The organism is Amycolatopsis circi, assembly GCF_003385235.1.
GTDB lineage: Bacteria > Actinomycetota > Actinomycetes > Mycobacteriales > Pseudonocardiaceae > Amycolatopsis > Amycolatopsis circi.
Genome location: NZ_PQIA01000062.1, coordinates 1 through 49,769 on the forward strand (window position 1 = coordinate 1; position 49,769 = coordinate 49,769).

Annotated in this window: 41 protein-coding genes and 1 pseudogene; 18 read left to right on the forward strand and 24 right to left on the reverse strand. The window is 69.9% G+C overall.

Annotation, left to right across the window (positions count from 1 at the left end):
- Window positions 1–395: pseudogene (locus D0D37_RS24750) on the reverse strand (alpha/beta hydrolase); the annotation flags it as partial.
- Window positions 396–499: 104 nt separating this feature from the next.
- Here D0D37_RS24750 and D0D37_RS24755 point away from each other — a divergent pair.
- Window positions 500–880, forward strand: coding sequence for an OB-fold nucleic acid binding domain-containing protein (locus D0D37_RS24755; protein WP_116202958.1), 381 nt, complete (start codon window positions 500–502; stop codon window positions 878–880).
- Between the two features lie 9 nt (window positions 881–889).
- Window positions 890–1,636 (forward strand): DUF3159 domain-containing protein, encoded by a 747-nt coding sequence (locus D0D37_RS24760; RefSeq protein WP_425266967.1) that lies wholly within the window; start codon window positions 890–892, stop codon window positions 1,634–1,636.
- 57 nt (window positions 1,637–1,693) lie between these two features.
- On the opposite strand, the gene D0D37_RS24765 is transcribed toward D0D37_RS24760, so the two are convergent.
- Window positions 1,694–2,350, reverse strand: coding sequence for a potassium channel family protein (locus tag D0D37_RS24765; protein WP_116202959.1), 657 nt, complete (start codon window positions 2,348–2,350; stop codon window positions 1,694–1,696).
- Window positions 2,350–3,015: a potassium channel family protein gene (locus D0D37_RS24770; protein ID WP_116202960.1), complete on the reverse strand. Its 666-nt coding sequence runs from the start codon at window positions 3,013–3,015 to the stop codon at window positions 2,350–2,352. Before D0D37_RS24770 ends, D0D37_RS24765 begins: the two co-directional genes overlap by 1 nt.
- Window positions 3,016–3,111: 96 nt before the next feature.
- Here D0D37_RS24770 and D0D37_RS24775 point away from each other — a divergent pair, with 96 nt between their 5' ends.
- Window positions 3,112–5,160 (forward strand): APC family permease, encoded by a 2,049-nt coding sequence (locus D0D37_RS24775; protein ID WP_116202991.1) that lies wholly within the window; start codon window positions 3,112–3,114, stop codon window positions 5,158–5,160.
- Window positions 5,157–6,347, forward strand: a complete 1,191-nt coding sequence (locus D0D37_RS24780) for a class I SAM-dependent RNA methyltransferase (RefSeq protein ID WP_116202961.1) — start codon at window positions 5,157–5,159, stop codon at window positions 6,345–6,347. The genes D0D37_RS24775 and D0D37_RS24780 overlap by 4 nt, the downstream gene beginning before the upstream one ends.
- An 828-nt stretch (window positions 6,348–7,175) precedes the next feature.
- Here D0D37_RS24780 and D0D37_RS24790 read toward each other — a convergent pair.
- From D0D37_RS24790 to D0D37_RS24800, 3 genes are read right to left on the reverse strand one after another with little or no spacing between them, the layout of a single operon-like run.
- On the reverse strand, window positions 7,176–8,729 hold the full coding sequence (locus D0D37_RS24790; RefSeq protein ID WP_116202962.1) for a GMC family oxidoreductase: 1,554 nt from the start codon (window positions 8,727–8,729) through the stop codon (window positions 7,176–7,178).
- Window positions 8,726–10,252 carry an APC family permease gene (locus D0D37_RS24795; RefSeq protein ID WP_116202963.1) on the reverse strand — a complete coding sequence of 509 codons (1,527 nt, stop codon included), beginning with the start codon at window positions 10,250–10,252 and terminating at the stop codon, window positions 8,726–8,728. Before D0D37_RS24795 ends, D0D37_RS24790 begins: the two co-directional genes overlap by 4 nt.
- Window positions 10,253–10,284: 32 nt before the next feature.
- Entirely contained in the window at window positions 10,285–11,754 is a 1,470-nt protein-coding gene (locus tag D0D37_RS24800; RefSeq protein WP_116202964.1) for an aldehyde dehydrogenase family protein, read from the reverse strand.
- 209 nt (window positions 11,755–11,963) lie between these two features.
- Between D0D37_RS24800 and dxs the strand changes: the two genes are divergently transcribed.
- The 3 genes from dxs to D0D37_RS24815 all read left to right on the forward strand — a co-directional run bounded on the left by dxs (window position 11,964) and on the right by D0D37_RS24815 (window position 16,001).
- Window positions 11,964–13,880, forward strand: coding sequence for a 1-deoxy-D-xylulose-5-phosphate synthase (dxs, locus tag D0D37_RS24805; protein WP_116202965.1), 1,917 nt, complete (start codon window positions 11,964–11,966; stop codon window positions 13,878–13,880).
- 190 nt (window positions 13,881–14,070) lie between these two features.
- Window positions 14,071–14,805, forward strand: coding sequence for a LysR substrate-binding domain-containing protein (locus tag D0D37_RS24810; RefSeq protein WP_116202966.1), 735 nt, complete (start codon window positions 14,071–14,073; stop codon window positions 14,803–14,805).
- Window positions 14,806–14,912: 107 nt separating this feature from the next.
- Window positions 14,913–16,001, forward strand: coding sequence for a hypothetical protein (locus D0D37_RS24815; protein ID WP_244223659.1), 1,089 nt, complete (start codon window positions 14,913–14,915; stop codon window positions 15,999–16,001).
- A gap of 49 nt (window positions 16,002–16,050) precedes the next feature.
- On the opposite strand, the gene D0D37_RS24820 is transcribed toward D0D37_RS24815, so the two are convergent.
- From D0D37_RS24820 to D0D37_RS24840, 5 genes are read right to left on the reverse strand one after another with little or no spacing between them, the layout of a single operon-like run.
- Entirely contained in the window at window positions 16,051–17,499 is a 1,449-nt protein-coding gene (locus D0D37_RS24820) for a purine-cytosine permease family protein (RefSeq protein ID WP_116202967.1), read from the reverse strand.
- Complete coding sequence (locus tag D0D37_RS24825; protein WP_116202968.1) at window positions 17,499–18,905, reverse strand: aminobutyraldehyde dehydrogenase; 1,407 nt, start codon at window positions 18,903–18,905, stop codon at window positions 17,499–17,501. The genes D0D37_RS24820 and D0D37_RS24825 overlap by 1 nt, the downstream gene beginning before the upstream one ends.
- A complete protein-coding gene (locus D0D37_RS24830; protein WP_116202969.1) occupies window positions 18,902–20,545 on the reverse strand; it encodes a thiamine pyrophosphate-binding protein in 1,644 nt (547 codons plus the stop codon). The genes D0D37_RS24825 and D0D37_RS24830 overlap by 4 nt, the downstream gene beginning before the upstream one ends.
- Window positions 20,542–21,495 carry an agmatinase gene (gene speB / locus D0D37_RS24835; RefSeq protein ID WP_116202970.1) on the reverse strand — a complete coding sequence of 318 codons (954 nt, stop codon included), beginning with the start codon at window positions 21,493–21,495 and terminating at the stop codon, window positions 20,542–20,544. The genes D0D37_RS24830 and speB overlap by 4 nt, the downstream gene beginning before the upstream one ends.
- Window positions 21,492–22,943 carry a sodium:solute symporter family protein gene (locus D0D37_RS24840; protein ID WP_116202971.1) on the reverse strand — a complete coding sequence of 484 codons (1,452 nt, stop codon included), beginning with the start codon at window positions 22,941–22,943 and terminating at the stop codon, window positions 21,492–21,494. Before D0D37_RS24840 ends, speB begins: the two co-directional genes overlap by 4 nt.
- A 107-nt stretch (window positions 22,944–23,050) precedes the next feature.
- On the opposite strand from D0D37_RS24840, the gene D0D37_RS24845 reads away from it, so the two are divergent.
- The 5 genes from D0D37_RS24845 to D0D37_RS24870 all read left to right on the forward strand — a co-directional run bounded on the left by D0D37_RS24845 (window position 23,051) and on the right by D0D37_RS24870 (window position 27,294).
- Complete coding sequence (locus D0D37_RS24845) at window positions 23,051–24,535, forward strand: PucR family transcriptional regulator (protein ID WP_162834453.1); 1,485 nt, start codon at window positions 23,051–23,053, stop codon at window positions 24,533–24,535.
- 236 nt (window positions 24,536–24,771) lie between these two features.
- The gene (locus D0D37_RS24855; protein ID WP_162834454.1) at window positions 24,772–25,443 is read left to right on the forward strand and encodes a response regulator transcription factor; all 672 of its coding nucleotides are present in this window, start codon (window positions 24,772–24,774) and stop codon (window positions 25,441–25,443) included.
- Window positions 25,440–26,564, forward strand: coding sequence for a sensor histidine kinase (locus D0D37_RS24860; RefSeq protein WP_116202973.1), 1,125 nt, complete (start codon window positions 25,440–25,442; stop codon window positions 26,562–26,564). The genes D0D37_RS24855 and D0D37_RS24860 overlap by 4 nt, the downstream gene beginning before the upstream one ends.
- A 44-nt stretch (window positions 26,565–26,608) precedes the next feature.
- On the forward strand, window positions 26,609–26,896 hold the full coding sequence (locus D0D37_RS24865; protein ID WP_116202974.1) for a type II toxin-antitoxin system Phd/YefM family antitoxin: 288 nt from the start codon (window positions 26,609–26,611) through the stop codon (window positions 26,894–26,896).
- A complete protein-coding gene (locus D0D37_RS24870; RefSeq protein WP_116202975.1) occupies window positions 26,893–27,294 on the forward strand; it encodes a PIN domain-containing protein in 402 nt (133 codons plus the stop codon). The genes D0D37_RS24865 and D0D37_RS24870 overlap by 4 nt, the downstream gene beginning before the upstream one ends.
- Before the next feature lie 44 nt (window positions 27,295–27,338).
- On the opposite strand, the gene D0D37_RS24875 is transcribed toward D0D37_RS24870, so the two are convergent.
- The 3 genes from D0D37_RS24875 to D0D37_RS24885 all read right to left on the reverse strand — a co-directional run bounded on the left by D0D37_RS24875 (window position 27,339) and on the right by D0D37_RS24885 (window position 32,403).
- Entirely contained in the window at window positions 27,339–28,952 is a 1,614-nt protein-coding gene (locus tag D0D37_RS24875) for a PHP domain-containing protein (protein WP_116202976.1), read from the reverse strand.
- Between the two features lie 143 nt (window positions 28,953–29,095).
- Window positions 29,096–31,204 carry a 3-hydroxyacyl-CoA dehydrogenase NAD-binding domain-containing protein gene (locus tag D0D37_RS24880; protein WP_116202977.1) on the reverse strand — a complete coding sequence of 703 codons (2,109 nt, stop codon included), beginning with the start codon at window positions 31,202–31,204 and terminating at the stop codon, window positions 29,096–29,098.
- Window positions 31,204–32,403 carry a thiolase family protein gene (locus tag D0D37_RS24885; protein WP_116202978.1) on the reverse strand — a complete coding sequence of 400 codons (1,200 nt, stop codon included), beginning with the start codon at window positions 32,401–32,403 and terminating at the stop codon, window positions 31,204–31,206. The genes D0D37_RS24880 and D0D37_RS24885 overlap by 1 nt, the downstream gene beginning before the upstream one ends.
- 292 nt (window positions 32,404–32,695) lie before the next feature.
- Between D0D37_RS24885 and D0D37_RS24890 the strand changes: the two genes are divergently transcribed.
- Window positions 32,696–33,760: a tetratricopeptide repeat protein gene (locus D0D37_RS24890; RefSeq protein ID WP_208720134.1), complete on the forward strand. Its 1,065-nt coding sequence runs from the start codon at window positions 32,696–32,698 to the stop codon at window positions 33,758–33,760.
- Between the two features lie 37 nt (window positions 33,761–33,797).
- Here the strand turns inward: D0D37_RS24890 and D0D37_RS24895 are convergent, their stop codons facing one another.
- The 3 genes from D0D37_RS24895 to D0D37_RS24905 are packed head-to-tail and all read right to left on the reverse strand — an operon-like array spanning window position 33,798 to window position 36,671.
- Entirely contained in the window at window positions 33,798–34,769 is a 972-nt protein-coding gene (locus D0D37_RS24895; protein ID WP_116202979.1) for a 3-hydroxyacyl-CoA dehydrogenase NAD-binding domain-containing protein, read from the reverse strand.
- Window positions 34,766–35,878, reverse strand: coding sequence for an NAD/NADP-dependent octopine/nopaline dehydrogenase family protein (locus D0D37_RS24900; protein ID WP_244223660.1), 1,113 nt, complete (start codon window positions 35,876–35,878; stop codon window positions 34,766–34,768). Before D0D37_RS24900 ends, D0D37_RS24895 begins: the two co-directional genes overlap by 4 nt.
- A gap of 46 nt (window positions 35,879–35,924) precedes the next feature.
- Complete coding sequence (locus D0D37_RS24905) at window positions 35,925–36,671, reverse strand: SDR family NAD(P)-dependent oxidoreductase (protein ID WP_162834455.1); 747 nt, start codon at window positions 36,669–36,671, stop codon at window positions 35,925–35,927.
- A gap of 87 nt (window positions 36,672–36,758) precedes the next feature.
- Here D0D37_RS24905 and D0D37_RS24910 point away from each other — a divergent pair, with 87 nt between their 5' ends.
- A complete protein-coding gene (locus D0D37_RS24910; RefSeq protein ID WP_116202981.1) occupies window positions 36,759–37,523 on the forward strand; it encodes an IclR family transcriptional regulator in 765 nt (254 codons plus the stop codon).
- Between the two features lie 264 nt (window positions 37,524–37,787).
- Here D0D37_RS24910 and D0D37_RS24915 read toward each other — a convergent pair whose 3' ends face one another.
- From D0D37_RS24915 to D0D37_RS24925, 3 genes are all read right to left on the reverse strand, one after another.
- Window positions 37,788–39,062: a ribonuclease D gene (locus tag D0D37_RS24915; RefSeq protein ID WP_116202982.1), complete on the reverse strand. Its 1,275-nt coding sequence runs from the start codon at window positions 39,060–39,062 to the stop codon at window positions 37,788–37,790.
- A gap of 71 nt (window positions 39,063–39,133) precedes the next feature.
- On the reverse strand, window positions 39,134–39,850 hold the full coding sequence (locus tag D0D37_RS24920) for a response regulator transcription factor (RefSeq protein ID WP_033291604.1): 717 nt from the start codon (window positions 39,848–39,850) through the stop codon (window positions 39,134–39,136).
- 672 nt (window positions 39,851–40,522) lie between these two features.
- A complete protein-coding gene (locus tag D0D37_RS24925) occupies window positions 40,523–41,086 on the reverse strand; it encodes a DUF3000 domain-containing protein (RefSeq protein ID WP_162834456.1) in 564 nt (187 codons plus the stop codon).
- 621 nt (window positions 41,087–41,707) lie between these two features.
- On the opposite strand from D0D37_RS24925, the gene hemE reads away from it, so the two are divergent.
- Genes hemE through D0D37_RS24945 form a run of 4 tightly spaced genes read left to right on the forward strand, consistent with a single transcriptional unit; the run spans window position 41,708 to window position 46,309 of the window.
- Complete coding sequence (gene hemE, locus D0D37_RS24930) at window positions 41,708–42,790, forward strand: uroporphyrinogen decarboxylase (RefSeq protein WP_116202984.1); 1,083 nt, start codon at window positions 41,708–41,710, stop codon at window positions 42,788–42,790.
- On the forward strand, window positions 42,787–44,196 hold the full coding sequence (hemG, locus tag D0D37_RS24935) for a protoporphyrinogen oxidase (protein ID WP_116202985.1): 1,410 nt from the start codon (window positions 42,787–42,789) through the stop codon (window positions 44,194–44,196). The genes hemE and hemG overlap by 4 nt, the downstream gene beginning before the upstream one ends.
- A gap of 46 nt (window positions 44,197–44,242) precedes the next feature.
- Window positions 44,243–44,935 (forward strand): hydrogen peroxide-dependent heme synthase, encoded by a 693-nt coding sequence (gene hemQ, locus D0D37_RS24940; RefSeq protein ID WP_116202986.1) that lies wholly within the window; start codon window positions 44,243–44,245, stop codon window positions 44,933–44,935.
- A 6-nt stretch (window positions 44,936–44,941) separates the two neighbouring features.
- Window positions 44,942–46,309: a CoA transferase gene (locus D0D37_RS24945; protein ID WP_116202987.1), complete on the forward strand. Its 1,368-nt coding sequence runs from the start codon at window positions 44,942–44,944 to the stop codon at window positions 46,307–46,309.
- A 900-nt stretch (window positions 46,310–47,209) separates the two neighbouring features.
- On the opposite strand, the gene D0D37_RS24950 is transcribed toward D0D37_RS24945, so the two are convergent.
- The 4 genes from D0D37_RS24950 to D0D37_RS24965 all read right to left on the reverse strand — a co-directional run.
- Complete coding sequence (locus D0D37_RS24950) at window positions 47,210–47,989, reverse strand: TIGR04222 domain-containing membrane protein (protein WP_116202988.1); 780 nt, start codon at window positions 47,987–47,989, stop codon at window positions 47,210–47,212.
- Between the two features lie 101 nt (window positions 47,990–48,090).
- Window positions 48,091–48,417 (reverse strand): SCO6045 C-terminal-like domain-containing protein, encoded by a 327-nt coding sequence (locus D0D37_RS24955; protein WP_116202989.1) that lies wholly within the window; start codon window positions 48,415–48,417, stop codon window positions 48,091–48,093.
- Window positions 48,414–49,217: an MbnB/TglH/ChrH family RiPP precursor modification enzyme gene (locus D0D37_RS24960; RefSeq protein WP_162834457.1), complete on the reverse strand. Its 804-nt coding sequence runs from the start codon at window positions 49,215–49,217 to the stop codon at window positions 48,414–48,416. Before D0D37_RS24960 ends, D0D37_RS24955 begins: the two co-directional genes overlap by 4 nt.
- Window positions 49,210–49,769 (reverse strand): TIGR04222 domain-containing membrane protein (locus D0D37_RS24965; protein WP_116202997.1); only part of this gene is annotated, 560 nt, incomplete at its 5' end. The genes D0D37_RS24965 and D0D37_RS24960, both read right to left, overlap by 8 nt.

A 49,769-nucleotide genomic window follows, 5' to 3' on the forward strand; every position in this document is an offset into this window, starting at 1 on the left:
GCCCCAGCCCACTCCCGCTCCACCCCCGCATCAGCCACCAGATCCGCTGTAACCGTCGCAGCCAGCGCCGCGGGCGCAGACCCGGATTCCCCATTCCAAGCCGGGAGCGCCGCAAGCAGCCCCCCGCAACGCCCGGGATTCGCCACCGCCCACTCCGCCGCGAGATGTGCCCCGAACGAAATCCCGCCCACCAGCAAGGTCCCGTACCGGTCAGCGAGACGGTCCAGCTCCGCCAAAAACGCCTCCGCGAGACCTGCCCCGGCAACCGGCGCGGGCGTGATCATCGGCACTCCCAGCGCGGCCATCGGCCCCCCGAACACCGAGCGCACGAAGACCTCGTCAGAGCCGGTACCGGGCAGCAGGACAGCGGCCGGGATACGGATTGCGGACGTCACGTTGCGATCTTGCCGCAAACCCGTTTCCCTGACTGGGACCACAGCTACGCTGGAACACGCAAGGGCCGAACGAAGTCGGGGGCCCCGGAGCACAGGAGCACACCATGTCCGCCAAGGAAGGCGGCTACTTCAGCCGGTTGGTTCGCAAGCTGACCAGCGACGTCGAGGACCTCGACGCCGACGAGATGTCCGAGAGGTCGGGTGCCGAAGGCGCGCAGCGCGCCTGTGACTGCCGGTCCGGCGAAGAGGTGACGGTGCTCGGCAGGCTGCGCAGCGTCGAGCTGTCGCCCACCGACGGGCCCGCCTCGCTGCAAGCGGAGCTGTTCGACGGCACGCAAGGCGTGACGCTAATCTGGCTGGGCAGGCGCCGGATTCCCGGCATCGAGCCCGGCCGCACCGTCAAGGTGCGCGGCCGGATGGCCGAACGGGACGGGCAGAAGGTGCTCTACAACCCGTATTACGAACTCCAGAGCCCGGTAGGGTGATCAACGCTCGTGACTGAACCCGCTCCTCCCCACGACGAGAAGGACGCGCCCGGAAACGGGGGCGACGAAGAGCGGCAGCCGACGCTGATGGAGCAGATGGGCGGGGTTTCCGGCCTGTTCTATTCCTCTGTGCCGGTCATCGTGTTCGTGCTCCTGAACGCGTTCTTCGGGCTCACCGTGGCGATCTGGGGCTCGATCGGCAGCGCGGTGGCGATCACCGTCCTGCGCGTCGTGCGCAAGGAGCCGCTGCAGCCGGCCATCTCGGGATTCTTCGGCGTCGCGATCGCGGCGTTCATCGCGTTCCGCACCGGGTCCGCGAAGGGTTTCTTCCTCTTCGGCATCTGGGCGAGCCTCGTGTACTGCGCCGTGTTCGTGATCTCGGTGCTGGTGCGCTGGCCGCTGGCGGGCGTCGTCTGGAACGCGCTCAACGGCAACGGCACCGCCTGGCGCAAGGACAAGCCGTCGCGCTACGGCTACGACGTCGCGACGCTCGCGATGGCCGTCATCTTCGCCGCCCGGTTCGTGGTGCAGCGCTGGCTGTACGACGGCAACCAGACCGGCTGGCTCGCGTTCGCCAAGATCGCGATGGGCTACCCGCTGTACGCGATCGGGCTGCTGGTGGTCGTCTGGGCGGTGCGCCGCTCCGACAAGCGGCTGAAGGCGCTCGCCGAAGAAGAACCGGAGCCGGAGACCGACGCGCAGGTGGAGGCGCGGCTGCGAGAGAAGTACGCGCAGACGCCGACCACCGAGACCTGATCTGACGCATGAAAAAGGGGCGGGCCCAACCGCGGGCCCGCCCCCTTTTCGTACGTCTCAGTAGCCCAGCGCCGTGCGGATCTCCGGCTCGACGTCCGAGGTCGCGACGAACAGCAGCTCGTCGCCCGCCTCCAGCGGGTCCTCCGGCTGCGGCACGATCACCCGGTCGCCGCGCAGGATGGTCACCAGCGCCGCGTCGCGCGGCAGCGCCAGTTCGCTCACCGGCTTGCCCGCCAGCGGCGTCTCCTCCGGCAGGGTGAGCTCCACCAGGTTCGCCTGCCCTTGCCGGAACGTCATGAGCCGCACCAGATCGCCGACGCTCACCGCCTCCTCGACCATCGCGGCGAGCATCCGCGGGGTCGACACGGCCACGTCGACGCCCCACGCGTCGGTGAACAGCCATTCGTTGGCCGGGTTGTTCACCCGCGCCACCACGCGGCGCACCGCGAACTCCGTCTTCGCCAGCAGCGACACCACGAGGTTCGCCTTGTCGTCGCCGCTCGCCGCGATCACGACGTCGCAGCGTTCGATGCCGGACTCCTCGAGGATCGACACCTCGCACGCGTCGCCGAGCACCCAGTCGGCCTGCGGAACGGATTCCGGCTCGAACTGGTCGGCGTCGCGCTCGATCAGCATCACCTGGTGGCGCCCGTCGATGAGTTCGGTGGCGATGGACTGCCCGACGGCTCCGGCGCCCGCGATCGCGACCCGCATCAGTTCTCCTCCTCGGGGGCGCGAGCGGCCAGGCTCGACACGTCTCCGACGGTGCCCGATCGCGCCGCCACCCACACGTCGTCGTCGGCCTGCACGACGGTCTTCGCGTCCGGCAGCACCGGGGTGCCGAAGCGCATCATGAACGCCACCCGCGCGCCGGTGGTCTCCTGCAGTTCGTGCACGCTGCGCCCGACCCAGCCCTCGTGCAGCGGCAGCTGCAGCAGCGCGACGTTGCCCGACGGGTCCCGCCACGCGGAGGCGACGCCGTCGGGCAGCAGGGTGCGCAGGAACCGGTCGGTCGTCCACGGCACGGTCGCGACGGTCGGGATGCCCAGCCGTTCGTACACCGCGGCGCGCTTGTGGTCGTAGATCCGCGCGACCACGTGCTCGATGCCGAAGTTCTCGCGCGCGACCCGCGCGGAGATGATGTTGGAATTGTCGCCGCTCGACACGGCCGCGAAGGCGCCCGCTCGCTCGATCCCGGCCTCGACGAGCACCCGGCGGTCGAAACCCGCCCCGACGACCTGCTGGCCGTGGAAGTCGCTGCCCAGCCTGCGGAACGCCTGCTGGTTCTTGTCGATGACGGCCACGTCGTGGCCGAGCCGCTCCAGCGCCGCGGCCAGAGACGCGCCGACGCGGCCGCATCCCATGATCACCACGTGCACGCTTAGCCTCCTCGCAGGGTGGGGATGACCCGGTCGTGGGTACCCTCGGACACCAGCGCCGAACCTACCTTGCGCCGACCCAGTTAGGCTCTCGTGGTGTCGAAGTTCCCGACCGTGTTGAAGCGGCTGGTCCTAGGGCGTCCGTTCCGCAGTGACCGTCTCTCCCACACTCTGTTGCCCAAGCGCATCGCGCTGCCCATTTTCGCCTCGGACGCGCTGTCCAGCGTGGCCTACGCGCCGGAGGAGATCTTCCTGACGCTGAGCGTCGCGGGCCTGTCCGCGTACGCCTTCGCGCCGTGGATCGGGGTCGCGGTCGCGCTGGTCATGCTCGTCGTCGTGGCGTCGTACCGGCAGAACGTGCACGCGTATCCGAGCGGCGGCGGCGACTACGAGGTCGCGACCACCAACCTCGGCGGGAAGTTCGGCCTGACAGTGGCGAGCGCGCTGCTGGTCGACTACGTGCTGACCGTCGCGGTGTCCACCTCGTCCGGGGTGGCCAACATCGGGTCGGCGATCCCGTGGGTGGCCAACCACAAGGTGATCACCGCCGTGGTGATCGTCGCCGTGCTGACCGCGCTCAATCTCCGCGGGGTGCGCGAATCGGGCAAAGCGTTCGCCATTCCCACCTACGGCTTTATCGCCGGCATCCTGATCATGGTCGTGTGGGGGCTGTTCCAGACCGCCACCGGCACCGAGATGCGCGCCGAGAGCGCGGGCTTCACGCTGCACGAGGAAGGCAGCTGGGCGGGCGTCGCGTTCGTGTTCCTGATCCTGCGGTCGTTCTCGTCCGGCGCGGCGGCGCTGACCGGGGTCGAGGCGATCAGCAACGGCGTGCCCGCGTTCCGCAAGCCGAAGTCGAAGAACGCGGCCACCACGCTGCTGCTGATGGGCGTGCTCGCGGTGACGATGCTCGTCGGGATCATCACGCTCGCGGTCGTCACGAAGGTGAACTTCGCCGAGGACCCGGCGCGGCAGCTGGCCGGCGCGCCCGCGGGCTACGAGCAGAAGACGATCGTCGCGCAGATCGCGCACGCGGTGTTCGAGAACTTCCCGCCCGCCTTCTACTACATCTCGTTCTCCACCGGCATCATCCTGCTGCTGGCCGCGAACACCGCGTTCAACGGCTTCCCGGTGCTCGGCTCGATCCTCGCCCAGGACCGCTACCTGCCGCGGCAGCTGCACACCCGCGGCGACCGGCTCGCGTTCTCCAACGGCATCCTGTTCCTCGCGGCCTTCGCGCTCGTGCTGATCATCGCGTTCGACGCGGAGGTCACCCGGCTGATCCAGCTGTACATCGTGGGCGTGTTCGTGTCGTTCACGGTGAGCCAGGCGGGCATGATCCGGCACTGGAACCGGTTGCTGGCCAAGGAGACCGACCCGGCGGCCCGGCGGCGGATGCGCCGTTCGCAGACGGTGAACGCGGTCGGCCTCACCATGACCGGCATCGTGCTGGTGATCGTGCTGATCACGAAGTTCCTGCTCGGCGCGTGGATCGCGATCGCCGCGATGGTGGCGATTTTCGCCCTGATGACGGCGATCCGGAAGCACTACGACCGGGTGTCCGAGGAACTCAAGGACATGGGCGACGCGCCGACCGTGCTGCCCTCGCGCAACCACGCGATCGTGCTGGTGTCCAAACTGCACCGGCCGACGCTGCGCGCGCTGGCCTACGCCAAGGCGATGCGCCCGGACGTCCTCGAGGCGGTCACGGTCAACGTGGACGATGCCGACACCCGCGCGCTGACCCAGGAATGGGAAGCGCACAAGTTCAAGGTGCCGCTGAAGGTCGTCGAATCGCCGTACCGGGAAATCACGAAGCCGGTGCTGGACTACGTGAAGCGGGTCCGCGGCGCCAACCCGCGCGACGTCGTCACGGTGTTCATTCCCGAGTACGTCGTGGGGCACTGGTGGGAGCAGGTCCTGCACAACCAGAGTGCGTTGCGGCTCAAGGGAAGGCTGCTGTTCCAGCCGGGCGTGGTGGTGGCGAGCGTGCCGTGGCAGCTGGAGTCGTCGCAGAAGGCGGCCGCGCGGATGCGCAAGGCCCGCCCCTCCGCCGGTGACGTCCGGCGCGGATTCACTCCCGGCACCCCTCGACCGGCGGATGCCAAGAAGCCAGCCCCTGCGACAAAGGAAACATCAGAATGAGCGACAGCTGGCTAGGCCGCGTACTGGAACTGGAAGTAGGTCCAGTCGCGCACGGCGGGCACTGTGTGTCGCGTGTGGACGGACGAGTGCTGTTCGTACGGCACGCGCTGCCCGGCGAACGCGTGCGGGCCGAAGTGACCGAAGACAAGGGCGGTTCGTTCTGCCGGGCCGACGCGATCGAGGTGCTCAGCGGGTCCGAGCATCGCGTGACGCCGCCGTGTCCGCTCGCCGCACCGGGCGGCTGCGGGGGTTGCGACTGGCAGCACGCCGAACCGGCCTACCAGCGTGAACTGAAGGCCGCGGTGGTGGCCGAACAGCTGCAGCGGCTTGCCGGGATCACGCGCGAGGTGGTCGTGGAGCCGCTCGACGGCGGCCCGCTCGGCTGGCGCAGCCGGGTGCGGCTGGTCGCCGGACAGGACGGCCGGGCCGGGTTGCGCGCGCATCACAGCCACCGCGTCATCCCGATCGACGACTGCCCGATCGCGGTGCCGGGCTCGCTCGACGCCGCGCTGGGCAAGCGCTGGCGGCCGGGCGTCGAACTGGAAGCGACCAGCGACGGCGACAACCACCTCCACCTGCGCGAACTCGTCACGGTGCGCGGGCGCACGCAGGGCAAGCAGCTGTCCGGCGGCATGGCGATCCAGCACGCGGCGGGGCGGGACTGGCGGCTCGACGCGCACGGATTCTGGCAGGTCCACCCGCACGCGGCGGACACGCTCGCGGAGCTTGTCCGGGAATGGGCCGACGCGCCGAGCGGCGGGGTCGCCTGGGATCTGTACGCCGGGGTCGGGCTGTTCGCTTCGGTGCTGGCCGAGCAGGTCGGCCCGGACGGGCAGGTGCTGGCGATCGAATCCGGCCGGCGCGCGGTGACCGAGGGCGAGCGCAATCTTTCCGACCTGCCGCAGGTCAGCTGGCGTTCCGGGCGCGTGGAACACCTCATCGGGGACGCGCCGACGCCGGTCGACGTCGTGGTCCTCGACCCGCCGCGCAAGGGAGCCGGTCGAGAGGTGGTCAACGCGATCGCGGCCGGCGAGCCGGACCGGATCGTCTACGTGGCCTGCGACCCGGCGGCGTTGGCGCGGGACGTGCAGTTCTTCTCCGAGCACGGGTATTCGCTGACGGATTTGCGGGCTTTCGACGCGTTCCCGATGACGCATCACGTGGAGTGCGTCGCGCTGCTGCAGTGATCTACCGGGCTCGTTGGGCGGCAGCCGCCGCGGCGAGTCCGGTCGCGGCTAAGACCAGTCCCGACGCGAGCCTGACCCAGGCCCCGGCCGCTGGCTGTACGTCGGCGGACGGGGCCAGCCGGTTCGCGCCGGGGAGCGTGATCACGAGGTAGCGCAGGAGGATTCCGGCTGTCGCAAGGCCGGTCAGGGTGGTGAAGGCCAGCGGTTCGGCTTGGTGTCGGCGCAGGGTCAGGACTGCCAGTGCGAACGCGAGCGCTCATGCTCCCGCGCAGGCCAGGCGGAGGCCGAGATCAGGTCGGGTTCCGCCGTGCCGGGTGGAAGGTGCGACGGCAGGTAGTGCGCGGTCGGCAGGGCAAGGCCGACGCCCACCGCGGCGGTCGCTCCGGCCCACGCGAGCGCCCGATTGCCTGTCCCGCAAGGAAGTCTACGTCCGTGCCGTGGTTCGGCCGCGGTTCTTGCCTACGCGGTCTCGCGGCCCGTTCGGTGCGGGCGGACGGTTTCGGCGTGCGTCTCGGCTCGGTGTGAGTTCGGGTCTCGATTGCCTGTCCCGAAACGAAATCTGCGCCTTGAGCGCGGGCCGGTCCGGGCGTGTGGTGGTGACTTTTAGTAACAGTTTGATTACGCGAGAACCTTGGCACTGCTCGCTGGCGACTGACCTGATGTGCATCGAGGAGGGTGCGCGCTCCGGCAACGGGCCGGAGGTCGAAGCGAGGGGTGGACATGATTCTGCGCAAAATGCTGGCAATGGCAGGTGCTCTGCTGACGGGCCGGGTTGCCCGCGGCGAGCGGGTGGTCGCGCCCGCTGGGACACCACCACCCGCTCGAAGGTCAGCTCCGGTCTTCCTTGAGCATGTCCGCACACTTCTCGCCGATCGCCATCGTCGTGATGCACGGGTTCACCGTGACGAGGAACGGCATCACCGAAGCGTCGGCCACCCGCAGGCCGTCGACGCCGCGGACGCGCAGGCGGGCGTCCAGGACCGCCTCCGGGTCGCCGTCCGCGCCCATCCGGGCCGTGCACGCCGGGTGGTACACGGTGTTGTGCGTTTTGCGGAGGTAGTCGGCGATCTCGTCGTCGGTCTTGCAGTCGCGGCCCGGCGCGAGTTCCACGCCGGCCCATTCGTCGAGGGCGGGCTGCGCGGCGATCTCGCGGGCGAGCTTCACGCCGTAGGTCATCACGCGCATGTCGTACTCGTCGGTGAAGTAGCGCGGGTCGACGCGCGGCTTGTCGCGGAAGTCGCGGGTGCGCAGCCGCACCGTGCCCCGCGATCGGCTGCGCGTCACGTTCGGCGTGAGGCAGAAGCCGTTCTCCGTCGTCGGATAGCCGTGCCGGACGGTGTTCAGGTCGAACGGGACCGAGCCGTAGTGGAACATCAGGTCCGGGCGGTCCAGGCCGTCCTCGGTCATGGTGAAGATGCCGATTTCCCACCACTGCGTGGATTCGGTGACCATCGGCTGCAGGGCGTCCCACATCACCAGGCCCTCGGGGTGGTCCTCGAGGTTCGAGCCGACGCCCGGCGAGTCCACGAGCACCTCGACGCCGACCTCGCGCAGGTGCTCGGCGGGCCCGATGCCGGACAGCATCAGCAGTTTCGGCGTGTCGATCGCGCCGGAGCTGACCACGACCTCGCGGCGCGCGGTGATCCGGCTGTGGTGGATCAGGTCCGGCTCCAGCACCTCGACGCCGGTGCAGCGGCGGCCGTCGAACAGCAGCCGGCTCGCCCGGAGGCCGGTGCGGATCTCCAGGTTCGGCCGCTTGCCCATGATCGGGTGCAGATAGGACACCGACGCCGAGGACCGGGTGCCGTCCTCGCGGGCGTTGATCTGGAACCAGTTCGCGCCGTGGGTGACCGTCTTGCCGGAGTTGAACTCCGTCGTCGGGATGCCCGCCTGGTCGCACGCGGACAGCAGCGCCGCGCCGGCCGGGTCGTTCGGCGGGACCGACCGGATGGTGACCGGTCCGGAGCGGCCGTGGTGGTCGCCGGGGCCGTCGTTGGTCTCCAACCGCTTGTACAGCGGGAAAACGTCGGCGGCGGACCAGCCCGGCAGGCCCATCGAGGCCCATTCGTCGAGGTCCTCGGAAGGGGCCCAGAACGCGATGCACGAGTTGTGCGACGAGCAGCCGCCGAGCACGCGGGCGCGGGCCTGGCGCAGGTAGGAGTTGCCCGCTTCCTGCGGCTCCACGAGGTAATCCCAGTCGTAGCCGGATTCCAGCAGGCCCATCCAGCGGGTCAGCTCCAGCACCTCCGGTATGTCCGTGTCGGACGGTCCGGCTTCGAGGAGGCAGACCGTCACGTCCGGATCCTCCGACAGCCGGGCGGCCACCACCGATCCGGCCGTGCCGCCGCCGACCACCACGTAGTCGAACTCGCTTGCGCTCACCGGGAAACCTCCTCGTCGGGCGCGGAGGCGGCGGCGTGGTCCGCCAGCACTCCGACCTTGTGCCGTTGCACGAACCAGTAATAGGCGAAGCCGCCGGCCGCGAAGACGCCGACGAACAACACCGAAATCCACTGCAGATACCAGTGGTAGGGAGGGGACGCGTTGTAGATCTCGTTGCGGGGCCAGGCCAGGTTGATCGTCATCGCGCCGCCCCACAGCACCCCGAGCACGTTCACCGGGAGGCCCCAGCGGCCGAGGGAGAACCGGCCGGCCGGGGTGCCCTCGCGCGGCCAGCGGCCGCGCAGCCGGCGGATCAGCATGGGCACGGTCACGAGGAGGTAGGACAGGTAGATCAGGATGATCGCGAGGCTGGTCACGGCCGAGAAGATCTGCGTGGAGTTGATGTTCAGCACCAGCAGCGCGACCGCGAGCACGCCGATCACGATCGCGGGCAGCACCGGGGTGCCGGTCGTTTTGTTGACCCGCGCCAGCTTCCGGCCGCCGGGCAGCGCATTGTCGCGGGCCATCGCGAACGCGATCCGGATCGCCGCGGTGTGCACCGCCAGCACGCACACCGTGATCGCGATGAACACGACGAACAGGAACACGCGTCCGATCGCCGGACCGAGCGCGTCGGTGAGCACGTACTGCAGGCCGACCGTGCCGAGTTCCGGCGCGTGGATGTTGCCCACGGCCATGAGCGCGAACAGGATGATCAGCCCGCCGAGCACGAAGGAGGCCACCAGCGCCCGCAGGATCGCCTTCGGCGCGTTCCGGTGCGGGTTCAGGGATTCCTCGCCGAGCGAGGCCGCGGTGTCGAAGCCGTACATCACGTAGGAGGAGGCGATGCCGGCGATCAGGAAAGCCCCGAGGTAGCCGGACGAATGCCCGGCCTCGGTGCCGTTCGTCTGGGTCACCACCGACGGGCCGCGGACGAAGTGGAACGCCAGGAACACCACCAGCAGCACCGCGAACAGCAGCTCGACGAACACGCCCGCGCTGTTGATCCGCGCCATCAGCTTCACGCCGAACGCGTTGATCAGCGTGGTGAACACGATCAGCACGGTGGCCAGCAGCACACCGTTGGCCGCGTCGCTGGTGCCTGTGCCGTCGCCGATGAACTGGAAGAACGACGTGATCTGCGGCAGCGTCCGCTGGTAGGCGAGCGCGGTCGCGGAGATCGAGACGATCGAGGCCAGCAGCATCATCCAGCCGGCCATCCACGCGATGTGCGGGTTGCTGAGCTTCTTCGCCCAGTTGTAGACCGACCCGGCGACCGGGTACTGCGCGGCCAGTTCGGCGAAGCAGAGAGCCACCATCAGCTGCCCGATGAATACCGCGGGCCAGGACCACCAGTAGGCCGGACCGCCCTCGGAGAGGCCGAGGTAGGACAGCTGGAACACCCCGGTCAGCACCGAGATGTAGCTGATGCCGGCAGCGAAGGTGTGGAAACTGCCGAGCGTTCTCTTGAGCTGGTTGGTGTAGCCGAATTCGCCGAGTTCGCGATCGCCGGTGTCGCTCAAGGGCGGAAGTTCCTTTCGGTGGGGGAGGGGGATCAGCCGGAGAACCAGTGCTGGGGACCAGGCTTCAGGTTCTGGTGGATGTGTTTGACCTCGGTGTATTCCGCAAGTCCGGTCGGGCCGAGTTCGCGGCCGAAGCCGGACTGCTTGTAGCCGCCCCATTCGGCCTGCGGCAGGTACGGGTGGTAGTCGTTGATCCACACCGTGCCGTGCCGGAGCCGGTTCGCGACGCGCTGGGCGCGGGCGGCGTCCTGGGTGAACACGCCGCCGGCCAGGCCGTAGTGGGTGTCGTTGGCGATGCGGATCGCGTCGTCCTCGTCGGTGAACGTCTCCACGGTCAGCACCGGGCCGAAGGACTCTTCGACGACCGCGGTGCTGCCCTGCTGGACGTTGTCGAGGATTGTCGGCAGGTAGTAGAAGCCGTCCTGCAGCGCCGGGTCGTCCGGACGCTTGCCGCCGGTGCGCAGGACCGCGCCCTCCTCGATGGCGGTCGCGACGTAGCGCTCCACCTTCTCGCGGTGTGCGGCGGAGATGAGCGGCCCGGTCTCGGCGTTCTCGTCGAAAGGGCCGCCGAGGCGGATCCGCTCCGCGCGACGCACCAGCTCGTCGACGAACTCGTCGTGCCATTCGCGCTGAATGATCAGCCGCGCGCCCGCCGAGCAAACCTGCCCGGAGTGCAGGAACACCGCGGTGAGCGCGTAGTCGACGGCGGTCTCGAAATCCGCGTCGGCGAACACGACATTCGGGTTCTTTCCGCCGAGTTCGAGCGCGACCTTCTTCACCGTCGCCGCCGCGTTCGCCGCGATCACCCGTCCGGTGGCCAGCCCGCCCGTGAACGACACGAGGTCGACGTCCGGGTGCTCCGACAGCGGGGCTCCGGCGGCCGGGCCCGCGCCGAGCACCAGGTTCGCGACGCCGCCGGGCAGTCCGGCCTCGGCGAGCAGCCGCATGAACAGGACCGAGGTGTGCGGCGTCAGCTCGCTCGGTTTGAGCACGAACGTGTTGCCCGCGGCCAGCGCCGGGGCGATCTTCCACACCGTCTGCAACAGCGGGTAGTTCCACGGGGTGATCAGGCCGCACACGCCGACCGGTTCGTGCACGATCCGGCTGAACGAGTCCGCGCTGCCGGTGTCCACGACCCGGCCCGCGTCGTTGCCCGCGAGCTTGCCGAAATAACGCAGGCAAGCCGCGATGTCGCTCATGTCGTAACGGCTTTCGACCAGGCGTTTGCCGGTGTCCAGCGATTCGGCGCGGGCGAACTCCTCCGCGTCGCGGTCGAGCAGGTCGGCCGCGCGCAGCAGCAGGTTTCCGCGTTCGCCGGCCGGGGTGCCGGGCCACGGGCCGGTGTCGAATGCCCGGCGCGCCGCGGCGATGGCGGCCTCGGTGTCTTCCGCGGTCGCTTCGGCGACCTCGGCGACCAGGCTGCCGTCCGCGGGACACCGGATCTCGCGTCGCCCGCCCGCACGCGCGTCCACCCATTCGCCGCCGATGTACAAGTCCGCCATGGAGTCCTCTCGAGGTCGGGGGTCCGTCCGGGATTATCACGGCCACGCGGGGTGACCGCGACTTGACTGACCGGGCTGGTGATCTTCCCCGCTCGTGGAGTTGCGTTCTCCTCGGAGCTGTGATCCGGGACGCGGGCGGCCGGACCGAGGTGGCGCGCGTCCGTAGACTGGCCGGAACCGGCGGAGGAAGAAACGGGCGAGGTGGAGCGGTGACCATGCTGGACTCGGTGCACGGACCGGCGGATCTGAAGCGCATGAGCGTCGAGGACCTCGGCGAGCTGGCGGCCGAGATCAGGGACTTCCTCGTGGACAAGGTCCGCCGCAGCGGCGGGCACCTTGGCCCCAACCTGGGCGTCGTCGAGCTGACGCTGGCGCTGCACCGGGTGTTCGACTCGCCGCGCGACGCGATCGTGTGGGACGTCGGGCACCAGGCGTACGTGCACAAGATCGTCACCGGGCGACACGTCGACTTCGACCTGCTTCGCCAGCAGGGCGGCCCCACCGGGTACCCCTGCCGCGGCGAGAGCGAGCACGACCTGGTGGAGAACAGCCACGCCTCCACCGCACTGTCCTATGTGGACGGAATGGCGAAGGCGTTCGAGCTGTCCGGCGGCCCGCGCAGGCACGCGATCGCGGTGGTCGGCGACGGCGCGCTCACCGGCGGCATGTGCTGGGAGGCGCTCAACAACATCGCCGGGCGCAAGGATCGCCCGGTCGTGATCGTGGTGAACGACAACGGCCGGTCGTACTCGCCGACCATCGGCGGGATGGCCGACCACCTCGCGTCGCTGCGCCTGCAGCCGGGCTACGAGCGGCTGCTGGACGGCGGGCGCGAACTGCTGCGCAGTACCCCGGTGGTGGGCAAGCCGATCTACGCGGCGCTGCACGCCGCCAAGGCTGGCATCAAGGACGCGCTGAGCCCGCAGGTGATGTTCTCCGACCTCGGCCTGAAGTACCTCGGCCCGGTCGACGGGCACGACCTCGTGGCGCTGGAGAAGGCGTTCCAGAGCGCGCGGGCGTTCGGCGGTTCGGTGATCGTGCACGTGGTCACCGAGAAGGGCCACGGCTACGCGCCGGCGGTGAACCACCAGGCCGACCAGATGCACCAGACCGACCCGATCGACCCGGAGACCGGCCTGCCGCCGGTGAAGGGCCCCAGCTGGACCGGCGTGTTCGGCGACGAGCTGGCGAAGATCGGCGAGGAGCGGGAGGACGTCGTGGCGATCACCGCCGCGATGCTGCGCTCGACCGGTCTGGAGAAGTTCTCCGAGCGCTTCCCGGACCGCTGGTTCGACGTCGGCATCGCCGAACAGCACGCGGTGACGTCCGCGGCCGGCCTCGCGATGGGCGGTTGTCATCCGGTCGTCGCGCTCTATTCGACGTTCCTGAACCGGGCGTTCGACCAGGTGCTGATGGACGTCGCGCTGCACCGCCAGCCGGTGACGTTCGTGCTGGACCGCGCCGGCATCACCGGCCCGGACGGCCCGAGCCACCACGGCATGTGGGACCTGTCGCTGCTGGGCATGGTGCCGGGCATGCGCGTGGCCGCGCCGCGCGACCCGGGAACCCTGCGCGAGGAACTGCGCGAGGCAGTCGCAGTACAGGACGGCCCGACCGCATTGCGCTTCTCGAAGGGCAGCGTCGGCCCGGACGTGCCCGCGGTGGAGCGGATCGGCACGGTCGACCTGCTGCGCCGCCCCTCGGGCTCGACGGACGTGCTGCTCGTCGCGGTAGGCCCGTTCGCGCAACTGGCACTGTCGGCCGCGGACCGCCTTGCTGACCAAGGCATCGGCGTGACAGTCGCAGACCCGCGCTGGGTGGTCCCGGTGCCCGCCGAACTGGTCGCGCTGGCGGAACAGCACAAACTCGTAGTGACAGTCGAAGACAGCGGCCGCCACGGCGGTTTCGGCTCAGCCCTGGCGGCGGTGCTGCGCGACGCCGAATGCGACGTCCCGCTGCGGGATCTCGCGGTGCCGCAGGCATTCCACGACCACGGAACCCGCGCCGAGGTGCTGGACCGAATCGGCCTGACCGCCCAGGACGTGGCGAGGCGAATCACGGAATGGGCCTCGGGACGGCTGGGCTCGGACGTCGAAGAGACCGCGGGGCAGAAGCCGCGCGCCTGAGCGGCGAGTGGCGTGGGCTGGAAGAAGACTCGCTGGTTGAGCAGTTGAATGGCGGGTTCCCGGGGCTGGGACCCGCCATTTTTCCGGGTTCGGCGCAGGGAGACTGCCCGCTGCCGGAACAGCTAGCCCTTCGACGGGGTTTCGGCGGTGAAGGTCTGGTCGATGTCCGGGATCCAGTTACAGATCTCCAGTGTCTTCATTCTCGAAGTGTGCCAGGTCTTCCGGCGGCTTCCTGTTCGAGCGCGACACGCACAGCGTGCGGCTCACCGGCGACGGTGAGACGATGACCGGCTTCGCTCGCGGCATTCTTGATCAGCAGGATCGCGCACTGCGCTATTTCTCCCGAACCGGGCCCGCGCGGCGGGCCCGGTTCGGGTGTGCGAGGACTTCCTGCTCGGCCGGGTTCCGCGGCGCGCATCCGGGAATCGACCTCGAACTGTCGGTCGAGTTGAGCGAGGTGCTGCATTCCCGGCTCGCCGACGGAGACCTCGACCTGGTGCTGGCTAAGCGGCGACTCCGGGCAGGGCGTGCGGCGGGACCCGCTCGTGTGTGGTGGTGGCTGGAACTGGTCCCGGGCGAACCGCTGCCGCTCGTCCTCTACCCGGAGCCGAGCGTCACCCGGGCTCGCGCACTGGACGCGTTGCGCCGCAACGGTGTCCAGTGGCGGATCGGCTGCGTCAGCGACCGGCTTAACGGCCTGCGGTTCGCGCTCGAAGCCGGGCTCGGCGCCGGCTTGTTCGCGGTGTCCGTGGTCCCGGACGGGCTGGTCCCGGTCGCGGGGCTGCCTGCTCCGGGGTTGGTGACGTTCGTGCTGAGCCACCGGGGAACGGCACGGGGTTCGGCAGCGGCGTTGGCAGACACGATCCTGTCGGCCCGGTGGAGCCGTCCAGGCTGGGTATTGCCCGCAGTTCCGAGAAGGTCCTGACCACGGCTGATGTCGTTCCGGTCAGCAATCGCGGAAAATAAGGAGCCCCAGGCGCTTGCAAGCAGAGGCGACCCTGGGGCGTTCGAGGAACACGATAGCATCGAGCGGTGTCGTCTGTCGACGTAGACCGAACCGTGGTCTGGAACATGCTGTCCGAACCGAGGATGGCGCCCTACCTGGCTGAAGCGGGAGGAGATCGCGACCTCGCGCTGGATCTGTATGCGTGGAGCGCGCGCATGTCGTCGGCTGCCTTCCTGACAGTCGGTCATCTAGAGGTGCTGCTGCGCAACGCTCTCGATCGGTGTTTGCGCGAGCATTTCCGCGAAGACGATTGCGGCATTCCCTGGTTCTTGCTTCAGGTGCCTGGCGGCGACTACGTCGAGCAGGCGGTGTCCGCTGTCCGCCATCGGCTTCGTGCCTTGCGACAGGAAACACGGCACCAGATCGTCGCCGGATTGAGCTTTGGCTTCTGGACGGGCTTGCTGGGGCCGAAGTACGAACAGCTTTGGCGGGAGTGCCTGCGACACGCCTTTCCTTATTCCAATGGCACACGCAAGCAGGTTGTCGTCGCGGCAGAACGGGTCCGCAAGTTCCGGAACCGGCTGGCACACCACGACTCGACGATCAACGTGGATATCCCTTTCGAGATCCGGAAGCTTGTCGAACTGGCGTCGTACATCGATGGCGATGCGGCACGATGGCTGGAGCAATGCAGCCCCGCGATGGCTGTTTACGCCGAGCGTCCAGTCACCGCTGAGGACACAGTGGTCGTTCCCGCGAAACACGCATGGCCGCTCTACGAGGAAGTGCGTGCCTATGTATGCCAGTCCGGTCGTGCTTTTCGCCCAGTTCAGCGGATTGCTTTCTACTCCGACCGGGAAATCAAGCAGGATGTTCCGGCGGTTGTCCACCGCCGGGACGGCGTCGAGTGGACACCCGAGTCGGCCGGTCGGCTGCGAGCATCGGATGACCGGTTCGACCGCAAGATCGCTGCGGTGATCGAAGCTTCCGCCGGTGCTTGGCGCCATGGGCGATACCAGGTGTTTCTGTTGACGAAGCCGGGCGATCAGACCCATCGGCAGTTGAGTGCGCCCCTTCCGCACAGCGGTAGCGGACGGGGCTCGGCTTTCGTGCAGAAGCAACGGTATGTATCGCTTCACGCGTTGGAAACAGCTCGATCGACAGTTGACTTGTGAAATAAGAACTGCGGGTCCCCCGAAACAAGGGAACCCGCAGTTTCGTCCCTCACGCTTCGGCAGTCACCGTTTCCACAGCGGTAGCCGAAGCAGGCCCGAAGACCTCTCGCGGCTCCGGAAACACCTTCACCAGCACCGGATACGCGATCGCGGCCGTGCACAGCGTCACCACCAGGCTGATGTCCACCCCACCCGCGATCCCGGCCAGCGGTCCGGTGATCATCGGCGTATTCGCGCACAGCAGACCCAGTGCGGTGGCCGGGATCCAGGCCGCCATCGCGCGCCAGTTGACGCCTCGGTGGAACCAGTACCGTCCGCCGGTGCGGCCTTCGTTGAACACCTGCAGGTCGGCGGGGTCGTAGTAGCCGCGGCGTTGCACGTAGCCGATCATCATGATGACCATCCACGGCGACGTGCACAGCACGATCAGCGTCGCGAACGCGTTGATGCTGGACACCATGTCGAGCACGAAATTCCCGACGAAGATGAACAGCACGCTCAGCGTCCCGATCAGCAGCGTCGCCCGGACGCGGGACAGGCGCGGGAAGATCGAGCTGAAGTCCAGGCCGGTGCCGTACAACGCGGTGGTGCCGGTGGACAATCCGCCGATCAGGGCGACCACGATCAGCGGGATCGCGTACCAGAGCGGGGAAATCGCGGTCAGGCCGGTGACGTAGTCGGCCGGGTCGGCGACCAGGGTGGCGGTCGCGATGCCGAAGCCGAACGGCAGCAGCGTCGCCAGTTGGGCGAGGAACGGCGCGGCCAGCATCGAGCGCCGCGAGTGGGTCGCGGGGATGTAGCGCGACCAGTCGCCGAGGAACGCGCCGAACGAGATCGGGTTCGCCATCACGGTCAGCACGGCAAGGATCCACGTCGGCCAGAAGGTGCCGAGGGCGAAGTTGCCGCTGCCGGTGAACGACGGGTCGAACGAACCGCCGTAGGCGAAAATCCCCACCAGCATGATGAGCGTGCCCAGCGTCACGGCGACCCGGTTGACCAGCAGCATGAAGCGGTAGCCGTAGATGCACACGACGAGGACGGCGATCGCGATCACGCCGTACGCGACCGCGCGCAGGACCGGGCCGCCGTCGATGCCGAAAAGCCGTTGTGCCGCACCGGCTACCGCGTCGCCGCTCACCCACACCGAGATCGCGAAGAAGGTGATCGCGGTGAGCAGCGACAGGAACGAGCCGACGCACCGGCCGACCACGCCGAAGTGCGCGCCGGACGAAACCGCGTTGTTGGTGCGGGTGAGGGGGCCGAACAGAGCCATCGGGGACAGCACGAGCGCGCCGAGCACTACACCTACGACAGTCGCGGCGAGGGCAGCCCAGAAGCTCAGCCCGTACGCGATCGGCAGCGTGCCCAGGATGATCGTGGCGAACGTGTTGGCCCCGCCGAACGCGAGCCGGAACAGGTCGCGCGGCCGGGACGTCTGCTCGGCGACCGGGATCGGCGCGATGCCGTGCTGTTCGACCTCGGTGACTTTGTCGCTCATTACTCGAACCTCGTCATCACGTGCTTGACGCGGGTGTACTCGGCGAACGAGTACGCCGAGAGGTCCTTGCCGTGCCCGGAGTGGCCGAACCCGCCGTGCGGCATTTCGGCGGTCAGCGGGCCGTGCGTGTTCACCCACACGCAGCCGAAATCGAGGTCGCGCGACACCCGGGCGACGCGGGCGACGTCGTTCGTCCACACCGAAGAAGCGAGGCCATACGGGACGCCGTTGGCCAGCTCCAGCGCTTCCGTCTCGTCGGCGAACGACTGGACGGTGATGACTGGGGCGAAGATTTCTTCCTGAACCAGTTCGTCGTCCTGGCGGAGTCCGGACACGACGGTCGGCGCGAGCTGGAAGCCCGGTCCGGTCGCGGTGCCGCCGGTTTCGATGCGGGCGTGCGACGGCAACCGCTCCAGGAGCCCGAGGACGCGGTCGAGCTGGGCGCGGCTGTTGAGTGGGCCGTAATCGACATCTGGACGGCGGGTGGCGGCTGTTTTCGTCAGCGCGGCAACAAATTCGTCGTGGATGCTCTGGTGCACCAGCACGCGGCTGCCCGCGGTGCAGTCCTGTCCGGCGTTGTAGAACGCGGCGTCGGCGATCCGCTCGGCGGTGTCGGCGACGTCGGTGTCCGGGAAGACCAGCAGGGGAGCGTTGCCGCCCAGCTCCAGGTGGGTGCGCTTGAGGTCGGCCGCGGCGACAGTGGCCACGTCGATGCCGGCGCGCGTCGAGCCGGTGATGGACACCAGGTCGGTGTTCGGATGCCGGACCAGCGCGCGGCCGGTTTCGCGGTCGCCGCACAGGACGTTGAACACGCCGGGCGGCAGGAATTCCGCCGCGGTTTCGGCCAGCAGCACCGCGGTGGACGGCGTGGTTTCCGCGGGCTTGAGCACCACGGTGTTGCCCGCGGCGAGCGCCGGACCGATCTTCCAGACGGCCATCATCAGCGGGTAGTTCCACGGCGCGATCTGCGCGCACACACCGATCGGCTCGCGGCGGATCACCGACGTGTGCCCGGCCAGGTATTCGCCCGCGCCGGTGCCTTCGAGCTGCCGGGCCGCACCGGCGAAGAACCGCAGCGTGCTCACGCATTCCGGGATTTCCTCGTCCAGCATGACCGAACGGACCTTGCCGGTCTCGCGGACCTCTGCGTCGGCGAATTCTTCCGCGCGGGCTTCCAGCGCGTCGGCGATCTTGAGCAGGGCTTCCTGACGCTGCGCGGGCGTGCTGCGCCGCCACGACTGGAACGCGCGCGCCGCCGATTCCGTCGCGAGGTCGATCTCATTCCGTCCGGAAAGGACACTCGTGCCGAAGACCTTGCCGGTGGCCGGGTCGGTCAGCTCGAGGGTCGCCTCGGTGTCGGACATGTCGACCAAAGCACCGCCGACGAAGTTGCGGATGTGGGTCACGAGTGCTCCAAATGGGTTGGGGCGAACATCTTCAGCAGCGCGGGAAGCACGACGACGGACGGGCCGGGAGTGCGCAGCGCGTCGGCGAGGTCGGTGCGGACAGTGTCCACAGTGGTCTTTCGGGCGGGGATGCCGAACGACTCGGCCAGCGCGACGAAATCCGGTCGCGGCAGCTCGGTCGCGGTGGTCTGGCCGAACGCGCCGGTGAGGTATTCGCGCAGGATGCCGTAGCCGCCGTCATCGATGACCAGCCACGTGACGTCGAGCTGGTGCTGCACGGCGGTGGCCAGCTCGGCCAGTCCGTACATCGCGCCGCCGTCACCCGAAACCGCCAGCGATCGCACACCCGCCGCGGCAGCACCGAGTGCGCCGGGCAGGCCGTAGCCGAGACCGCCCGCACCCTGCGCCGTGTGGATCGGCGCCCCGTCCGGATTCCACACTGACCACGCCCAGTAGGCCGCGATTGTCATGTCCCAGAAGGTTTGCGTGCCGTCGGGGAGGGCGGCGCGGATGTCGTCGAGCAGCTTCCGCTCCGCGGCGAGCGGCTGACTGTCCAACCTGGACTCCACGCGGGCGAGCAGATCCTTCACCGCCGCTTCGGCGCGACCATCTGCGGTGCGCGGCGTGAGCTGGTCAAGCAGCGCGCGGAGGGTGTGCCGGATGTCCGCGTGCAGCGCGAGCGCGGGGTAGTTCGACTCCAGTTTCCCGAGATCCGCTTCCACCTGCACGATCCGGCCGCGCGGTGCGAACTCGCGGTAGTTGCTGGACAACTCGCCCAGTCCGGAGCCGAGTACCAGCAGAACGTCGGCGTCGGAGAGGAATTCCGTGGTGTGCCAGTCTTCCATCCACGATTGCGCGGACAGCTCGTGGTCCCAGGCGAAAACGCCCTTGCCGCCGAACGTCGACACCACCGGCGCGCGCAGGGTTTCGGCGAGCTGGCGCAGCTCGTCGTGCGCCCCGGAACGCAGCGCGCCGCCACCGGCGAGAATCACTGGATTCTTCGCTGCGTCAAGGAGTTTCGCCGCAGAGTCCACCAGCTCCGGCAACGGTTCGAGCGGAGCCGGAGCCGCGGTCACGCTGGTCAACTGTGGCAGGTTCGCCGCGGCGAGCAGCACGTCTTGCGGGATTTCCACCCATACCGGCCCGTACGGCGCGGTCGAGGCGGATTCCCACGCCTCGCGCAGCGCGGTCGGGATCTGGCTGATCGACCGGACCACGTGCACCGACTTCACGACATCGCGGAAGCTGGCCTGCTGGTCCGGCAGTTCGTGCAGGTAACCGTGCCGTCCGCCGCCGAGCCCGGCGACCGGGATCTGGCTGGAGATCCCGAGCACCGGCACCGAGGCCGCGCGCGATTCCTGCAGCGACGCCAGCGTGAGCAGCGCGCCGGGGCCGGTCGACACGATCATCGGCGTGACCGGCACCGGGCCGTGCGGATCGGCGGCGAGCCGGGCGCGCGCGTGGCCGTCCGCGGCGAAGGCGAGGTTGTTCTCCACTCGCGAGCTGACCACGCGCAGGTCGTCCGCGCGGCGCAGCGCCTCGAACAGGCCGAGCGCGTGCTGTCCGGGCAGGCCGAACACGGTGTCCGCACCGAGCGCCCGCAGCGTCTCTACGACAACGTCGCCGCCGATCCGGGTCATGCGTCGCGTCCCAGCGCCAGCAGGCTGACCAGGTCGTAAGCGACGTGCGAAGCGGCGACTGCGGTGATCTCGGCGTGGTCATAGGCCGGGGCCAATTCCACGACGTCCGCGCCGACGAGGTTGAGCCCGCGAAGGCCGCGCAGGATCTCCAGCAGTTCGCGGCTGGTCATGCCGCCCGCCTCCGGCGTGCCGGTGCCGGGCGCGTGCGCGGGGTCGAGCACGTCGATGTCCACGGACACGTACAGCGGACGGTCGCCGATGCGCTGGCGAAGCGCGTCCACGGTCTCGTCGATGCCGCGGCGCAGTACGTCGCCGGAGGTGACGATGCCGAAGCCGAGGCGACGGTCCTCTTCGAGGTCACGCTTGCCGTACAGCGGGCCGCGCGTGCCCACGTGCGAAACGGCGCTGGTGTCGAGAATGCCTTCTTCGACCGCGCGACGGAACGGCGTGCCGTGCGTGTACGGCTCGCCGAAGTAGGTGTCCCAGGTGTCGAGGTGGGCGTCGAAGTGAAGCAGCGCGACGGGACCGTGCTTCTTCGCGGCAGCGCGCAGCAGCGGGAGCGCGATGGTGTGGTCACCGCCGACAGTCACCAGCTTCGTCTCGCCCGCGGTGAGCGTTTCGGCTTCCTGCTGCAGCTTCTCGATTGCTTCGCCGATGTGGAACGGGTTGACCGCGATGTCGCCGGCGTCGACGACCTGCTTCTCGGCGAACGGCGAAACGTCCAGACCCGGGTGGTACGGCCGCAGCAGCCGGCTCGCTTCGCGCAGCGCCGAAGGACCGAACCGCGCACCGGGGCGGTAGGACACGCCGGAGTCGAACGGCACGCCGACCACGGCTACGTCGGCACTCGGCACTTCGTCGATCCGCGGCAGCCGCGCGAATGTCGCGAAGCCGGCGAAGCGCGGGATCTGCGATGAGTCGAGCGGGCCGACCGGACGCTGTTCACTCACTGGGTCAACTCCTGTCGGGTTTCGGATGCGCTGAGATCTTCAGCGGCTTCGGAGCCGTGCAAACGTTGTGTCCACACGGAAAGAATGCTGTCCGGCGTACGCGGTGTCGCGAGGCTGACGCCGATGTACACGACAAGGCTGACGCCGAGACCCCAATAAATCGGACTGTTGGCCGCAACCCCGTCGATGATCATGAAGGCGATGACGGACACCGTCCCGGCCACCATCGACGCGTACGCGCCTTCGCGAGTACCGCGCTTCCAGAACAGCGCGCCGATGATCGTGACGAGCAGGCCGCCGACGAGGATGTCGTACGCGATGGTGAGCGCGTTGACGACGTCGTCCACGAGCATTGCGATACCGATGGCCACGATGCCCAGCACAAGTGTCGTCACTCGGTTACGCAAGACCTCGCCGCTCTTAAGACCGATCTTGCGGAACAGGTCCGAAGTCGTCGTAGTAGCGCACGCGATCAGCGCGCCGCTCGAGGTCGACATCAGCGCGGACAGCGCCGCGGCGAGCACGAGACCGCGTACGCCGGTGGGCAGCAGCCGTTCGGCGATGGTGGCGAAGGCGTCCTGCGCGCTGCCGAGATCCGGGTACAGCACCTTCGCCGCCGTACCGATCAGCGCGCCCGCGATGCCGTAGACGAGGCAGTAGACGCCGGAGATGATGCCGCCGCCGGTCGCGACGCGCGGGGTGCGCGCGGTGAACACGCGCTGCCAGATGTCCTGCCCGATCAACAACCCGAAGGTGTAGATCAGGAAGTAGGTCAGGATCGTCTCGCCGCCGATCGAGGTGAACTCGAAGTACGACGCGTCCAGCTTCTGGGCCATTCCGCTGAAGCCGCCTGCCGACACGAGCGCGATCGGCAGCAGCACGAACAGGATGCCGATCGTCTTGATCACGAACTGCGCGATGTCGGTCAGCGTGATCGACCACATGCCGCCGAGCACCGAGTACAGCACCACGATCGACCCGCCGATCGCGATCCCGGCCCAGCTCGGGATCGAGAACAGCACCTTGAAGATCGACGCGAACGCCAGCGTCGAGGTGACCGTGAGCATCAGCGTGTAGCCCCACATCACCACGCCGGACACCGCGCTCGCGCGGCCGCCGTAGCGCAGGTCGAGCATCTCGCCGACGGTGTAGACGCGCAGTTTCACCAGCCGCCGCGCGAAAACCGCGTGCAGCACCAGGATCCCGACGCCGATCGTGATCACCAGCCATGCGCCGGAGATGCCGTAGGTGTAGCCGAGCTTCACGCCGCCGACGGTCGAGGCGCCGCCGAGCACGACGGCCGACATCGTGCCGGAGTACATGAACCAGCCGAGCCGCCGTCCGGCGACCAGGTAGTCGGATTTGGTCTTGGCCAGCCGGAGGCCTATCCAGCCGACCCCGATCATGCCCGCGATGTACAGCGCGATCACCGCATAGTCGCCGCCCACGGGTCCTCCTTGAAACGGGGTGGGGTTCTTGCGGGACACCGTAGGGTCGGGCGACCCCGCGGCGGCATGGGACGATGTATCCAGGACTTCGCAGAAGATTGGCTGAAATGACCCACCTCGACGTGCTGTTGCCCGCGGAGGTGACAGTTCCACTACGCACCGTCGCGGGCAACCCGGAGCTGGCGCTCGACGTCGTGCCCGAAACACTGCGCCCGGGAGCCCTGGACCGGCCGGTGCGGTGGGCGCACGTGAGCGAACTCGCCGACCCCGCGCCCTACCTGGTGGGTGCCGAACTTGTGCTGACCGCAGGCGTCAATCTGCCGAAGGACGCCGACCGCTACGTCCGAGGTTTGCGCGACGCGGGCGTCACCGCGCTCGGCTTCGGCCTCACCCCGACGGTTTCGGAAACCCTGCCTCCTTCGCTGCGCGACGCCTGCGCGGAGCACGGTCTGCCGCTGCTGGTTGTTCCGCCCGCGACGCCGTTCCTGGCGATCAACCGCGCCGTCGCGGTCGCGCTGGCCGAGGCGGGGCGGCACGAAGAACGACGGCTGGCCGAAGGCCGCGAAGCGCTGACGCGAGCCGCAGGCGGCGGTCTAGGGGAGTTGGTCACCGCGCTCGCCGGACGCCTCCGCGGGTGGGTCGCCATGGTCGGTGCCGGAGACGTATTGGCGGCTGGCTACGACGCACCGCAGCCGTTGCCGTCGCCGGTGAAGGAACTGCTCGCGACCTTGCGCGCTCGCTCCGGAATCCGCATCGCCTCCACCGAATTGCCCGACGGCACGCACGTCGTCGCGCAGCCGGTGTACCCGCAAGCGACCGCCGCGCACCTGGTCGTGGTCGGCCGGGCGCAGCGGTTCGACAGCGGAGACCGGGCGATCCTGGCCGTCGGCGCGGCGCTGCTGGGTCTGGTCGGCCGCGCCGGATCGGACAGCGCGGAACTCGGTGCCGCAGCCACCGCGTTGCTGCTCGGCGGCCCTGGTGCGGACGCCCTCGCCGGAGTGGTCGGCGGCGACCAGGCCCGGTTGGTCGCCGGAGTCGCCCACCGACGCGGCCCGGAAGCACTCGCCCGGCGCCCGGACTGGCTGCGCGCCCGCCTCGACACCCCGCTGGTCCAAGTCCTGCCCGGCCCCCGGTTCTACGCCATCACTGGCGAGCTTGGCGACCTGGACGGCCTCCTCGAACACGGCTGGCTAGCGGTAGCGAGTCCGCCGCATCCCGCCGCCGACCTCCCCGCTGCTGTCGCGGAAACCGAATTGCTGCTCGCCCGCGCCCGTGCGCTGGCCCGTCCGCTGGCCGCCAGCGCCGACCCGCTCGGCTTCGACCAGCTGATCCCGCCCGCCGCGGCCGGCGCGTTCGCTGATCGGCTGCTGGCTCCGCTGCGCGAACTGGACCGCGCGCACGGTCGAGAGCTGGTGCCGACGCTGCGGACTTGGCTGGCGCACCACGGCAGCTGGGACCGCACCGCCACCGAACTCGACGTGCACCGCAACAGCGTGCGGCACCGGATCGGACAAGTGGAACGAGCACTGGACGTCGAGCTGGCCGATCCGGAAACGCGGATGCGACTGTGGTTCGCGTTGCGGTGGGGGTGAACGCGAGTGTCCATTCAGGTCTTGCGCCCTGGTTCGCTCTCGGCAACTCCGGCGTGGCCAACGACATCCGCGAATTCGTCGCGAACGAAACCACCTGCGACAGCGGTCGAAACGCGGAGCTGTCCCCACAAAACTCGGAGACGGAGGACTTCCGCCGTCCGAGCCGATCCGCCCGCTTGTCCCCGCGTCGCATGACTCTCTCAGGTGCTCTCAGGAAACTATGGGATTGTGGGCTGGTGCGAGTTCTGGTAGTCGAAGACGAAGAGCCGTTGGCCGACGCGATCGCCCGCGGGCTGCGGCGGGAGGGCATGGCCGTCGACGTCGCGCTCACGGGCGACGACGGGCACGAGAAGTCGTCCGTCACGCGGTACGACGTGGTGCTGCTCGACCGCGACCTGCCCGGGATGTCCGGCGACGACCTGTGCCGCGAGATCGTGACGTCCGGCGAGCTGACGCGGGTGCTGATGCTGACCGCGAGCAGTTCGGTGTCCGACCGGGTGGACGGGCTGTCGCTGGGCGCGGACGACTATCTCGCCAAGCCGTTCGCCTTCCCGGAGCTGGTCGCGCGCGTACGGGCATTGGGCCGCCGCGCGACGCCCGCCGCGCCGCCGCTGCTCACCGCAGGCGACGTCGAGCTGGATCCGGCGAAGCGCACCGTCCGGCGGGCGAGCGGGCCGGTCGAGCTGACCCGCAAGGAGTTCGGCGTGCTCGAGGTGCTGCTGTCCGCGGCCGGGTCCGTGGTCAGCAGCGAGGAACTGCTCGAACGGGTGTGGGACGAGAACGCCGACCCGTTCACCACGACCGTCCGGGTCACCGTGATGACTTTGCGCAAGAAGCTCGGCGAACCGGGCATCATCGAGACCGTGGTCGGCTCGGGCTACCGGGTGTCGGTCGCCGGTTCCGAGTGAAGCTTCCCGGTGCCCGCAGCCTGCGGGTGCGCGTCACCGTCCTGGCGACCGTCCTGGTCGCCGCGGCGGGGCTGTTGCTGCTGTGGCTGGCGTGGACGCTCGTCGGCGACGCGGTCGACGCCGTGCCGCACATGCCGCCGGGCACCATCGTCCGGGTCGACGGCGTCGACGTGGACGCGTCCACGCTCGCGCAGCACCTGCGCACGCACGCCGTCACCCGGGTGTTGATCTTCGGGTCGCTGGCGTTCTGCTTCGTGGTGGCCGCGGCGGCGATCCTGGCCTGGACGTTCACCTCCCGCGTGCTGCGCCCGCTGCGCGAGATCACCGGAACCGCGCGACGGCTGTCGATCGAGTCGATGGGGGAGCGCATCGGCGAGATCCGCTCGCGCGACGAACTGGCCGAGCTGGCCCGGACGTTCGACGACATGCTCGACCGGCTGCAGGACGCCTTCGATTCGCAGCGCCATTTCGTGGCCAACGCGAGCCATGAATTGCGTACTCCGCTGTCGGTGATCCGCACGGAATTGGACGTGACACTGTCCGACGAACAAGCCGACGAGGCCGAGTTCCGCCGGATGGCCGGGGTGGTCCTGGACGCGACGAACCGAGCGGGGCAGCTGGTGAATTCGTTGCTGTTGCTGGCTCGTACCGACGGAGCCGGTCTCGTGACGCGGGAGCTGGTCGACCTGACCGTGCTCGTGGAACGGGCTTGGTCCGCGGTTCGCGGCGAGGCCGAACAACGGGGCCTGCGCGCGGATTTCGCGATGCAACCGTCGCCCGCGATCGGCGATTCGGCTCTGCTGGAACGGATCGCCGGGAACCTGGTCGAGAACGCGGTGCGGCACAACGTCGACGGCGGCTGGATCGAGGTGACGACCGAGCCGAGCGGGCAGTGGTCGGTCCTGCGGGTGCGCTCGTCGGGCGGGCTGCTGGACCCGGCGGCGGTGCCGGAGCTGTTCCAGCCGTTCCGCCGCGCCGGGGTAGCCCGGACGGCGCGATCGGGGGCCGGGCTAGGGCTGTCGATCGTGCGCGCGGCGGTGCAGGCGCACGGCGGGACGGTGTCCGCGGAGCCGGTGGTCGGTGGCGGACTGGCGGTGACGGTGCGGTTGCCAGCCGCGTAGCACTTATGTAGCACTTTTGAGAAAAAGTGCTACAATCCGGTGTTATGGGGTACACAATCGGCCAGCGAGAGCTGCGCAACGACAACGCGGAGATCATGCGACGCGTGGCGGCCGGCGAGTCGTTCGTGGTGACCCGCAACGGGAAACCGGTAGCCGACCTGGTGCCGCACCGCGCCCCGGAAGAGCCGCGGCGGGATCGGACGCTCGGCGAGATCCAGGAAGCTTTCCGCGGGCTGCCGCCGATGGACAGCGCCGAATGGCGTCGCGAGCGGGAAGCCGATGACGCGGTCTTCGGGCCGGACCGTCTCGGCGAGCCTGGCGAAGACCAGTGACCGCTCCGTCCCGGGTACTGCTCGACACCTCGGTGGTCATCGATCTCGAACGGCTCGACCTGGGCTCGTACGCGTCCGCGGTGCCCGCGGTCAGTTCGGTGACCATCGCGGAGCTGGCCTACGGTCTCGCGACTGAGGATCCCATCCGGCTCGCGGAACGGGTCGAGCGCTACCGCCGCGCTCTCGACCAGTTCGCAGTGCTGCCGTTCGGCGTCGACGAGGCCAAGATGTACGGCACGGGTGCGGCGCTGGTCCGGCGGTTCGGGCGGGATCCGCGACCCCGCCGGATGGACCTGCAGATCGCGGCGACGGCGGCGGCGCAGCAGATCCCGCTGCTGACCAGGAACCTGAAGGACTTCGTAGGGCTGGACCGGCTGGTCGACGTCGTCGAGATCTGAACCTGGCAGGCGCGGCCGAAACCGCGCCTGCCGTCACACTGTCCTCAGTGGACGTCCACGAACGTAGGATTCCCGTACAGCCAAAGGTCTTCGTACGGATTCGCCTGTCCGATCACGTCCGCCGCGGGCTCAATCCCGCCAGCGACATGCCGCCTGCCGTCCGTCCCGCGCACCCGGACATAGAACGGCTCCCGCACGTTGCGGAACGTGTGCTTGAACGTCACTCGCCGTCCCGCATAGCCGCGCGAAGGCGTGAACGACTCCACCACCCGCGTACCCGGCGCAGTCATCGTGTCGCGATCCGCCGCCGGGCCGGTGACCGGGCCCGAGATCAGGTCCAGCCGACCCAACTGCGGCACCGAACCGGCCCCGTTCGGCCGGTACGCGGTCACCGCCGAAACGACGACCGTCACCGTCGAGCCGCGGCGCACGCGCAGCCGTCCGCCGAACGTCGCGCAATCCCCGCCGCCGAACACGCCGGCTTCCAGCTGCTGCACCAAACCGCCGTGAGACAGCCAAATCCGGCCCGCGCGCAGACCTTCCAGCACACCTTCGAAGCCCGGGCGACGCACGCCGACCACGGTCCGGCTGAACTCGCCGGGGTAGAAATCCGCGTACGGCGCGGACAATTGCGGAACCCCGCTGTCGACCGGGTCCGGGTACTTGCCGGTCTGCTCGTACCAGCCGTCCGGCACCGACGGCCGCACCAGGTGGTCGCCACGGTTGTAATGCGAGTCGGAGTTCGTGGTGATCCACCACGGTTTTCCTTCGGCCAGCAGGGAATCCCAGAGTCCGCCGACCTTCGCGGTGCTCCAGTCCCAGCCGCCGAACGTCCGGTACGCCTCGGCCGGGAAGCCGGGCCACGAGTCCGCGCCAGAGTTGTTGCCGTAACCGCCGCGCGCGCCGCCGTTGCCTTGCGGCTTGGGGAATCCGTCGGCCTGCGCGCCGGGCGCGCCCTCCATGCCGATCACGATGCCGGGCGCGGTGTCGCGGTAGTTGCGCAGTTCGTGCGGCGACACGCGGCCGTTGCGCAGCGGGTGGTTGACCAGCACGACCGGCGCGTGGATCCGGCGTGTGCGCTCCTGCTCGGCGAGCCACCGCAAACCCTTGAGCGCCAACGCTTCGTGCTCCGGGCTGGAGGATTCGGAACCGGTCAGCCGCCAGTCGAAACCGCGCTCGAATTCGCGCAGCACGGTCGCCTGGTCGCGTCCGGCCTGGAAGAACAGCGTGGCGTGCTCCGCGCCCGGCACGTTCCACTCCATGCCTTGCCACAGCAGCAGATCCGGATGCCTCCGCTGCGCGGCGAGCACGTCGCGGCCGGTCGGCTCCACCGACGACTTCTCGTGCGTCGCGTGCCCGTGATCAGTGAAGACGATCCACTTCGCGCCGTGCTCGCGCGCGCCGGCCGCGATCCGGTCGACGGGGTACATCGCGTCGTACGAGTACTGGCTGTGCGTGTGATGATCGCCGACGACCCACTGGTAATGGCGGCCGAACAGCCAGTCGAAGTCAATGCCGAGGTCAAGCCCCAGATCGAGGTCCAGCGCGTCGGCCTGGCCCGCGGCCAGCACGGGGGTCCCGGCCGCGACGGCGCCGACGAGCCCAGCGCGCTTGAAGAATCCGCGACGGCCGACGCCGCCCGGGTCCGTGGTGTTCATCCTGCTCCTGACCTGCTCCGATGATTCGGCAGGACGCTATGGGGCAGCGGTGAACGGCGGGTGCCCGGAAGGTCACGAAGTGCTCGATGTGTCCGGGTTCACGGCGGAGCCGCCCTGCGGAACAGGGCGGCTCCGCCAAGGCTTTACGCCGGAACCGAAGCGACGCCCTGGGAGAGGAACGGCTTGCCGTTGACCCGCTCCGAGACGCCCGCCCGGTCGAGGTACGGCGTGATGCCGCCCAGCCAGAACGGCCAGCCCGCGCCGAGGATCAGGCACAGGTCGATGTCCTGGGCCTCCGCGACCACGCCCTCGTCGAGCATGATCCGGACCTCCTCGGCGATCGCGTTGAGCGCGCGGTCGCGGACCTGCTCGGCAGTCGACGGCTGGTCGCCCTGCGTCCACAGTTCGGCGACCTCCGGGTCGACCGACGGCGTGCCGGTCGCGTCCCAGGTCCACACGCCCTTCTTGCCCGCCTTGACGAACTTCGCCAGGTTCTCGCTCACGGTGAAGCGGTCCGGGAACGAGCCGTGCAGCGTCTCGCCGACGTGCAGCGCGATCGCCGGGCCGACGAGCTGCATCAGGTTCAGCGGCGACATCGGCAGGCCGAGCGGCTCCAGCGCGGAATCGGCCACGTCGAACGGCGTGCCCTCGTCCACGGCCACCAGCACCTCGCCGAGGAAGCGCAGCAGGAGCCGGTTCACGACGAACGCCGTCGCGTCCTTCACCAGCACGCTCGACTTCTTCAGCTGCTTGCCGACCGAGAACGCGGTCGCCAGCGTCGCGTCGTCGGTCTTCTCGCCGCGCACGATCTCCAGCAGCGGCAGCACGGCCACCGGGTTGAAGAAGTGGAAGCCGACCACGCGCTCCGGATGCTGCAGCTTCGAGGCCATCGCGGTGATCGACAGCGACGAGGTGTTCGTCGCCAGGATCGTCTCGGGGGAGACGTGCTGCTCCAGCTCGGCGAACACCTGCTGCTTCACGCCCAGCTCTTCGAAAACGGCCTCGATCACGAAGTCCGCGTCGGAGAACGCCGCCTTGTCGAGCGAGCCGGTCACCAAAGCCTTCAGCCGGTTCGCGCCGTCCGGCGACACTCGCTTCTTGGCCAGAAGCTTGTCGATCTCCTCGTGGACATAGCCCACGCCTTTGTCGACGCGCGCCTGGTCGACGTCGGTAAGGACCACCGGCACCTTGAGGCGGCGCACGAACAACAGCGCCAGCTGGCTGGCCATCAGGCCCGCGCCGACAATGCCGACCTTGTTCACCTTGCGCGCCAACGACTTGTCCGGCGCGCCGGCCGGCCGCTTCGCCCGCTTGTTGACCAGGTTGAACGAGTACAGCCCGGCGCGCAGCACGTCCGACATCAGCAGCTCGGCGAGCCCGTCGGTCTCCGCCGCGTACCCGCGGTCGAGATCGTTCTCCCGCGCCAGCTCCAGCAGTTCGACGGCCTTGGTCGCGCCCGGCGAGGCACCGTGCGTGCGACCGTCCACGATGGACTTAGCGCGCGCGATAGCCGCGTCCCATTCCGCGCTGCGGTCGATTTCTCGGCGGGCCGGGGTGATTTCACCGTTGACGACCTTGGCCAGCCACAGCAGCGACTGCTCCAGGTAGTCCGCGGAACCGAAGACCTCGTCGACGATGCCGAGTTCGGCGGCCTTCCGCACGTTCAGCATCTTGTTCTGCGCCAACGCGTTCTCGATGATCACGGTGACGGCGGCGTCCGGGCCGATCAGGTTCGGCAGCAGCTGCGTGCCGCCCCAGCCCGGGAACAGGCCGAGGAAGACCTCGGGGAACGCGATCGCGGCGGTGTTCTCCGACAGCGTCCGGTAGTGGCAGGACAGCGCGAGTTCGAGCCCGCCGCCCATCACCGCGCCGTTGACGAACCCGAACGTCGGGATCTTCGACTCGGTGAGCCGGCGGAACACGTCGTGCCCGGTCTGCGCGATCTCCCGCGCCAGCTTCGGGTCCGACACCGCCTCGACGCCGGAAAGGTCCGCGCCGACCGCGAAAATGAACGGCTTGCCGGTCACCGCGATCGCGGCGGGCTCGGCGGCGAACGCCTTGTCCAGCGCGGCGTTCAGCGCGACGAGACCCTGCGGCCCGAAGGTGTTCGGCCGGGTGTGGTCGTGGCCGTTGTCGAGCGTGATCAGCGCGACCGGCTTGTCCAGCCCGGGCACCTTGACCAGGTTCGTGACCGCGTTCGTCACGACCTCGTCCGGGAACGCGGCCTTCGCCTCTTCAGCGGTGAAAGTCATTACTTCGCCCCCTCAGAGCCGTTGTAGGCCGGGTTTTCCCAGATCACGGTGCCGCCCATGCCGATGCCGATGCACATCGTGGTGAGGCCGTAGCGCACGTCGGGGCGCTCGGCGAACTGACGCGACAGCTGCGTCATCAGCCGCACGCCGGACGAGGCCAGCGGGTGGCCGCACGCGATCGCGCCGCCCCACTGGTTGACCCGCGGGTCGTCGTCGGCGATGCCGAAGTGGTCGAGGAACGCGAGCACCTGCACCGCGAACGCCTCGTTGATCTCGAACAGGCCGATGTCCTCAATGGACAGACCGGTGCGCTTGAACAGCTTCTCGGTGGCCGGCACCGGGCCGATGCCCATGACCTCCGGCTCGACGCCCGCGAACGAGTAGCCGACCAGCCGCATCCCGACCGGAAGACCCAGCTCGCGCGCGGTGTCCTCGTCGGCGAGAATCGCCGCGGTGGCACCGTCGTTGAGACCGGCCGCATTGCCCGCGGTGATCCGGCCGTGCGGACGGAACGGCGTCTTCAGCTTCGCCAGCTGCTCGACGGTCGTGCCCGGGCGCGGCGGCTCGTCCTCGGTCGCGAGACCCCAGCCGAGTTCCTTCGACTTGGTCGCCACTGGAACCAGTTCGGGACCGATCTTGCCGGTCTTCACGGCCTCGGCGTAGCGCTCCTGGCTGCGCGCGGCGAACGCGTCCGTGCGCTCCTTGGTGATCTCCGGGAACCGGTCGTGCAGGTTCTCCGCGGTCTGGCCCATCACGAGCGCGGTCGGGTCGACCAGCTTGTCCGCGACGATCCGCGGGTTCGGGTCGACGCCCTCGCCCATCGGGTGCCGTCCCATGTGCTCGACGCCGCCGGCGATGGCGATGTCGTACGCGCCGAAGCCGATGCCGCTCGCGGTGGTGGTCACCGCGGTCATCGCGCCCGCGCACATCCGGTCGATCGCGAAGCCCGGCACGGACTTCGGCAGCCCGGCGAGCAGCGCGGCGGTGCGGCCGATGGTCAGGCCCTGGTCGCCGATCTGCGTCGTCGCGGCGATCGCCACCTCGTCCACGCGCTCGGGCGGCAGCTCCGGATGCCGCCGCAGCAGCTCGCGGATGGCGTTGACGACGAGGTCGTCCGCCCGGGTCCCGGCGTACATGCCCTTGTCGCCCGCCTTGCCGAAGGGCGTGCGTACCCCTTCGACGAAGACGACATTGCGCACCCCTCGCGCGGTGGGCGCGAGCGGCGGCGTTGCTGGTGCGGCCACGAATGCTCCTGAAGTAGAGAGTGTTCCTGCCCGCACCCTAGTCCTTGTTACCCGTCGGTAACCAGGGGAGTGGCCCGGTCGAGTGGGGGACGGCACACTCCCGGGGTCTTGTGGCGCGGTCAAGCGCGCCAACTGGACGACGGGGGCGAAGAGGCGTTTCCTGGCGAAACCGGCGAGCCGGGCGTCCGATGGAGTCCACAGTGGACCTGCGCTGGGACCGAACCGCGCGGGCGAGCAGACTGTCCAGGTGGGACTCTTCCGCACGAAGCCAGAACCGGCCGACGAGGTCGTCGCACTGCAGGCCGCCCTCGCGAAGGCGCGCAACCCGAGGAGCGTGCCGAACCTGCGTCGGCGGCTTCTGCTGGGCCAGTTGCTGCTCAAGAACGAGGACTGGGCGACAGGGGAGCGGCACTACACGGATCTCGTGCCCGCGTTGACGGACGAATTCGGCCCCCGCGAGCCGAACACCCTTGCCGCGTGGGCGAATCTGGCGTATTGCCAGACATCGCAAGGCCGTCCGGCGGAGGCGATCCCGCTGCTGGAACGCACCGCGGAGGCGTTCGAGGAAACCTGGGGCGCGCGCCAGCCCGCGACGTTCAAGACCCAGCTGTTTCTCGCGGAAGCCTATGGCGTGGCAGCGCAGTACGAAGACGCGCTGGCGGTGCTGGACGCGCACGTCGACTACTGCGCCGCCGAACTCGGCCCGGCGCACGCCCTGACGCGAGCCGGACGACGCCGGAAGGTCGTCATGCTGCGCGCGCTGGCCCGGTACGAGACGGCCGAACAACTGCTGTCGGACGGGGAAGCGCTCTGCGAGACCGACGAGCAACGAGACGCGTTCCGCGGGCTCCTTTTGGTGGTGCGAGCCGAAATCGGAGATCCGGAGGCGGCGATCGCTCCGGTGCGCGAGCTGTTCGAGAAGTGGCCGAAGCTGGGGGAGTCGCTGGCAACCGTTCTCCTGTTGGCCGGGCAAGCGCGCGAGGCAGCCGACCTGCTCCGCCAGGCCCTGGGCGAAGCGCGGGGCCGAGGCGCGCTGATCGTCCGCGGCGCGCTCGCGCGAGCCTGCGTGGAGAGCGGAAACCTGGACGAAGCCGAGCAAGCGGCGCGGGCGGTGCTGGCCGCTGGTGCCTGGCCAGCGGGACATCCGGTGGTGCTCAGCCTCCGCGCGACGCTGGCCCGAGCTGCTGCCCAACGAGGCGACCGAGCGGGTGCGGCGGCAGAGCTGGAATCCGTGGTAGCCGGGCTCAAAGCAGTCCTCGGCGCAGCCCATCCGCGCGTCGCCGAGGCAACCGGATGGCTTGCGGAGTGCTGACGGCCGCGGGCCTGAACCCGCGGCCGTCAACCACGGATCACTCCGCCGAATCGTCCTCCGGACGCACCGGAACCGGCGTCCCGTCCTGCAAATGCGGTTCGCGCAGCCGGAAAATCTCCTCGAACTCCCGCATCCGCGCCGCGCGGTAATCCGGCACCCCGGCCGCGTCGAAGCGGTAGAACCCGGCCCCGTCCTGGAGCCCTCGCCGCTGGCCGGTCATGTTCTCCTCGACGATCGCGGGGGCTTGGAACCGCTCGCCGAGTTCGCCGGTCAGGTAGCGCGAGGCGTAGTACAGGATGTCCCCGCCGCCCCAGTCGATGAATTCCAGCGGACCCAGCACCGAGAACCGCGGCCCGAGACCGGCGCGGACCGCGAGGTCGATTTCGGCCGCACCGGCGACCCCTTCCTCGACCATCCGCGCGGCCTCGTTCATCAGCAGCGCCTGCAACCGCGGCACGATGTACCCGGCGGCGGGCCCGCACACCACCGGCACCTTGCCGATTTCGCGCAGCAGTTCCACGAGCCGGTCGACCGCTGCCGGATCGGTGTCGTCGCTCCGGCTGACCTCGACCAGCGGCATCAGCTCGGCCGGGTTGAGCCAGTGCGCGTTGACGACCCGCTCCGGCCGGTCGGCGAGTTCCGCGATCTGCGTGACCAGGAAGGTCGACGTCGTCGAGGCCAGCACCGCCGACTCCGGCACCTGCGAGCCGAGCCAGCCGAACACCTCGCGCTTGACGTCCATGACCTCCGGCACGGCCTCGAACACCACGGTCGCGTCGGCGAGTTCCTTCGCCGAACGGTCGCCCATCGTCAGGCTTTCCAGCGCGTCGGCGTGGCCGAACATCGCGCGCAGCCGGTCGGCGAGGCGCTTGCGGACCTCGTCGCGCCGGAGCTGGCGTTCTTCCTCGGTGCGGTCCTTGACGTCCGCGAGCAGGACCGGGTGGCCCGCCGCGAGGAAGGCCAGCGCGATGCCCTCGCCCATCCGCCCGGCGCCGACGATCGCGATCACGACTGGACTCCGTCCTGCAGCAGCTTGGTCAGCCCGGCGCGGTCGAGTTCTGCCAGACCGAGGTTTTCGAAGGTCCGGCCCTCGGCGTAGAAGTCGCGGCCGGTGATCGCGGAACCCAAAGCCAGCAGGCCTTCCGCGACCGGCGTCGGCACCCCGGCCCATCGGCCCGCGGACACCAGGAGCGACAGTCCGAGCCGGGTGTCTTCGACCATGTAGCGGTGCGTGTGGAGATCGATCTTCTCGCGCCAGTCGCCGCTGTCGGTCAGCCGCTCGTGCGCCGAGCGGCCGTACATCCACTCCTCGCCGTCGGTGGCGTAGTGATCCGCCAGCGGGAAGTGCGGCGCGCCGTAGCCGAACGCTTCGCGCAGCGCGACCCGCTCGGCGTCGAGCGCGTCGGTGACACTGCGAATCGACGGCTGCGTGCCCTCGTTGTGGATGTCCCAGGCGGCGAAATGCTCCAGCGGACCGGCGTTCATCGTGATCAACGGCGGGTGGATGATCGGGCCCGCGTTCATCAGCGCTCCGCTGAGCCCGTCGCCCGCGTCCTCGATGCTCGGGTACGCCTCGCGCAGGGTCTTGAACGCGCTTTCCGCCAGCCGCAGCGGGAAAACCCCGGTCGGCAGACGGGTCGCGTACCCGCTGATCACCACTTCGGCGTCCCCGTGCCGACGCGCGAGGTACGGCAGCGTCCCGGCTTCGGCGAACGCGATCTCCGAACTTCCGCCCGCCGCGGCGACAGCCTTGGCGAACACCATCGAACCGAACGTGCCCGGCGGCAGGAACACCACCTGGCCCTCGGTCAGCAGCGGGGCGAGCCGGGGAGCCAGGTCGTCGTGCGTGGTCGAGGGCAGCGGGATCACGATCAGAGCCGCGCCGCGCACCGCCTCGGCGAGATCCGCCACCGGGTCGATCTCCCCGGCAGCGTCGCCCACCGGCACCGAACGGGAGCCCCGGTAATCCCAGACGGCCACCGCCCCGGTCGCGCGCAACGCTTCCAGCGCCTCGGCGTTCCGCCGCCACCAGCGCACTTCGTGGCCGTGCTCGGCGAGTTCCGCCACCGTGGCCCAGGAACCGTGCCCGCCCCCGAGAACCGCGATCTTCACTGTCATGTGCTCCTGTCTGGTGCTGGTGTTCTGATGCGCCGACCGCACTTTCTCACGGGTCGGCAAGGTCGGTCGCGGCCCACAGCCGATCTTGCTGCTCCCGCACGATCGCGCCGAACTCGCCCGGGACGAGCGTCCGGTACGGCCCGGATTCGACCGCGACCCGCGCGATCGTCTCGATCGCCGGGGCCGGATCGCGCTGCATGGCGAGGAAATCCGAAAAGTCGTGGTCCGACGCGGGCGAGTTCTCGACGAGTCTTTCGTTGAACCCAGTGGAAAACGGCCCGGGTTCGACGACCCGGACTTCGATCCCGTGCGGCCGCAGCTCCTGCCGCACCGCCTGCGCCATCGCTTCGAGGGCGAACTTGCTGGCCCCGTACGCACCCGCGCCGGGAGCGACGAACAGCCCCGCCACCGACGTGACGAACACGATCCGCCCGCCGCGCCTGGCCGCGACGAGCCGGTCGGCGACCAGCCTCGTCAACTCAAGCGTGCCGAAGACGTTGACCTCGAACGTCTTCCGGACCACTGCGGAATCCGTACGCAACAGCGGGCCTTCGGCACCGAATCCGGCATTGTTGAGCAGAACCGACGCGTCGAGCGCCGCGGCTGCCGCACGATCAGCCGGGTCGAGCAGATCAAGCCGGGAGACTTCCGCCGCGAGCCCGCGCTCGGCGAACGCCGCCCGCGTCGGCTCGACCTGATCGTCCCGTTCCACCGTGGCGAACACCCGGTGCCCGCGCGCCGCGAGCGTCAATCCCGCTCCCAGCCCGAGACCCGAACCCGCTCCCGTGATCAAAACCGACTCGTTGTGTTCCCCGCTTGGCCGACCCACGCCCGCAGTGTCGCTTGCATCGCGGCCCGGCCTCAATCAGACTTCCGCCACATGGAAGCCAGACCCACCGCGGCGGCCCGGCTGCTGTCGGTGCTGGACTGCTTCAGTGCGCAGACGCCGGTGCTGTCCCTGACCGAGATCGCCCAGGCGGCGAGCCTGCCCTTGAGCACAGCGCACCGCCTGGTCGGCGAGCTGACCGAATGGGGCGCGTTAGCCCGCGACGACCGCGGCGGCTACCACCTCGGCCTGAAACTGTGGGAGCTTGGCTCGCTCTCGCTGGCCCGGGCCTCCATCCGCGAAATCGCCCTGCCCTACCTGGGCGACCTGTTCGACGCGACCGGCGAAAACGTGCACCTCTCGGTGCTGGACGGAACAGACGTCGTGTTCCTCGCCCGACTCGCCGGACACCGCTCGGTCGGCATCCTCACGACGACCGGCAGCCGCCTGCCCGCGACCACCACCGCGACCGGTCGCGTGCTGCTCGCACACGCCGCCGCAGGCACCCGCGAATCCGCGCTGACCAGCCCGATCCCGGCGGAAACCCAGCACACCACGACCGACCCGGAGACCCTGCGCGCCGAACTCGCCGACATCGCCCGCACCGGCTACTGCGTCGCCGACCGCCAATTAGCCGACGACGCGGTCGCCGTCGCCGCCCCGATCCGCGACGCTTCCGCCCAGGTCACCGCCGCGGTCGCGGTCGTAGGCCGCCGTGAGACGACCTCGGTGGCGCATTTGGTGCCCGCGGTGGTCACGACGGCGACCGGAGTGGCGCGGTCGCTTGGTTATCGCAGGTCGGCTCGTCGTCGGGCGTGATTTGGCGGGGTAGCTCACCAGCTGTGTTTTTGGCGTCGGCTTCGCCGCCGCGGGCGGGATCGCTTTTAAGCCGACGTTTGGGGGCTGCCCGGCGTGAGGGGCCTTCGGCCTGTCACGCCGGGCAGCCCCCAAACGCCGGCACGATCCCGCGTTGTGGTCGGGTTTTAGGGCGAGCACCGTCTTGGTCAGGCAGTCGCGGGCTTCACCTTGCGGCTCGCGGCCGAAGGTCTAAACCTCAACTAGAGGTCTAAACCACGCAGCTCGTCATTCAGCAGCCGTGCTGTGCAACGCCTTGCTCAGCGCCGCCACCGTCAGCTCCACCTGCCACGGCCGTGCCCCGCCCGCCCGCAACGCGTCCCCGACCGAGTCCTCCGAGAGGTCGGCCGGAGGACGCCAGCAGGTGCGCCGGACCAGATCCGGCAGCAGCAGGTTCTCCACCGGCAGCTTGCGCTCCTCCGCGATCGCGGCCAGGGCGGCCCGCGCGGCGGCGAGCCGGGCAGCGGCGTCGGGATCCTTGTCGGCCCAGCGGTTCACCGGCGGCGGACCGTCGTTGGACTGGCTCGGGCTCGGCAGTTCGCTCGCCGGCAGCGCCTTGGCTGCCTGCAGGTGCCGCAGCCAGCTGGCCGTGTATTTGCGCTGCACGCGCCCGCTGAACACCGGCAGCGCCTGCAGTTCCTCGACCGTCTTCGGGTCCGAGGTCACCGCGTTGACGATCGCGCTGTCCGGCAGGATCCGGCTCGGCGCGCGGTCGCGTTTGCGGGCCAGTTCGTCGCGGGCCTGCCACATCTCCCGCACCGCGGCGAGGCCGCGCGGGCTGCGGATCTTGTGCACCCCGGACGTCCGCCGCCACGGTTCGGCGCGCGGCGCGGGCGGGGGAGCGGTGCGCACAGCCTCGAACTCCTGCTGCGCCCACTCCAGCTTGCCCTGCGCCGCCAGCTCGGTTTCGAGCTTCGCGCGCAGTTCGTTGAGCAGCTCGACGTCGAGAGCCGCGTAGTTGAGCCAGTCGATCGGCAGCGGACGCTTCGACCAGTCCGCGGCGCTGTGCCCTTTTTCGAGCGTGTACCCGAGCAGCAGCTCCACGAGCGTGCCGAGCGCGACGCGTTCGTACCCGGCCAGCCGTCCGGCCAGTTCGGTGTCGAACAGCGACCGCGGACGCAGGTCCAGTTCCGCCAGGCACGGCAGATCCTGGGACGCGGCGTGCAGCACCCATTCGGTGTCGTTGAGGACGTCCCGCAGCGGGGCGAGGTCGTCGGCGAGCGCGATCGGGTCGATCAGCACCGTGCCGGAACCTTCGCGGCGCAGCTGGACGAGATAGGCCTTGGGCCAGTACCGGTAGCCCGACGCCCGTTCGGTGTCGACGGCGACGGCGCCGGTGCCCGCGGCGAGCCGCGCGCACGCCTCGGCGAGCGCGTCGGGATCGACCACCACCGGCGGGGTGCCTTCGGCCGGTTCGCGGAGCAGCACCGGCGTTGCGGAGACCCCGGAGTTCTCGGTGGTCTCGTCTCCGGTCCGGGCTCCGTCCGCCTGTGCAGTTCCCATGTCCGACGACCCTACGGGACGAGCGGACCGCGCCTGGTCCGCCCGCCCCGCAGGGACGTGGTTCGTCGTCGTCAGCGGATCACGCCGGCTCGCATCGCCAGCGCGACCATCTGCGCCCGGTCGCCCGTGCCGAGCTTGCGCCCGATGCGGGACAGGTGGGACTTGACGGTGAGCGCGGAGAGGGAAAGCTCCTCCCCGATCTCCTTGTTCGACTGCCCGTCCGCGACGAGCTGGAGCACCTCCACCTCGCGAGCCGACAGCTCGCGCGGGGTGTTGTCGGTGCCCGCCACTCGCGTGCCGGTCGCCAGGACCGGGGCCACGCTCGGGTCGGCGTAAACGCCGCCTTCGAGAACCCGGCGCACGCCGTCGGTGACCACCACCGGCGACGCCGACTTCAGCAGGTACGCCTGAGCTCCGGCCTGGAACGCGGAGCGCACCGCGTACGGGTCGTCGGAGGATGCCAGGACCACCACGCGCGGCCAGCCGTGGCTACGGAGTTCCGTAACCAGCTCGATGCCGCTGCCGTCCGGCAGTCCGAGATCGAGGATCGCCAGATCGCACGGGCCGGTGGCCTGTGCTCGCGCCCTCGCCTCGGCCACCGTGGCGGCCTCGTGGACAGTGCCCGCACCCATTTGTGCGAGTCGTGCTGCGATTGCCTCCCTCAACAGCGGGTGGTCATCGACCACCAACACGGAAAAAAGCTCTTCCCGCGGGTGCGGAACCATGCTCGCCGGCAAAGCACCGGCTGGCGTGGATCGGACGGCCTGAGATAAGCCGACGGTAGCCACGTCACTACCTCCCTGGAGTCGGTCGTGCCCCCCGACCGGCACCGGGACCTTCGGCCGTTCAGCCGCGCCAGCTTTAGACCGAAAGTGGTGTCGTCCCAGGCACTGTAGCCGTCCGGACGCCGTTGCGGGGGGATCGAATGGGTATCTATCCGAAACAGTTCGTCACTCAACGAGGTCGTTGTAACACGATCGGACTAACGATCGGAGTCTTGTTAACAACTGACGACCGGGCCGCGATGCACCTCAGTTACCGGCATCGAAACGGGCGTGCAGATGGCCCGTGCACCTGCGGGTGCTGCCGCGGCGGGGCCGCCGCCCCGGCGGTCCGGACTCGGAAATGCGCCTCGGCCGGGGCAAGATCATTTTCTTTCACGTTTTGCCGCGCGGGCCGCCAGGCCGCTGAGGGCTCGGCGGAGGCGTCCGAAAGGGGCCGGAAACCGCGTCGGAGCAGGTTACCGGGGGTTCACTGGCTGTGATCGCGCCCGGCCACGAACGTGCGGCATCCGGAGCAGCGGCCGTCGCGGTCCACGATGGACGGTCGGCCGCGGGCGTCCGGAAGCCCCGCGGAAGACCCCGGCGGAGCGCTGGGAGGGCCCGGAACCGCCCGGGAAGGCGCGTTCGTGCGCGTGCAAGCCCCGCGAAGAGGCTGCCCGACCGGGTGAACTTAGGAAATCAGGAACTCTGCCGCTGCTCGAACAGCGTGACGCCCACCGGCGGGAGCCCCACGACGCTCGCCATTACCTGGCAGAACGCGAGCCCGTGCGGGCCGAGCGCGGCGTCGGTCGGGGTCCAGGAGGCCCGCAGTTCGAGGTCGTCGGTGCGAGCCGGGCCGGAGATGTCGCCGAACCGGGCCGAGGACGTCTCCGTGACGGTGCCGCCGAGCGCCTTCCACGACGCGCCGGAGGCCTCCAGCGCGTCGGTGAGCCACGACCAGCCGACCGCGGGCAGGAACGGGTCCGTGGCGAGTTCGCGGTCGAGTTCGGCGCGCACGTACATGACCAGCCGCAGCACGCCGTCCCAGCCCTCTTGGCCGTCCGGGTCGTGCAGCAGGACCAGCCTGCCGGACGCCTCGACGTCGGCGGGCCCGGAGACCTCGCAGCTCAACGCGTACGACCACGGCGCGAGCCGCTGCGGCGCGCGCATCGTCTCCAGGCGGATCTCCGGGCGCGGCCGGACGGCTTGCAGCGCCGCGACGGCTTCGCGGAAGAGATCGGGCACTGGCGTCATCGCGGTCACGCACCGACTGTAGGGCGGCGACGCCCAGTTGCGGACGCAGGCGCGCCGAGCGAGACCCAGCCGCGACCCCGGGAACGGCTCCGGCTGCCCCTCCGCCTCTCTCGCCGTGCCCGTTCCCGGCTCGGTCCCGCCGCTGCTTCGGCGGGGTCCTGCGCGGCGAGCGTGGCTGGGCGCGCAGGGCGGCGGCCGGGCTGGCCGTGGTGTGTCGGTGTTGAGGACGTCCTCAACACCGATTTGGTTGCGTCGCACGCACCCAACGCCGCATTGGTGTCTTCTCAGCAGCAGCTGTATGCGGCTCTGCGGCGGCGATGCGGAGCACCGGGCTGGGCCGCGCGGCCCGCTAGCCGATGGACCTGGCGCGGCACTGCGAAAGTCCGTGAAGGGCTCCTTGAGGGAATCAGATTCCCTCAAGGAGCCCTTCACGGACCTCCGCGGGGCAGGGAAGAACCCAATGCCACGCTGGGTCCGTAATGCGCAACGAATACGGCATTCGCGCCAGGCGAGCGATGCCAAATCCGGTGCCGAGGCGTGCGGGATCCATCGGCAGGCGCGGTCGTCGGCAGCGGCGGCGGGGCTCGTTGGGCACGGGGCGGCCCGGGACTGTCGGACCCGCGTGGGACCATGGGGGTCGTGCCTCAGGTTTCGTCCGCGCCCGTCGGCGCCCCGTCCGTTTCGCCCCGTCGCGCCCTGCCCGGCTCGGCTTTCCTCGCCGCCGCGCGCGGGGAGCGGCCCGCGCACGTCCCGGTGTGGTTCATGCGCCAGGCCGGTCGTTCGCTGCCGGAGTACCGCGCGCTGCGCGAGGGCGTGCCGATGCTCGACGCGTGCTTCGACCCGGAGATGCTCGCCGAGATCACGATGCAGCCGGTCCGCAGGCTCGGCGTCGACGCGGCGATCCTGTTCAGCGACATCGTGGTCCCGCTCAAGGCGGCCGGCCTCGACATCGACATCGTTCCGGGCACCGGCCCGGTCGTGGCCTCGCCGATCCGCGACGCGGACGCGGTGCGCGCGCTGCCGAAGCTCGAACTCGAGCAGGTCGTCAAGGTCGCCGACGGCGTCCGGCTGCTGGTCGACCGGCTCGGCGAGACGCCGCTGATCGGGTTCGCCGGAGCGCCGTTCACGCTGGCCAGCTACCTGATCGAGGGCGGCCCGAGCCGCAACCACGAGCACACCAAAGCCCTGATGCACTCGCAGCCCGAGGTCTGGCACGACCTCGCCGCGCGTCTCGCCGACATCGCCGCCACGTTCCTGCGCGCCCAGCTCGACGCGGGCGTCGACGCGGTGCAGCTGTTCGACTCGTGGGCCGGTGCGCTGTCCGAGCGCGACTACCGCGAGTTCGTGCTGCCGCATTCGGCCCGGGTATTGGCGGTGGCCGGGGAGTACGACGTGCCGCGGATCCACTTCGGCGTCGGCACCGGCGAGCTGCTCGGCGCGATGCGCGAAGCCGGCGCGGACGTGGTCGGCGTTGACTGGCGGATTCCGCTCGACGTCGCGGTCCACCGGCTCGGCGGCAAGGTGTCGGTGCAGGGCAACCTCGACCCGGCGCTGCTGTACGCGTCGTGGCCGGTCTTGGAGGCCGAGGTGCGCCGGATCGTCGAGGAGGGCCGCGCGGCTCGCGGGCACGTGTTCAACCTCGGCCACGGCGTGCTGCCGAGCGTCGACCCGGAGGTGCTGAAGCGCGTCGTCGACCTGGTGCACTCGCTGTGAAGCACGTCGCGGTCGTCGGCGGCGGGATCTCCGGGCTGGCCGCGGCGTACCGGCTGCGCCGGCTGCTCGGCGACCGGGTGACGATCACCGTTTTCGAGAGCACGGCCGCGACCGGCGGGAAGCTGCGCACGGCGGAGGTCGGCGGAGTCAGCTACGACGTCGGAGCCGAAGCGTTCCTCGCCCGGCGGCCCGAGATGGTTTCGCTCGTCGAGGAGGTCGGCCTCGCCGATCGCCTGGTGCATCCGACTAAGGCACGCGCCAAAATCCACGCGGGCGGTTCGGTGCAGAGCCTGCCACCGGGGACCGTGATGGGAGTCCCGGCGTCCGCTGAATCGGTCGCAGGCGTGCTGTCCGACGACGGCCGGCACGCGGTCGAGAAGGAACGTTCGCTCGGCCCGGTCGAGCTGGGCGACGGCGACGTGCCGCTCGGGCCGTTGCTGCGCACGCGGTTCGGGGACGAGCTGGTGGACCGGCTGGTCGACCCGCTGCTCGGCGGCGTGTACGCGGGCGGAGCCGACGGCCTTGGCCTCCGCGCGACGATGCCCGGCCTGGCCAACGCAATCGAGGGCGGCGCAGGTTCGCTCACCGAGGCCGCTTCGTCGCTGCTGCCGAAAACCCCAGGCACCGCACCGGTTTTCGGCAGTCTCACCGGCGGCTTGCGGGGCTTGCTCGACCGGCTGCTGGAGCTTTCCGGGGCTGAGCTGCGCACTTCATCGACGGTCCGCGCGCTGACACGGACCCCGACCGGCTGGCGTCTGGAGTTTGGAGCCGCAGCCCCAGCGCACGCGCCCGACGACAGCCCCGTGGACGCGGACGCGGTGCTGCTCGCGGTGCCCGCCCTGTCCGCGCGGAAGCTGCTCGACGGCGTCGTTCCGGCGGCTTCCACCGCGTTCGGCGAGGTCGAACTGGCGTCGATGGCGGTGGTGGCCTTCGCGTTCCCGCCGGGCACCGAGCTGCCCGATGCGTCCGGAATCCTCATCGGCGCGGGGGAGCGGGACGCGGAAGGCGTGCCGTACGCGTCCAAGGCGTTCACGTTCTCGTCGAACAAGTGGGCTCACTTCGGCGGTGCCGGACCGGTGCTGGTGCGCGGTTCGGTCGGCCGGTTCGGCGAGCCCGGCGCGTTGAACGGCGACGACGACGCGCTGGTCGCGGCAGTCCGCGCGGATCTGGCCCGGCTCGCCGGCGTCACCGCGACGCCGATCGACACCTTGGTGACGCGCTGGGGCGGCGGCCTCCCGCAATACGGCACCGGGCACCTGGAGCGGGTCACGCGGATCGAGACGGCAGTGGCGGACGTTCCAGGCTTGGCCGTGGCGGGCGCCACGCTGCACGGCGTCGGGCTGCCAGCCTGCGTGGCCACGGCCGATGCCGCCGCCCGCCGGATCGCGGAGCAGCTCTTCGTGTGACGGAGCCCCATGGCGAACGCCGTGCGAGGAGTGCCAGGATGGAGTCATGGCGCGGCTGAATTACAACGAACTCAACGACACGATCCGCTACACCACGTGGTCGGTCTTCCGGATCGAACCGGGGAAGTTGGGGGAGGACCGCGGCGCCGCGGGCCGCGAGACGGCCGAGTACCTCGACGGGCTCGAGGCCAAGGGCGTCGTCGTCCGCGGCGTGTACGACGTGTCCGGCCTCCGGGCGGACGCGGACTACATGATCTGGTGGCACGCCGAGGAGATCGAACAGGTCCAGGCCGCCTACACCGGGTTCCGGCGCACGCCCCTCGGCCGCGCGTCCACGCCGGTCTGGAGCCAGACCGCGCTGCACCGCCCCGCCGAGTTCAACAAGAGCCACGTGCCCGCGTTCCTGGCCGGCGAGGAGGCGCGCAAATACATCTGCGTGTACCCGTTCGTCCGGTCCTACGACTGGTACCTGCTGCCCGACGAGGACCGTCGCAAGATGCTGGCCGACCACGGCAAGGAGGCGCGGGACTACCCGGACGTGCGCGCCAACACCGTCGCGTCGTTCGCGCTCGGCGACTACGAGTGGATCCTCGCCTTCGAGGCCGACGAACTGCACCGGATCGTCGACCTGATGCGGCACCTGCGGAACACCGAGGCCCGTCGTCACGTGCGCGTCGAGGTCCCGTTCTACACCGGCACGAAGGTGCCGCCCGCCGAACTCGTCGCGGCTCTGCCGTAACCGCCGGTGCAGGACGTACTCGCCGGGGCCTGGCAGTCGCTCGCCGGGGAACCGCTGCCCGCCGTGTCCTTGACCGGCGACGAATCCGTGCTGCCCGGGCACTTCCGGGTCCCCGCCATGGCGGCCGCGAGCATCGCCGCGGCCACACTGTCCGCCGGTGAACTGCTGCGGCTGCGCGGCATCGATCCCGGCACGGTGTCGGTCGACACCCGTCATGCCGCGGCCGCGTTCCGCAGCGAGCAGTTGCTGCGCATCGACGGCGAGCCCGCGCCGAGCCCGTGGGGCCGCATCGCGGGCGACTACCGCGCCGCCGACGGCTGGATCAAGCTGCACTGCAACACCTCCCGGCACGAGGCGGCGGTCTGCTGGGCGCTCGGCGTTCCGGCGAACCGCGACGCGGTAACCAAGACCGTGGCCGCGAAATCCATGGCAGAGGTCGAATCCGCCGTGGTGACCGCGGGCGGCGCGGCCGCGTTGATGCGCTCGCGCGAGGACTGGCTGGCGCACCCGCAAGGCCAGGCCGTCGCGGGTTTGCCGCTGGTCGAGCTGAACCGAATCGGGGACGCGCCGAAACGCACCCTGTTCGACTCGGACCGCCCGATGGGCGGCGTCCGCGTGCTGGAGCTGACGCACGTGCTCGCCGGACCGGTCGCCGGCCGCGTGCTGGCCGCGCACGGCGCGAACGTGCTGCACGTCGGAGCCGCGCACCTGCCGCGAATCCCGGTGTTGACGATGGACACCGGCCAGGGCAAACGCTCCGCGTTCGTCGCACTCGACACCGAGGGCGGCCGCGCGAAGCTGAAGAAGCTCATCGCCCGCGCGGACGTCCTGCTCCAGACCTTCCGCCCCGGCGCGCTGGCCCGGATCGGCTTCGGCCCGGAAGAACTCGCCGAACTGCGCCCCGGTCTCGTGGTAGCGGACGTCTCGGCATACGGCTGGACCGGCCCGTGGGCCCGCCGCCGCGGCTTCGACAGCCTCGTGCAGATGTCGTCCGGCATCGCCGAGGAGTACGCCACCGACGCTCCGGCACCGCTGCCCGCGCAGGCCTTGGACCACGCCACCGGTTGGCTGACCGCCGCCGCGATCATGACGGCCATCCGCCGCACCGTCACCGACGGCGGCAGCTGGCACGCCCGGCTTTCCCTCGCCGGCACTGGACGGTGGCTGGATTCCTTGGGCCGCAAGGATCCGGAACCGTCCGAAGTGGACTACGCGGACGTGCTCGAGACCGTCGACAGCGACTTCGGCCAGATGACCCGGGTGCGGATGGCCGGTGAGCTGCCGGGCGCGCCGCCGCACTGGGACCACCCGTCGCACCAGCCTGGCGCGGACACGGCGGTGTGGTCGCCGATCGTGCCGCAGCCAGTCTCGTAATCGCCGCGAGTCCGGTGGGGCCGCGCCGATCGCGCGCGGATCCGCCGTGCTGCGCCGGTCTCACGTGCGCCGCCAGCCTCGTGACAGCCGTGCCGGTCTGGCGTGGGCTGTCGGTCCTGTGGGCACGGCCAGCCCAGCGGCTGCCGTACCGGTCACGCGTCCGCGCCGCCAGCCTCGGGAGTGCCGCGCTGGTCGGGCTTGGGCACCGTCGGTTCCGTAAGCGCTGTCAGCGGAGCGGCGCTGTGCCGGTTGCGCGTGCGCGCCGCCAGCCTCGGGAGTGCTGCCCCGATCTCGTGTGGGTGCCGTCGGTCTCGTAAGCGTTGTCAGCCCAGCGGGTGCCGTGCTGGTCACGCGCGCGTGCCGCCAGCCTCGGAGGCGCCGCACCGGTCTCGTGTGCGCACCGTCGGTCCCGTGAGCGCTGCCAGCGGAGCAGGTGCTGTGCTGGTCACGCGCGCGTGCCGCCAGCAGCCTCGGCAGCGCCGCGCCGATCCACGGTCCCGTCCGAGCGGGCGCTGTGCCGGTTACGCGTGCGGGCCGCCCGCCTCGGCGGTGCTGCGCCGGTCTTGTGTGGGTGCCGTCGGTCCTGTGAGCGCTGCCTGCCGAGAGGGCACCGTGCCGGTCACGCCTGCACGCCACCAGCCCCAAGAGTGCCGTGCCGGTCTCGTGTGTGAGCCAGTCCGGTGAGCGCAGCCAGCACAACGCCCGTCGCACCGGTCTGGTGTGGGTGCCGCCAGTCACGCGAGCCCCGCGTAGGCACCGCCCGTCCGTGAGTGCAGTCAGTCCGTGAACGCCCAGTCTGAGAGCGTCGCGGTACCCGCACCACCCACGTAAGCGCGCCGGTCCCATGAGCACAGCCAGCCTCGGGAACCCCGCCAGCCAACACCGCTCCCGACACCGCGGCTAAATCGGCATAAGCCCTCCCGCGACCCGCTTGTCCGGATAAGCCGCCAATCCACCCAACGCGACGAGTTCAGCCGGTCCTGAAACGCGACCCGCAGCGGCCTGTTGCTCGGCCTGCGCGAGCACCGTCGCCCCAGCGGTCGTAGGCGGCAGCGAAGCCACCGTCCGTTGGTCGAACCTCTTGGTGATCCGCTGACTGCCCATCAGACAGAGCCAGAGCGTCAATCCGACCTCGCCGAAAACAAGCAGCACCATGACATTCAGGTGAGACCGGCCGACGTCGTAGACCAGCCGAGCCACTCCGGCCGCCAGCAGGACCGCAGCGATCGCGGTCAGCGTGTACCCGAGGCCTGTCAACGGCCTGCGCTGACTGACTAGCTGCCGTTGAACCAGATCGGTTTCGAGCCTCCCGATCACCGGCTTCACCGCCGAGGAACGCGCGACCCACGACGGGAGAAGCCCGCGACCAGCCGCCTGGTGCACGGCTTGTTCGATCGGTGACGAAGCCGGTTGCGGCCCAGCAGAGACGATCTCGCCTTGCGGCCCGACCTGCAACTGCCTGCGCGCAAGCAGCGCCGCGATCGCGGTCTCGACCACCCGAAGCCGTCCGTCCGCCAGGTACGCGACGTCGTACACATCGCGCGGCACGGCCGCCGACTCCGGCGCGGACGCTCGCTTCGCCAGCTTGTCCTTGCCCATGGCCAGAATGCTCAACACTCCGACGACGGTGGCCGCATAGACCAGATAGATCGGGCTCACCGCAGCCCAGAATCCGTTCACGACAGGTTCCCTCCCTCCCGGCCCGGCGGAGATCGGATAACACCGCCGTAACCGGACATGTCGTCAGCGTAACCAGCACCACCGACAAAACCGGAACAGGCTCAGCGCCGAAACCACCTGCGCCGGGGTTTGGGCAGGTCACCGCGGGCGACGAGCCACTCCGCAAACGCGTCGGCATACTCGCGCGCCCGAATCGAAGTCGTCTTAGGACGCTCCGCGGCGTAGGCGTCGAACAGCGGCCGATACCGCGAGCCCAACGTCTCAGGCAGATCCGGGCGCAGGTACGCCACCAGCCGCCGCCGCTTGGCGAGCAGCACGTCGGCCTCGATGCGCAACCGCGAGGCATCGAAGCCGGACGGGGCCGCGGACCCGGTCAACAGGCTGTCCAGCAACGCAGCCTGCCGGGCCGCCAGCTCTTCCCGGCTCACCGCGTCACCGCGGTCCGCAACGCGACCAGTTCGGCAGCGAGTTCGGAATCGGTGGGGTAGTCGTCGTCGCGCTCCAGGAGAACGCCCGGCGGATCCGTGCGCCGACGCAGTTCGGCGAGCAGATCCAGCACCTCCGGCAGCACCGGATGCGCGTGTGTGTCGTGGTAAACCCCGCCGCGCTCCACGCCGCCCGCCATGTGCACGTAGGCCAGCCGTTCCCACGGGATCCCGTCGAGGAACGCCACCGGATCGGTGCCCACGTTGCGCGCGTTCGCGTACAGGTTCGCGACGTCGATGATCAGCAGGCAGCCGGTCCGTTCGGTCAGCTCGGTGAGGAATTGTTCCTCGGACAGCTCGCTTTCCGGCCATTCCAGCAGCGTGGCGATGTTCTCCAGCGCCAGCGGTACGTCCACAATGGACTGAGCGAGCCGGACGTTGTCCACCAGCACGTCCAGTGCCTCGCGCGTGCGCGGCAGCGGCATCAGGTGCCCGGAATCGAGCCCGCCCGCGCGGACGAAGCACACGTGGTCGCTGGCCAACGGCGCGTCGAGAACCCGGGCCAGTTCGGCCAGATGCTCCACTCGCGCGGTGTCCAGCGGCTCGGCCCCGCCCAGCGACAGCGACACCGCGTGCGGCAGCACCGGCATCCCGCGATTCTTCAGCGCCAGCAGGCTTTCCGGGAGATGCGGGGCGTGCAGGTTCTCCGCGACCACCTCGACCCAGTCGACGCCCGGCAGCCGCGCGATCGACAGGTCCAGTTCCGGCCGCCAGCCGATGCCGATCCCCAACCGGTCAGCCACCGCACCCACCTCCGCCTCCGCATCCGCCGCCACCGCCGCAGGACGACCCGCCGCCGGACGAACTTCCCGCGCCGCTCTTCAGCGCCAAGCTTGTCGCATGGTCTGGATACTGTGCGAACCCGCCCAGCGCGACCAGGGAAGCAGCACCGACGAGCAGTGCGCCGGCCTGGGCCCGCTGTGCCGACGGGTCCGTGCGCACCGCGGCGACCATCGCGCGCCCTGCCTTGGTCAGACTGACCTTCGGTCGCTTACGGCTGGTCACCGCCAGTACGACGAGAATCGCGGTGACCGCCAGCAGCACCGTCAGCCCGGCTGTCGGCCGGTGCAGTGCGGAGCCGTTCGCCCAGCGCACCAGACCGACCAGGAGCAGGGCGGCGTAGACGAGAACCACGCCCGTCGCGAAGCGGGCGGAAGCGACCGCGACCAGACCGCGCTGACGGAGGTCGTTCCCGATGTCCCGCACCGGCTCGGAGACCGCCTCAGCCGTGCGTAGCGTCGCAGTCGTCCGGGGCCGGTTCCGCACGGCCGCATAGACCGCCTGCTCAACCGGGC

Excerpts from the sequence above, each read along its gene's own strand:
- D0D37_RS24755 (WP_116202958.1), top strand. The coding sequence starts at position 500 with ATGTCCGCCAAGGAAGGCGGCTACTTCAGCCGGTTGGTTCGCAAGCTG.
- D0D37_RS24765 (WP_116202959.1), bottom strand. The coding sequence starts at position 2,350 with ATGCGGGTCGCGATCGCGGGCGCCGGAGCCGTCGGGCAGTCCATCGCC.
- D0D37_RS24780 (WP_116202961.1), top strand. The coding sequence starts at position 5,157 with ATGAGCGACAGCTGGCTAGGCCGCGTACTGGAACTGGAAGTAGGTCCA.
- D0D37_RS24800 (WP_116202964.1), bottom strand. The coding sequence starts at position 11,754 with ATGGCGGACTTGTACATCGGCGGCGAATGGGTGGACGCGCGTGCGGGC.
- D0D37_RS24820 (WP_116202967.1), bottom strand. The coding sequence starts at position 17,499 with ATGAGCGACAAAGTCACCGAGGTCGAACAGCACGGCATCGCGCCGATC.
- D0D37_RS24830 (WP_116202969.1), bottom strand. The coding sequence starts at position 20,545 with ATGACCCGGATCGGCGGCGACGTTGTCGTAGAGACGCTGCGGGCGCTC.
- D0D37_RS24845 (WP_162834453.1), top strand. The coding sequence starts at position 23,051 with ATGACCCACCTCGACGTGCTGTTGCCCGCGGAGGTGACAGTTCCACTA.
- D0D37_RS24865 (WP_116202974.1), top strand. The coding sequence starts at position 26,609 with ATGGGGTACACAATCGGCCAGCGAGAGCTGCGCAACGACAACGCGGAG.
- D0D37_RS24875 (WP_116202976.1), bottom strand. The coding sequence starts at position 28,952 with ATGAACACCACGGACCCGGGCGGCGTCGGCCGTCGCGGATTCTTCAAG.
- D0D37_RS24880 (WP_116202977.1), bottom strand. The coding sequence starts at position 31,204 with ATGACTTTCACCGCTGAAGAGGCGAAGGCCGCGTTCCCGGACGAGGTC.
- D0D37_RS24900 (WP_244223660.1), bottom strand. The coding sequence starts at position 35,878 with ATGACAGTGAAGATCGCGGTTCTCGGGGGCGGGCACGGTTCCTGGGCC.
- D0D37_RS24910 (WP_116202981.1), top strand. The coding sequence starts at position 36,759 with ATGGAAGCCAGACCCACCGCGGCGGCCCGGCTGCTGTCGGTGCTGGAC.
- D0D37_RS24915 (WP_116202982.1), bottom strand. The coding sequence starts at position 39,062 with ATGGGAACTGCACAGGCGGACGGAGCCCGGACCGGAGACGAGACCACC.
- hemE (WP_116202984.1), top strand. The coding sequence starts at position 41,708 with ATGGGGGTCGTGCCTCAGGTTTCGTCCGCGCCCGTCGGCGCCCCGTCC.
- hemQ (WP_116202986.1), top strand. The coding sequence starts at position 44,243 with ATGGCGCGGCTGAATTACAACGAACTCAACGACACGATCCGCTACACC.